41 protein-coding genes and 3 pseudogenes (2 of these 44 running past the window's edge) are annotated in these 57,671 nt (G+C 47.1%); 2 read left to right on the forward strand and 42 right to left on the reverse strand.

What is annotated here, in order from left to right; genetic code table 11:
- From J2Z66_RS17070 to J2Z66_RS17170, 20 genes and pseudogenes are all read right to left on the reverse strand, one after another.
- On the reverse strand, positions 1 to 1,405 hold the 5' portion of the coding sequence (locus J2Z66_RS17070) for an ABC transporter transmembrane domain-containing protein (RefSeq protein WP_209972661.1). 773 nt of this gene lie to the left of the window's left edge; the window shows 1,405 of its 2,178 coding nt (coding positions 1-1,405); it begins with the start codon at positions 1,403 to 1,405; the stop codon falls past the left edge of the window.
- Between the two features lie 206 nt (positions 1,406 to 1,611).
- On the reverse strand, positions 1,612 to 2,748 hold the full coding sequence (locus J2Z66_RS17075; RefSeq protein ID WP_209972662.1) for a response regulator: 1,137 nt from the start codon (positions 2,746 to 2,748) through the stop codon (positions 1,612 to 1,614).
- Positions 2,745 to 5,900, reverse strand: a complete 3,156-nt coding sequence (locus J2Z66_RS17080; RefSeq protein ID WP_209972663.1) for an ATP-binding protein — start codon at positions 5,898 to 5,900, stop codon at positions 2,745 to 2,747. Before J2Z66_RS17080 ends, J2Z66_RS17075 begins: the two co-directional genes overlap by 4 nt.
- A 201-nt stretch (positions 5,901 to 6,101) precedes the next feature.
- Complete coding sequence (locus tag J2Z66_RS17085; RefSeq protein WP_209972664.1) at positions 6,102 to 8,012, reverse strand: alpha/beta hydrolase family protein; 1,911 nt, start codon at positions 8,010 to 8,012, stop codon at positions 6,102 to 6,104.
- A gap of 61 nt (positions 8,013 to 8,073) precedes the next feature.
- Positions 8,074 to 9,618: an extracellular solute-binding protein gene (locus tag J2Z66_RS17090; RefSeq protein WP_209972665.1), complete on the reverse strand. Its 1,545-nt coding sequence runs from the start codon at positions 9,616 to 9,618 to the stop codon at positions 8,074 to 8,076.
- Between the two features lie 134 nt (positions 9,619 to 9,752).
- Positions 9,753 to 10,655 carry a carbohydrate ABC transporter permease gene (locus tag J2Z66_RS17095; protein WP_209972666.1) on the reverse strand — a complete coding sequence of 301 codons (903 nt, stop codon included), beginning with the start codon at positions 10,653 to 10,655 and terminating at the stop codon, positions 9,753 to 9,755.
- A gap of 14 nt (positions 10,656 to 10,669) precedes the next feature.
- Positions 10,670 to 11,590 (reverse strand): ABC transporter permease subunit, encoded by a 921-nt coding sequence (locus tag J2Z66_RS17100; protein WP_209972667.1) that lies wholly within the window; start codon positions 11,588 to 11,590, stop codon positions 10,670 to 10,672.
- Between the two features lie 853 nt (positions 11,591 to 12,443).
- On the reverse strand, positions 12,444 to 14,780 hold the full coding sequence (locus J2Z66_RS17105) for a helix-turn-helix domain-containing protein (protein WP_209972668.1): 2,337 nt from the start codon (positions 14,778 to 14,780) through the stop codon (positions 12,444 to 12,446).
- 233 nt (positions 14,781 to 15,013) lie between these two features.
- On the reverse strand, positions 15,014 to 16,456 hold the full coding sequence (locus J2Z66_RS17110) for a helix-turn-helix domain-containing protein (RefSeq protein WP_209972669.1): 1,443 nt from the start codon (positions 16,454 to 16,456) through the stop codon (positions 15,014 to 15,016).
- Between the two features lie 185 nt (positions 16,457 to 16,641).
- The gene (locus tag J2Z66_RS17115) at positions 16,642 to 17,643 is read right to left on the reverse strand and encodes a FecCD family ABC transporter permease (RefSeq protein ID WP_446686404.1); all 1,002 of its coding nucleotides are present in this window, start codon (positions 17,641 to 17,643) and stop codon (positions 16,642 to 16,644) included.
- On the reverse strand, positions 17,640 to 18,665 hold the full coding sequence (locus J2Z66_RS17120; protein WP_209972670.1) for a FecCD family ABC transporter permease: 1,026 nt from the start codon (positions 18,663 to 18,665) through the stop codon (positions 17,640 to 17,642). Before J2Z66_RS17120 ends, J2Z66_RS17115 begins: the two co-directional genes overlap by 4 nt.
- A 93-nt stretch (positions 18,666 to 18,758) precedes the next feature.
- Positions 18,759 to 19,772, reverse strand: a pseudogene (locus J2Z66_RS42700) (ABC transporter substrate-binding protein).
- Between the two features lie 248 nt (positions 19,773 to 20,020).
- Complete coding sequence (locus J2Z66_RS17135) at positions 20,021 to 20,347, reverse strand: hypothetical protein (RefSeq protein WP_209972672.1); 327 nt, start codon at positions 20,345 to 20,347, stop codon at positions 20,021 to 20,023.
- Complete coding sequence (locus tag J2Z66_RS17140; RefSeq protein WP_209972673.1) at positions 20,344 to 20,628, reverse strand: site-specific integrase; 285 nt, start codon at positions 20,626 to 20,628, stop codon at positions 20,344 to 20,346. The genes J2Z66_RS17135 and J2Z66_RS17140 overlap by 4 nt, the downstream gene beginning before the upstream one ends.
- Positions 20,629 to 20,879: 251 nt before the next feature.
- Positions 20,880 to 21,098: a hypothetical protein gene (locus J2Z66_RS17145; RefSeq protein WP_209972674.1), complete on the reverse strand. Its 219-nt coding sequence runs from the start codon at positions 21,096 to 21,098 to the stop codon at positions 20,880 to 20,882.
- 52 nt (positions 21,099 to 21,150) lie between these two features.
- A complete protein-coding gene (locus tag J2Z66_RS17150) occupies positions 21,151 to 21,351 on the reverse strand; it encodes an ABC transporter permease family protein (RefSeq protein WP_209972675.1) in 201 nt (66 codons plus the stop codon).
- Between the two features lie 481 nt (positions 21,352 to 21,832).
- Positions 21,833 to 22,159, reverse strand: coding sequence for a LysR family transcriptional regulator substrate-binding protein (locus J2Z66_RS44100; RefSeq protein ID WP_209972676.1), 327 nt, complete (start codon positions 22,157 to 22,159; stop codon positions 21,833 to 21,835).
- Positions 22,128 to 22,553: a LysR family transcriptional regulator gene (locus J2Z66_RS17160; protein WP_209972677.1), complete on the reverse strand. Its 426-nt coding sequence runs from the start codon at positions 22,551 to 22,553 to the stop codon at positions 22,128 to 22,130. The genes J2Z66_RS44100 and J2Z66_RS17160 overlap by 32 nt, the downstream gene beginning before the upstream one ends.
- Before the next feature lie 56 nt (positions 22,554 to 22,609).
- Complete coding sequence (locus tag J2Z66_RS44105) at positions 22,610 to 22,717, reverse strand: LysR family transcriptional regulator (RefSeq protein WP_209972678.1); 108 nt, start codon at positions 22,715 to 22,717, stop codon at positions 22,610 to 22,612.
- Positions 22,718 to 22,743: 26 nt separating this feature from the next.
- A pseudogene (locus J2Z66_RS17170) lies at positions 22,744 to 23,154 on the reverse strand (phosphohydrolase); the annotation flags it as partial.
- A 110-nt stretch (positions 23,155 to 23,264) separates the two neighbouring features.
- Here J2Z66_RS17170 and J2Z66_RS17175 point away from each other — a divergent pair.
- Positions 23,265 to 23,513 (forward strand): annotated as a pseudogene (locus J2Z66_RS17175) (hypothetical protein); the annotation flags it as partial.
- A 60-nt stretch (positions 23,514 to 23,573) separates the two neighbouring features.
- Here J2Z66_RS17175 and J2Z66_RS17180 read toward each other — a convergent pair.
- The 3 genes from J2Z66_RS17180 to J2Z66_RS17190 are packed head-to-tail and all read right to left on the reverse strand — an operon-like array spanning position 23,574 to position 26,246.
- Positions 23,574 to 24,425 (reverse strand): 3-hydroxybutyryl-CoA dehydrogenase, encoded by an 852-nt coding sequence (locus J2Z66_RS17180; RefSeq protein WP_209972775.1) that lies wholly within the window; start codon positions 24,423 to 24,425, stop codon positions 23,574 to 23,576.
- A 34-nt stretch (positions 24,426 to 24,459) separates the two neighbouring features.
- Complete coding sequence (locus tag J2Z66_RS17185) at positions 24,460 to 25,404, reverse strand: 3-hydroxyacyl-CoA dehydrogenase family protein (RefSeq protein ID WP_209972679.1); 945 nt, start codon at positions 25,402 to 25,404, stop codon at positions 24,460 to 24,462.
- Positions 25,401 to 26,246 carry a beta-keto acid cleavage family enzyme gene (locus tag J2Z66_RS17190; protein ID WP_209972680.1) on the reverse strand — a complete coding sequence of 282 codons (846 nt, stop codon included), beginning with the start codon at positions 26,244 to 26,246 and terminating at the stop codon, positions 25,401 to 25,403. The genes J2Z66_RS17185 and J2Z66_RS17190 overlap by 4 nt, the downstream gene beginning before the upstream one ends.
- A gap of 446 nt (positions 26,247 to 26,692) precedes the next feature.
- Here J2Z66_RS17190 and J2Z66_RS17195 point away from each other — a divergent pair, with 446 nt between their 5' ends.
- On the forward strand, positions 26,693 to 27,940 hold the full coding sequence (locus tag J2Z66_RS17195; RefSeq protein ID WP_209972681.1) for an IS110 family RNA-guided transposase: 1,248 nt from the start codon (positions 26,693 to 26,695) through the stop codon (positions 27,938 to 27,940).
- Between the two features lie 431 nt (positions 27,941 to 28,371).
- On the opposite strand, the gene J2Z66_RS17200 is transcribed toward J2Z66_RS17195, so the two are convergent.
- The 19 genes from J2Z66_RS17200 to J2Z66_RS17290 all read right to left on the reverse strand — a co-directional run.
- Entirely contained in the window at positions 28,372 to 29,058 is a 687-nt protein-coding gene (locus J2Z66_RS17200) for a hypothetical protein (protein WP_209972682.1), read from the reverse strand.
- Entirely contained in the window at positions 29,051 to 30,337 is a 1,287-nt protein-coding gene (locus J2Z66_RS17205) for an MFS transporter (RefSeq protein ID WP_209972683.1), read from the reverse strand. Before J2Z66_RS17205 ends, J2Z66_RS17200 begins: the two co-directional genes overlap by 8 nt.
- A 68-nt stretch (positions 30,338 to 30,405) precedes the next feature.
- The gene (locus J2Z66_RS17210; RefSeq protein WP_209972684.1) at positions 30,406 to 31,203 is read right to left on the reverse strand and encodes a sugar phosphate isomerase/epimerase family protein; all 798 of its coding nucleotides are present in this window, start codon (positions 31,201 to 31,203) and stop codon (positions 30,406 to 30,408) included.
- Positions 31,204 to 31,234: 31 nt separating this feature from the next.
- Positions 31,235 to 32,056 (reverse strand): sugar phosphate isomerase/epimerase family protein, encoded by an 822-nt coding sequence (locus J2Z66_RS17215; RefSeq protein WP_209972685.1) that lies wholly within the window; start codon positions 32,054 to 32,056, stop codon positions 31,235 to 31,237.
- A gap of 58 nt (positions 32,057 to 32,114) precedes the next feature.
- Positions 32,115 to 33,278: a dihydrodipicolinate synthase family protein gene (locus J2Z66_RS17220; protein ID WP_209972686.1), complete on the reverse strand. Its 1,164-nt coding sequence runs from the start codon at positions 33,276 to 33,278 to the stop codon at positions 32,115 to 32,117.
- 11 nt (positions 33,279 to 33,289) lie between these two features.
- Positions 33,290 to 34,441, reverse strand: coding sequence for a Gfo/Idh/MocA family protein (locus tag J2Z66_RS17225; RefSeq protein WP_209972687.1), 1,152 nt, complete (start codon positions 34,439 to 34,441; stop codon positions 33,290 to 33,292).
- A gap of 38 nt (positions 34,442 to 34,479) precedes the next feature.
- Positions 34,480 to 36,090: an amidohydrolase family protein gene (locus J2Z66_RS17230; protein ID WP_209972688.1), complete on the reverse strand. Its 1,611-nt coding sequence runs from the start codon at positions 36,088 to 36,090 to the stop codon at positions 34,480 to 34,482.
- Positions 36,091 to 36,137: 47 nt separating this feature from the next.
- Positions 36,138 to 37,013 carry a carbohydrate ABC transporter permease gene (locus J2Z66_RS17235; RefSeq protein WP_209972776.1) on the reverse strand — a complete coding sequence of 292 codons (876 nt, stop codon included), beginning with the start codon at positions 37,011 to 37,013 and terminating at the stop codon, positions 36,138 to 36,140.
- Between the two features lie 15 nt (positions 37,014 to 37,028).
- Positions 37,029 to 37,991 (reverse strand): ABC transporter permease, encoded by a 963-nt coding sequence (locus J2Z66_RS17240; protein WP_209972689.1) that lies wholly within the window; start codon positions 37,989 to 37,991, stop codon positions 37,029 to 37,031.
- A gap of 99 nt (positions 37,992 to 38,090) precedes the next feature.
- Positions 38,091 to 39,701 carry an extracellular solute-binding protein gene (locus J2Z66_RS17245; RefSeq protein ID WP_209972690.1) on the reverse strand — a complete coding sequence of 537 codons (1,611 nt, stop codon included), beginning with the start codon at positions 39,699 to 39,701 and terminating at the stop codon, positions 38,091 to 38,093.
- A 146-nt stretch (positions 39,702 to 39,847) separates the two neighbouring features.
- Positions 39,848 to 42,175, reverse strand: coding sequence for a helix-turn-helix domain-containing protein (locus tag J2Z66_RS17250; protein ID WP_209972691.1), 2,328 nt, complete (start codon positions 42,173 to 42,175; stop codon positions 39,848 to 39,850).
- Between the two features lie 200 nt (positions 42,176 to 42,375).
- Positions 42,376 to 48,042, reverse strand: a complete 5,667-nt coding sequence (locus J2Z66_RS17255; protein WP_209972692.1) for an S-layer homology domain-containing protein — start codon at positions 48,040 to 48,042, stop codon at positions 42,376 to 42,378.
- A gap of 61 nt (positions 48,043 to 48,103) precedes the next feature.
- The gene (locus J2Z66_RS17260; RefSeq protein WP_209972693.1) at positions 48,104 to 49,375 is read right to left on the reverse strand and encodes a DegT/DnrJ/EryC1/StrS family aminotransferase; all 1,272 of its coding nucleotides are present in this window, start codon (positions 49,373 to 49,375) and stop codon (positions 48,104 to 48,106) included.
- A gap of 57 nt (positions 49,376 to 49,432) precedes the next feature.
- Positions 49,433 to 53,068: a heparinase II/III domain-containing protein gene (locus tag J2Z66_RS17265; protein ID WP_209972694.1), complete on the reverse strand. Its 3,636-nt coding sequence runs from the start codon at positions 53,066 to 53,068 to the stop codon at positions 49,433 to 49,435.
- Between the two features lie 329 nt (positions 53,069 to 53,397).
- A complete protein-coding gene (locus J2Z66_RS17270) occupies positions 53,398 to 54,465 on the reverse strand; it encodes a formylglycine-generating enzyme family protein (RefSeq protein ID WP_209972695.1) in 1,068 nt (355 codons plus the stop codon).
- A 17-nt stretch (positions 54,466 to 54,482) separates the two neighbouring features.
- A complete protein-coding gene (locus J2Z66_RS17275) occupies positions 54,483 to 55,016 on the reverse strand; it encodes a chromate transporter (protein WP_209972696.1) in 534 nt (177 codons plus the stop codon).
- A gap of 15 nt (positions 55,017 to 55,031) precedes the next feature.
- Positions 55,032 to 55,667 (reverse strand): chromate transporter, encoded by a 636-nt coding sequence (locus J2Z66_RS17280; RefSeq protein WP_209972697.1) that lies wholly within the window; start codon positions 55,665 to 55,667, stop codon positions 55,032 to 55,034.
- Between the two features lie 80 nt (positions 55,668 to 55,747).
- Positions 55,748 to 57,247, reverse strand: a complete 1,500-nt coding sequence (locus tag J2Z66_RS17285) for a sulfatase family protein (RefSeq protein WP_209972698.1) — start codon at positions 57,245 to 57,247, stop codon at positions 55,748 to 55,750.
- A gap of 27 nt (positions 57,248 to 57,274) precedes the next feature.
- Positions 57,275 to 57,671 carry the end of an alpha-L-fucosidase gene (locus tag J2Z66_RS17290; RefSeq protein WP_376774430.1) on the reverse strand. The gene runs 1,664 nt beyond the window's last position, so 397 of the gene's 2,061 nt are visible here — the last part of the coding sequence; the start codon falls outside the window, past its right edge — the gene reads right to left on this strand; the stop codon is at positions 57,275 to 57,277.

Raw genomic sequence — 57,671 nt, forward strand, 5'->3', positions numbered from 1 at the left:
TTCCCCCCTGATTGTGAATTATGGTATCGTATCCATCATAGAAGCTTTGAATGGTCTCATGAATGCCGGCCGCACGCGCTGCTTCCTCGAGCACACGCTCATCCGCGTCGGGCCTGCCTATACAAATATTTTCCCGGATTGATGCATGGAACAAGACCGAATCCTGAAAAACAACACCTACCTGCTTGAGCAGCGAAGCGTATACCGAATCCCGAATATCCTCATCATCATACCTCACCAAGCCGCTATCAGGATCTTCGAAACGCAGCAGTAATTGGAGCACTGTACTCTTGCCTGATCCGCTGGCTCCAACAATAGATGTAAAACCCGTTGCTGGAATGACAAGATCAAGATCCTGCAGCACTTGCTCGCCAGGAACGTAAGCGAAAGAAACCTTGCTCAGCGCAATCTCCCTCCGGACGGGCGGCAGCTCGCGGATGCCATATTCGACTACGTCAGGCTGCCAGTCGAGCACCTCCTGCAGACGGCCAAAACTCGTCCTCGCCGAAAGGATATAAGGCAGCAGAGCTGATATACCGAACAGTGACTGTCCAACAGTAATAAAAATCGAATTATAAGCAATAAAGCTGCCGATGGAAAGACTTCCGCCAAAGGTGAGATAACTGCCATATGCAAGAATTACCGCCGATAACACCGAAATGGCAAGCATAGGCAGGCGATTCAAATTGGCATTCACGAAGCTCCTCCTAACGCCAATTGACAGCATACTGCGCAAAGTTCCCTCTATTCGTGACAGCATCGTCGCTCTTAGATCGAAGCCTCTTATCACCCTATAACCCTTAATATTCTCGTCAATTGCCCCTGTAAAATGCTCCAAATGCTTATAATAAGTCTCGTTCAGCTTCAATGAGCCGGATTTGAGCAGACGGTAAGGCAGAAAAAGCAAAGCGGAGCCACCAATGGCAAGCAGCGTAAGCTTCCACTCCATAACAAACAAAATAACGAGGCCGGCAACTACGCTCAGCCCTGACACCAGCCCCGACGAAAGTGTCAGCAGGGCAGCTGTCTGAATGTTGGGAATGTCCTCCGTGTACCTGGCAAGAAGATCGCCAATGCGGAACCGTTCATAGAAGCGATGCGACTGCATTTGGGCATGCTTGAACAGCTTCATCTGGTAATCGAACAGCAATTTGCTGCCAAGCTTCGCTTTCGCATAATCACTTGTAATACCCGCAATCAGATTCATAAGCCCAAGCGAGATCAGCGTAATCACAATCACAGCAAGAACCTCTCGGTCTTGGGGGATTAAAGCTTTATCGATCAAATATTTGTAGCTGAGTGCGGACAGATAATGGAATACAAGCTCGAACAACGCTCCGACTAAAATCAGCGCAAATAATATCGGAGACGAACGGATATAAGCGGATATCGTCTTGAACAGCATGAACCCAATCCATCTCCTTCGTTACTTGTGCCACAGAGCACAGCTATGATTACCTCCTAATTTTACTAGAGTGTTATGCTTCCAAACTGAAAAGAAAGCGCTTCATGTCAGGTATTGTCGAAAATCATAAGGAACAACTAAAAAAATACGCAAAAAAAACAGCTCATCCTGCAGCAGGAAAGCGGTTCCCCAATTACCCAAACCGTTCAGAACATCGAAGACGGACTAGCAGAGATACGAGAGAAATCCAAATCCTGCTCAGACGTTCCTCCTGATTGATCAGTTAGTTCCAGCGCGAGCTTATGATATGCCAAAGCATCCGCTTCTCTTTTCATAAGCAGCAAAAGCGCAATCATCTTTGCGTGAAGCCGCACATCAAGCGGGAGCAGTTGAGCCCATTTCTGCATTGGACTCAAAGCAATTTCATAGCGCTGCTGCCTGACATAGATATCCACCATGGCTTCCAGCAGCTCGGTATAGCTTAGTTCAAGCTCGGCCTGGCGGGGTGCCGCCCATCCATATCCGCTCCCAGCTAAATAACCACTTCCGTATAGCTGAATGGCCTGTATAATATGCGTCAGGGATGCATGCTGCTTATATAGCTGATATTCTTTTTCGTATGCTAGGACATCATCAATAGCAATGGACCAGCGCAAAAAATAGCTGCCGCCAGCCGTCTTCGTCTGCCCCACAGTGTCTTGCAAACCGCAAGCTTCAAGATCCTTCCGAAGCTGATACACCGTCGAGTGCAGTGTGACCTGTGACCGCTCCACATCACGTCCCTGCCAGATTTCATCCAAGATCTGAGACTTACTAACAGGATTTCCCCGATAATGATGCAAATAGGCAAGCAGCTCCCTTCCCTTTGAATTGCGGAAGTGTACAGACTCGCCATTATCCTTCATTACTGCGAAAGGGCCAAAGCTGCGGACTGAGATGCCTCGCTTGATGTTCCCTTCTTCGGCCTGATGACGGCCGCTCCTCTTAACGAAGCGGCTCAGCGTCCTGGCCAGATCGTCCTTCGTAATCGGCTTCAGCAAATAGTCCAGCGCCTCCACATCAAAAGCATCGCGGGCATATTCCTCATAAGCCGTAAGGAAAGCTATATGGATTTCCGGTCGAAAAGCGCGCAGTCGACGTGCCAGCTCCAGTCCATGAAGACCAGGCATCTCCATATCAAGCAGCACCAAATCGATCGGTTCCGACGCCATTAGCGCATGCTCCAGAAAAGCATTAGCCCGATCGAACAAGCCGCAAACCTGCACTTCATCGCATGCTTGCAGCAGTTGTCCTATTCGTTTGAGAGCGGGCTGCTCATCATCCACCGCTATCACCCGGATCATATGTGCCCCTCCATTTCATTATCGGCTAGCGGAACACGCAGTGTGACCTTGGTGCCGCTTCCGGTTTCACTCTCGATCTCAAGCCCGCTGCCATAGAGGCGAAGCATTCGCTGATGAATATTCCTCAGTCCGACGCCGCCTTCCCCCTCAGCTTCCTTCGAGAGATTCTCCAATGCTTCTGCGGACATTCCCGCTCCATCATCTTCGACGGAAATAACAGCCATATTGTCTACGACGCGGATCGCCACTGTCACTGTACCACCTTCTTCATCTTTCATTACACCGTGTCTCACCGCATTTTCCACCAGCGGCTGTAGCGTCAGCGGCGGGAGCAGGCAATCTGCGGTTTCCTCTACCTCATAGCAAACATGCAATCTACTGCCGAATCGTGCGCGTTCGATCTGGAGATAGGCCTCCGTCAGCTCCAGCTCTTTTCGCAGTGGAACCAGCCTTTCCTTGCTTTTAAAATCAAAGCTGCCCCGCAAGTACTTGCTTAGATGCAGCAGCAGATCGTGAGCCATTTGCGGCTCCTCCAGTGACAGCGAAATAATCGTATTCAGCGCATTATAGAGAAAATGGGGCTTGATCTGCGCCTGGAGAAACGCCATCTCCGAACGGACTGCGTCCTCCGCTGAGCGTTTCATCTCCAGCAGCGTACGCGCTCTCGCACACAGCTCATGAGGATGAAACGGCTTTGTCAGGAAATCACTCGCTCCCACTTCAAAGCCGTACATCATATCTTCCGGCTCGTTCCTCACCGTTGTCAACAGTATAGGAAGCTCAGAGAGTGTAAAGCTTCGGCGAATGCGCTGGCAAGTCTCATAACCCGACATCCCAGGCATCATAACATCCAGGATGACCAGCCCAATCCGGCGTTCACCACTATCAAGCATGGCCAGCGCCTGCTCGCCTCCAGACGCAGTAAGCACCTCGTAAGGCTCGTCCGCCAATGCAGCCATGATTACCCGCAGATTGACAGGATCATCGTCGACGGCCAGAATCGCTTGCTTTCGCTTGTTATCTTTATAAGGGACTTGCGCTGCTGCGGCCAACTCAGGCCATCCCGCCGGGAGGCGGGCAGCAGCTGCTCCATCAGCTTTCCCGTAAACTTCCGGCCGGGATTGTGCCTCTCCGTTAACACTCATTTCCCCTTCATAGACTGGAACCGTAAACGAAAAGACAGACCCCTTGCCAACCTCCGAAACGACTGCAATCTGTCCCCCATGCAGCTCTACCAATCGTCTGGCGATGCCGAGTCCAAGTCCCGTCCCTCCATATTCTCTGGCTACCGACGTACCCGCTTGCTCAAAAGATTGAAAAATCAGTTCCAGCTTATCTTCCGGAATTCCGATACCGGTATCGGTAACAGCAATATGCAGCATACTCCCGGCAAGCCAGACCGATACCTTGACCTGACCTTCCTTAGTAAATTTTATCGCATTGCCGATAAGATTGTACAAAATCTGAAGCAGTCGGCTCTCATCAGCCAGGGCATAAGGAAGGGTCTCTTGGGACTCCTGGACTTCTTCGGAAACCGACAACTCCGGCCATTCCAGCAAAAGCAACACTGGCTTATCCCCGATATAGTGGCGAAGCACCTCTTGCTGCGCCGACACCAGCGCACGGATATTGACGGGCTTTAGCTGCAGTTGAATACCTCTATTCTTCAGCCGGGACAAGTCAAGAATATCATTGATCAAATTGGACATGCGGCGAGACACCGCAGTGACGACCTCCAGCTGCTCCCGTTGAATTTCATTCAGCGGACCCGCCTTTCCTTCGGACAAAGCCAAGGTAAGATTCAAGATGCCGTGCAGCGGCGTTTTCAGCTCATGTGAGGTGTTAGCGAGAAATTCGTCTTTCATTCGGTTGATGACTATCAACTCCTCCGACATCGTTCCAATAGTGCGATAAGCATTGGTGAATCGCCTGGCGAGCTCCATCGCCTCAATAAAGACAAGCATAATAAAACCGTAGGGTACAAGCTGCATATCGATCCAAATGATCTGACCATCACTGTATAGGATATCGTGAATGGCGGTAGTGGCGAATATGAGCCACCCTGACAACTGGAGCAATGCACCACTTCGTCCTCGCCACATGGATAATAAGAAACCATAGATGATGTAAGCAAAACTGAACATCGATACAAGCTTGAAATAATCGATCAAACTGGTATACAATTCGGTAGGAAGAAGTAAGACGCTTCCCATAAAGCCGCATCCGGTCCAGACAAGCAGCTTGATAACAAAGCTGTTAAATTCCTTCGGATACAATTGCCGCACAAACAGCAGTCCCATCGTAACCCCGCCATAATAAGTGAGATACTCCAGCAGGATCATGAAACGGATATCTGTATTTGGAAAAACATGAACCAGGTACATACCACCCACAACCCATAATCGGATTGCCCCCAGTAGACAGCAAATACCGAAATACAAAGTCGATCGTTCCTCATGACGCAGCAAATAGACCGCTATTTGATACAAACCGATCAACGCGCAGCCACCGAACACAGCCATATCGATAATCCAATTGCGCTCCTTCAAATCCAGCATATTCTGCTCAGTACCCAACGTTAGACTATACCAAATGCCGCCTTGTGGATAAAGATTATTGGCGATTTGTATGAGCAAATCGAACTCTCCTACCGGAGGATTGAAAATAACAGTTTTCGGCAAATAGACAGGGTGCATCGCTTCCCCTTCCACTGCGAGTGTCCCCGTCTCTGCGATGATTTGTCCGTCTACAATAACCTTATAAGCTGGCGCAATAGCAGGAATTTGCAGACCAAGCGGACCGGTATCTCCCTGCGTCAGTACCTTTAGATGATAGGTTGCATAGCCGTGCCCTGGCATTCCGTAATGCTTCCACTCTCCAGGCACCTTCGCGAATGAGTCTGGATTTTCAGGATTCCTGCCACGTACATCCGTAGTCGTAAGCAGCCGCTCCCGATGAAAGGCCCATGTTCCATTAAGCCGAACTACTCCATCATGGCCCAAGTTCCAATCTCGCAAGTCCAACATACCATCCTTCACTCTGGGCCCAGTCTTGTCAGCCGATAATCCGACGACGGGCATAGACAAGACGGCAATCAAAACAAGCAGAATAGCAAAAAGCACCACGAACCTAATTCGCCGACTTTGAACCATGCCCCCCTCTCCCCTCGGTATCCACATAATATTTGAAATAAATATTCGACATCCTTCTGTATTCACCTGCAAATTGAATCTCCTCAATTGTAAAATAAACCCCACAACCAGCTAACTACGCAGGGTTCGGGGTTTATTAGCTGCCATGAACTGGGACTCGCAGAAATAATTCCATGATAATTATTGGGCAGTCTTTAACTGCTACAGATTGACATACCTTAACAACCCAGGAATAAGGTAACTATATATATCGTAATCATTGTAGTATTTGGATTTCACAAGCTCCCTCATACTCTCTCCGCACTCTCCACATTCCATCAGGCGAACACGATCGTCAACTAGATTGGCAAGGCGCGCATAGAAATTCATACGGCCAACCGCATAGGCACTGATCGTTCCAGATGCATAGCCAAGCTGTTCCAACAATTCAAAAGCTCTAAGCAAGTCGTATACCCGAATAGCAGCCAAACTGTCATTCAACCAGAATAAATCTGCAGTCAGCTTATGCAGCGTACCGAACTGATGAAGAATCGGATAATTATTAATCGGATTGGGAGCAGCAGCTCCTGTACCCGTTACATCCAGAATGAATACGGCTTCCCCCTGCTTGCATTGACTCTGAATCCATGTAAAATGCTCGGCACTGCGAATAGTCCCGCCCTCCCATAGAGCTATTGTTACTCTCTTGGCCATTTGGGCTTCACGAATATCTTGAAAAAGAAAGCCATGGTTATACACCCCTTCCTGGCTGCGCCAAAACAGGCTCTCCATCCGTAAATTACCGACATGGCCATAAGGTATAATCCGGGGGTTGAGCTCGACCTTCACCCTATCCTGATAGATTTGCTGATGCAGCCATTCCAAGCCCGTGTCGCTGAAGAAGCTATCTTTCTCAAACAACTGTTCCAACTCGTTCATATAAGCAGCATTCTCTTCATGAATGCCTCTCACCGAACTGAGCCCGTTCATCGTCTTGCCTTTTGGTGTACACCACAACGACTGGTGCTCCAATAAAGTTACGGCCATCTGAGAAAAATCAGGAACCCGCTTCAATAAATGTTTTGCAAAAAAATCAGCCGCAGCTTTAGCCATCGGCACTGTATACTGATGAGTTGAATCGTCTACGAATAATTGAAGATAACCCCCTGCATGCTCCTTTTCCCAAAACTTCTTTGCACGCTCATAGGTGCGTATGGTTCCTTCAATTGGAAAAAAATCAGAGGCTGCAGCAAGGATTAAAACGGGTCTGGGCACCATGGCCAAAAGAATATCCTCATGATCGAGACCATGACTTGAAAACCCGGGCCATATTTGTTCCGCATCCTGAGCTTGACCAGCCAGCATATAAATTTCTCTATCCATAATAAAGGTGGCTGGAGCCGCAGCAGCGATTCTTGGGTCAGCCAGCATCAGCATGGCTGTTTGCATACCGCCTCCCGAATTGCCAGTTACACCGATCCGTTTCGGATCTACCTCTGCTCGTTCACTCAAGTAATCTAAGGCACGCATGGCATCGTGAAGAAAATACCCTGCCAATGGTTTGCCAAGCAACAGAGATTGCACACCTGCATATTCATGATCAGTCGTAGGTCCTTCAATCAATACTTTCTCTAGATCAGCTTCATAGTAATTTTGCCTCTCTCCCTGACCGATGGGATCCATCGCAAAGACAAGTAATCCCGCCTGAACCAGATATTGACAGACCGTCTGATATTCATCGGACTGCTTGGCATTATCATCATGACCGCATAGAAATAATACCGCAGCGCCAGGTAAAGCCAGTCCATCCGGAATATAGAAATTAGCCGTTACCATATGACCAGGCCTTGATTCGAATATGATATTCTCTATACGATAGCCAGCTGCTTGCAAAGTATTAGTAACCCGGGCTTCCAAGGGGGAATCTGAGCCGGGAAGCTCCCCCATTCCCTTCAAGAAAGCTGTCCGAATGTACTGTTGTCTTTCCATTAATTGCTCCTTATCAGCAATCGCTTCTCTAGCCAGTCTACCCTTAGCGAAAGCTGCTTTCGAGCGGTTATACACATGATCTCTCAACTGATTGGCGGTATCATAATAATGCATTCGAAATTGGGATAGCTGATCAATTCTCATGATTCCAAATCTCCTCATTCATAAAGTAAGAGGGGGCATTCACATAATGCCCCCAATTGGGTTAATTTCCGCCTGTAGCTTTCCAAGCATCTACTTGTTTTTGAATTTCTGCCAACACAGTTTCCAGTCCAGCCTTGTTCAGCCTGTCCTTGTACTCCGCTATTTTGCCGTCCAAATCTTTCGACATGAATAGGGGCCGCGTCTCCGGCGTGATCGCTTCTATCTGTGCCAATTCTTTCTTTACAGGTGCAGAATCAAATACAAATCCAACATAAGGAGAATATTCCGCTTTATCAATGGCGGATTTGAGTCCGTCCAGTACAGCCTGACTGTTCCAGTTGGACGGCCATTGATCCCATAAACTTCCGATCCAAGGATGCCATATAGCCCAACCCATCTGATCTTTCGTTTTCACTGTTGGATTATCGGTACCTTTTCCAGAAACATAATCCCAATCCTGACCTTCTATCCCGTAAGCAAACTTGTTGAACAATTCTTTGTCAGCGTACAACAGATTGAGCAGCATCATCGCCCGCTCAGGGTGCTTGCTTGTTTTGCTAATATAGTTGATAGCACCACGTATGCTTGATCCAGTAACCAGATTCTTATAATCAAGCGGGCTTGCCACCATAGGTGTTGCAAAATCCGTAGATATTTTAACAAATGAAGCGTCATATATACTATAGCTGGTAACCGCATACCGGCCAGTTTTAAATTCAGCTACACTATCTGTTCCCTCAACAACCTTTTTCGGTATATAGCCCTTCTCATACCAATCCTTCTGGATTCTGGTTACATCCAGCCATGCCTTGCTATCGAGCAGACTTTTCCATTTACCATCTGTTGTATCATATCCAATTGTTGGAGTTATCTTATCAAAGGTTTGCGGCATACCGAAAACACCCAAGTATGGAATGAGATCCGGTTCATTTTCTTTCAGCATTTTCAGAACCGGTTCGAGATCCTTAAAGTTATGAATACTCGCATAATCAATGTTATATTTGTCTACGATATCATTGCGAAAAGCAAAATTTGGCGTCTCCACCCATGCACTCGGGTTAGCAATCCCATACTTTTTACCATTGCTTGTAACAGCTTGCCAAGCCTTATCCGGATTTTTTTGGATAATATCCTTGCCATATTGGTTGAGTAAATCATCCAGTTCCAAAGCAATACCACTGGATACGTTTTGGCTGAAGCCAATAGAGCCAAAATCGCTAAATATATCGAATTCTTCACCTGCCGCAGACGACACCTTAATTTTTTGGGCATAAGTGGACCAGTCCACAAATTTAAAAACGAGATTCACATTGATTTTTTCTTTTAAAATCTCATTCAAATATTTCATCACCTTATCCTCATTCGGACGCGGGTCCAGTGGCGGCGGCATGTACCAAGTGAGTGTTACGAACTCCTTCGTGTCCATGCCTGCACTTGAACTATCCGTACTATTCGGAGAGCTTGTAGAAGCATTCTCTGGAGAAGGAGCTGCCGAATCCGTTGGGTCTGTATTGGTTTTGCCGCTGCAACCTGCAACAACCGTTAATGTAAGAATAAGTATAAAAAGTGACTTGAAGTACGATTTGTTCATTTTCCTTTTTGCCAAAGCAAAGACCCCCTAGATTGAATTTTTCATTTTGCCCTGTAATCATTGTAAGCTGAGCAAGATCTTTTGTCTGTAGAGCTATATGTGAACGGCATCTCCTCTTAATCGCGCTTAAGACAAGCTGCCGGGTTGACCTACCCTTTGACGGAACCCACAGTCAGTCCTCTTGTGAAAAACCGCTGAAAAAATGGGAAAACCAGCAGCAAAGGACCTACGGCAAGTACACACATGGCCATCCGAAAAGTATTCTGAGGAAGCATTGAGCTCGATAAGCTCACATTGTTGGACAAGCTGAGAAATTGAATACTGTTGAGCATTCGATGAAGCATTGCCTGCAGCGTCAATAACTGGTTGCTATCCGTGTACAAAATACTTGCGAACCATTCGTTCCAGAAGCCTAGTGCCGAGAGCAGACCGATTGTTGCTATAGCAGGCGCTGATAACGGAATGACAATCCTTGTAAAAATCCTGAATTCCCCGGCACCATCGATTTTGGCAGATTCAAAAATAGCATCAGGTATACTCTTCAAGAATCCTTTGACCATTAAAATATAGAAAGCATTAACCAAAGCCGGTACAAATAAAGCGAAGATCGTATTGTGCATACCGAGCCACTTCGTCACCAGAATGTAAGTCGGCACAAGTCCGCCTCTAAATAACATCGTAAAAAAAACATAGAAGGAAAGAAAATTGCCATAACGATAATCCTTGCGGCTTAACACATACCCCATTGTGATCATCAGCCAAAGACCGAGTACGGTTCCCGCCAAAGTTGTTATAATAGTCACAGTATAAGAACGAATCAATTGTGTACTGTTCTGAGCTATCAGCTCATATGCGTTTAATGAAAACCCCCGGGGCCAAATCCAGTAACCTTCGCGGATCAGCGAAATTTCATCCGATATAGAGGCCATCAATATTATAATGAAAGGTACGACAATGAGCGCACATAAAATAATAAATATAAGATGAACGAAAAAGTTATAGCTTCTATGTTCTTTCTTTAGTCTGCCTGTTTTTTCAACTGAAATGCCCATCTGCATATCCACCTTTAAAATATTTTATCTTCTTTGCTGATTTTTCCAATTACATAATTGGACAAGATGACCAGCGTAAAGCCACAAATAGATTGTACCAAGCCTGCCGCGGAGGACATTCCGAAATCGCCAAGGACACGAAGTGCCCGATATACGTAGGTATCAATAACGTCCGTTGCTGGATATAACATGGCACTATCTTTGGGAACGCTATAGAACAAACCGATATCAGCATAGAAAATATTTCCGATGGACAGAATCACCATGATGATGATAATCGGGCGGATCATAGGGATAGAAATATGAATAGCCTGTTGAAACCTGCTCGCTCCATCCAGCTTTGCGGCTTCATAATACTCGGAATCAATCCCCATCAATGCTGCAAAATACATCAATGCCCCATAGCCAAGCAATTTCCATGCATTCACGGCAACTAAGATAAACAGCCAATACTTCGGCTCATTATAAAACATGATCTGCTCCCCACCGTAGGCCGCAATGATCTTGTTGACAATTCCGAGTTCCGGATCAAGAAAACCATACACAGCGTAAGAAACCACGATCCACGAAATAAAATAGGGTAAAAAAAGCAAGGTCTGATACGTTTTACTAGCCCTCTTTCCGAGTTCGAACAAGAGCAGTGCCACCGTAACTCCTACTATTACATTGATGATGATAAATAAGCCGTTCATGACTATAGTGTTGCGTACAATCCCTATTAAGTCTGAATTCAATAAATATTCAAAGTTTTTCAAGCCAATCCACGGACTGCCCCAGAATCCCTGACTGAAATTATAATCTTTAAACGGAACCATCAAACCATATAAAGGTACATAAGAAAAAACGAAAATGTAACAAATGGTTGGCAATGCGAGCAGGGTAAGCCCCCAGCTGCTTTTAAAATATTTGAAGCGTCTGACTATTGTTTTGTTCATGCTCTTTACAGCCTCTATTCATTTCTAAATTTGTAGGAGCAACATTGTGCAATCATGCTATCGTGCTATCGGGCAAGAATTTGCTGCTGTACAAAATTTATTATGCTGGGTATAACGAACAGATGGAACTGCAACTTCAGAACCGGAGCTGTATATTTGTACTGTTTTTTTTGCATTTCCCTGTAATAATTGCATATTTAAGTTGTTATTAGATTTGACGATAGGCGGAGGGAATGGCTGTGGGCTCCAGCCGCTGTTAAAGATTTGTTCCCTTGAATGGTATACATAAGGAGGTAGGAACAAATCTTTAAAGGCGGACGCTACCGCTCTCCCTCCCACAGCCATTCCCTCTTTCAGATGCAATCACACGAACACAAGCTCAAACGGACAGCCAGCCAGGCGCAGGCGCGGGAGATGAAGAGCCCGCGCAGTTGAGGAGGAGCTGATGTTTTAACGATGAAAAACATCGTTAAGTCGAGCACGCTCATTTCCACGGAGGGCGGGGCTGCCACTAACGCTCATCAAAGCTGCACTGTGTAATCGAGAATTTTTCACTCCAGGAATTATCCCAAAACTTATATTTTCTGGCCACAAAAAAAGCCCGATTTTCCATGAAAGACATGAAAATTCGGGTTTTTTGGATCTTACGGACATGAAGTACGTTATTCGCCTTGGCTAGTGGTAATTCAGCTTCTTTTTATCCAAATAGGGGATCTGATGTCCGTAAGCTTCCCTAAATAGGGTGAATTACGGCAAATAAGGTCTCTGGTGTCCGTAACGATGATCTGCGCCCACCGCCCCTTACTTGGAATGTTTAAGCTGTCTATTCCAGATGTTTGATGTGAATATATAGTCAATCTGTACCATCCCGAAATTTATTGGCATATTCCTTAGGTGTAATTCCATAACGACTTTTGAACAATTTATAAAAATAGGACTCGTTCTCATAGCCCACCCGAAAAATAATATCGTACACATTCATATTGGAGTTTTCAAGTAGTGCCGCGGCTTCCTTCATGCGTACTTCGTTAATGCAATCGGCTATAGACATCCCCGTTCCATCCTTGAAGATTTTTGCAAGCCTTCGCGGGTGAATCTTTAGTTGCGTGGCGATGAAATCGGCACACAGCGTGTTTTCCGGATAAGTCAATTTAATCATATTATAAGCAGTTTCCAGCACAAAGCTTTGATTCGATGTTTCATCATTTTTACTGCCATTCACGATAGGGTTCAAAATGGATATTAGCTTTGCAAAGCACTCCTCTATCGTTTCATAGCTTCCAATAGACCTTAATAATTTCAGGATATCTTTGCCGGTTTCCTCATGATTTTGCTTGCCATTATGAATCAATGAGCTTCTTATCACATTCAAAAGGTGCATGAAAGATAGCGTCATGTGCTCATAGCTTATCCCCTTAAGCTCGGCTTGGATCAGGCCTAAGGATTGTTTAATGCCGGATAGATTCCCTGTTTGAATATTATCCAGCAAAGCCGTTTCAAGCTTTTGAGAGTACGTAGTTTTGCTGGTTTCCTTGTTGGCCTTCAACCGCTTGGGTGTAATAAAGCTGCCATGTCCCAAAAAAAAGCGATAGGAAGCATCATGCAGCAAAGTCTTATAAGCTCCCGGCATATTCCCGACACCTTGAAAAATAGGACTCATCGAAACAGTAACAGACAGTTTGTAATATTCGAGCATGAAATGCTGTGCCTTTTGTACCTTATCCTCTAGTGCTTCTGGCCAGCCCGTTTCAAAGCTTCCGCATGGAAGCATCAATACGATGTCGTCATCGTGCATTTCAGCAACTTCCGCGTGGCTCACTTCTCCATAGGATTCAGTGAACACATTGAATAAGGCATACTTTAGTAAATTCCGGTCATACTGGTTATAGCTTTGTTGAAAACGCTCATATTCGTCAATTTGGACGAGGCAAAGGCAATAGGCTCCATCAAAAATAAGCTTCAACTTATATTCTTCGCATGTTTTTTCAAACAGCTCTCTGGAAGACAACCCTTCTCCTAATAACATATTTTTTATAAAATATGTTTTCATCAAAGCATGATAGTTCTTTTTTTCTACATCATATTTCTTTAGCGTGTTTATGGACTCGTCATAGTTACTGCTGAGGAATAAAATTTCATCGTTCACCTGGCTTTGATTGGATTTGACCGTTACCTGCCGGACCAGCTTCTGGATTGGATTGTAAACGATGCCCGATACCAGGATAGAAAAAAACAACGCCACCAGCACGAAAATAACAAAAATAATCCACAAGAAAATACTCAAAGTATGAAGAGATTGGTAGACCACTGCGCTCGGGCGTATTTTGAAAATCGTCAGCCCTTGTTCCTTTAAATTCTGATAGCTTATCACATAATCCTGCATGTTCAACTTCTGCTCAAAGGAACCTTGATTGCTCTGATCTTTATTAGTTTCACGACCATAAGCAGCGAGCAGCGATTGACGCAAGCTCTCATCAGATTCGCTGTTATCCAGAAAGCCGCTAGTATCGCTATAGATGTAGACACTTTCACCGATTTTAGGATTAACCATATGGAGCAAATCGAGATTGTCTCTGATCCAATTGGCATTTACGTTAATGACCACAGCGTAATCAATCTTTGCCGGTTCGCCAGAATCTTGATAGAGCAAGTACGTGATGATCTTTTCATTTACGGTCTTATCTCCGAATGAATGATCGATTAAGCGAAAAATCGGCTTCATGCGCGGAATTTTCGGGTAGTCGGCAATCATTTGCTTGAAACCCGTATCATCGTAGTACATCTGCTTACCAGCATAATAGTACTGGCTTTGGTATTCATTATAAAAACCGATGGAATGGATAAACGAATTTGAAGCAATAACGGAGCTTGTTACCCGGTTCAAGCGGTTGTAAATATCGTCGTAATCCAGATTGCCCGTAGCATTCAGCAACGCGGTTGTGTCTGGATTTACGAACAAATATTTAGCGGCATTTTTAATGGTTGAGTCCATTAATTCAAAATTAAACCGCACTTGATTTAATACTTGCATATTGCTTTGAGATTCTATTCGCGTAATGGTTTGTTTGCCATAGATATACAAAGCCATGGTTAAAGCGCCGATCAAAATAACGGTCAAAAAACTAATGGAGAACACAATACGAAGATAATATTTTTTCCGATAAAAAAAAGATGGTTTGAAGATCTTCATAGCGCACCTCGATTTATAAAGAAAATATGCTATCAACTATACGCTATCCATCGGAAATATGTAAGAGAAACAATCCGTTTTGTGCAATAAGTACAGGATCCTGCACAATATGCAGTCTATATGTGCAGTCCTGATCGTTGGCAGCAGCATCATTAGCAGAAGAAAGCTGCTTACATCTACCCGCAGATGCAGGCCACTCATTTATGGGTGGTCAGATTTTTCATATTCAGCATTCAATTGTTCGCAAATCTGTCCATAAGCGTGTTCATAATCTGTTCTCTCCCCCGAGGCGTCCAGCTCATCACGAACCAGTTCGGAATCATTTGTACATGATCATGACGAACCGCGTGAATTTCATTCCAGACAGACGTCTCTATAAGCCGCTTAAATATGAATTCACTGCCTGCCAAAACATGGTGCTTCTGGATAAAAAGATGCTCCGTCTCCAGCGGAGGGAGTGATTCTGGCGGCATTTCCCATCTCCATCTGTCCACAGGCACTTGTTGGCCCGACTTCAATGCAAGTTCTGAATAAATCAATTCATTCAGCGGATGATCGATAGTACCTTGAATTCCGATTACCCGGTGGTTTACCTGCATAATTGTTACACGCTCATCTGCCAGTTTTTGACGCAGCATCTGTCCGACATCTGCAGTCCGCATCTCGAGGCGGGCAAGCGTCTGTGCAGCTTCACGTTCCCGATCAACAAGCTCTACGATCTTCAGAAAGTTCCGCTTCCAGTCCCAGACGGAGAAGTCGAGAAAAACAGGGGGTGCCACCTGCTTCAATAACTCTCTGAAATCTAAATGATAATGATCGGCAATAATGATGTCGGGCGAGGTTTGCCGCAATTGATCCATCTGATTATTCAACTGTTCAGCATATGCCTGTGCTTCCATGCCCGGATAATGAAATAAATCCACCACGCACACGGGATCTACCCCTACTGACTGCAAATGATCATGAAATCCAAGTGATGAGGCCACGGCCACTCTCAACGTTCCTCGCTTCATATATACAGTTGGCGATACTCCAACCATACGCTGGAACAACCGGCTGAAATAAAACTCACTGCGAAAACCTACGGATGCAGCCACTTCCTTGACCCGGCTGTTCTCCTGGCTGATGAGCCGCTTCGCTTTCTCCATCCGAAACGTGTTCATATACTCAACAGGTGGCAAGCCTGTAACTTTGCGGAATAACCGGGAATAGGGAATAGGTGACATACCTGCAATCCCGGCCAGCTTTTCTACGCTGATTTTCCCCGCGTAATGCTGTTCTATATAGGTTAAGCTCCGGTCGATACGATCGTCGCTCTCCTCCTGCATATCCGGCATATTTCGGAGAAGCGTGTTCATGAATGCTTCCAACTGCAGCCGCATGGATAAAGAATCCCCTTTGAACGGTCCTCTGCTGTTCTCATACATCTTTAATATATGCTGAAGTACCTGCTGCGGTTGAGAAACAGGGACATGTCCGGCTGGCAGCGATCCGGGCAATGACAAGGATTGTGCCGCTTCGAACAGTCCCCGGGATTTAGTCAGCAAAACCGGTTGAAAAAATACACCGTAATATTCATAAGTCCTGGATTGATCAGGAATCTCCAGAATCATACCCGGAGCGAGCAAATACAACTCGAATGGGCGGATTCTGTGCAGCATTCCATCGATCAGCATAACCCCTTCCCCCTCAACAATAAAACAAAGCAAATGCACAGGGACCCGGTAAGTTCTATCCCTCTGTCCGCATGAAAATTTACGCTTGCGCACGGAGGAGAACAAATATAATGGTTGGCTCAATATGGAATGAGACGGCATTCGGGGTAACACCTGCCTTTCGTCGATCAGAGCAATATCTTACATTATACAACTCTGCGACGAATCAGCAAATAGATCATATACGGCGCGCCAATCAGTGCAGTAATCAAACCGACCGGAATTTCGAATGGCGAGAAAAGCATCCTTCCCAGCAAATCCGCCAGCATGACGATAAAGCCCCCCAGCAAGGCAGCAACCGGAATCCGCTTCCTGCTCTGGCTACCTACCAAGTGCATCGCCATATGCGGAGCCATCAGACCGACGAATGCAATCGTTCCAGCCATGGATACGGCTGATCCAGCCAAGCCGACGCTGATGGCAATAAATACAAGACGCATCGTCTCCAGGCGAATCCCCAATCCCATCGCCGACTCATCCCCAAATTGAAACAGATCAAGCTGGCGGGCAAGCAGGTACAGAAGCGGAAACAAAACAACTATCCATGGCAGCAGAGGCCAAAAGTGATCCCATGTCCGCCCATATAAACTGCCCGCCATCCATACAAAAGCTTGTGAGACACGGAAAATATTGCCGATGGTCATTAAATAAGTAATCAGCGCACCTGCCATCGCGGATATGCCTATGCCAATCAGAAGCATGCGAAGCATAGAGCTGCCTTTACGCCAAGACAATCCATAGATGAACGTTGCGACCAGTAATGCCCCTCCAAAGGCAACCAGCGGCAATCTGCTCATCGGCATTGACGGAACAAGCACGATAGCAGCGACTACAGCAGCGGCCGCTCCTGAATTGAGTCCGATGACGCCCGGTGAAGCAAGGGGGTTACGGGTAATGACCTGCAGGATGGTCCCCGACATAGCCAGACCACACCCTGCCAGAAAACCGGTCAAAGCTCTTGGCAGACGCAGCTTATACACCGTAAACATATATTCATCACCGCCTATGCCCAGCACAGTCCCAATGGCAGCAAGCAGCGGAATCGTTCTCTCACCCATGACGATGCTCAAAACCAGCACCAGCAAGTTCAGCAGTACCAGCAGCCCGATGATCCATATCCAATGTCTTTTCGATACCGAAGAAGCTATATCGCTCCCCCCTTTCGCTGAGCCAGAACAATCAGGAAGGGCGCACCGAAGAAGGCAGTTACGACTCCCACAGGTACTTCTTGGGAAGGAAGCACGAATCGCGCCCCAATATCGGCCACCAGTAAAAGCAGCGCACCGATCAAAGCCGCATAGGGGATAATCCAGCGGTAATTGATTCCGACCACGAAGCGTGCCATATGCGGAACTGCAAGCCCGACGAAGCCAATCGGTCCAGCAATCGCAACAGCACTCCCAGCGAGCAGGACAATCGCTCCAATACAAAGCACTTTTATGAAGAACACACGCTGACCCAGTCCCTGAGCCATCTCATCCCCCAGACTAATGATGTTCATATGTTTACCCATGAAGAACGCTAGGAGCAGACCGGCCAGCATATAGGGAAAAAGCTGCGTGAATAAGGAAAGATCACGCCCCGTAAGTGAACCCGCGAGCCAGAATCGCATCGTATCCAGCGTCTGTTCATTTAGAATTAGAATGCCCTGCGTCAGAGAAGCCAGGAGCAAATTCAAGGTGGCCCCCGCCAGCACCAGCTTGACTGACGTCAAGGGCTCTCTGCCCACTGAACTGAGCAGAAACACGGCTGCTCCTGCGACTGCTGCACCGATCAGCGCCGCCCAGGCAAATACGGTAAGCGAGGTGGAACCGAATATGTATAAAGCAAGAACCGCAGCCAGGGCTGCCCCATAATTCACTCCGAACAATTCCGGACCGGCAAGCGCATTGCGGCTCAGCGCCTGCATCAGACAGCCGGCCACAGCTAGTGCACTGCCTACCATAGCGGCAATCAGAGCCCTCGGAAGCCTCACGGTGCGAATAATCAGCTGCTCACGTGATCCGTCATAGGACGTGAAAGCATCCAGCACTGAACCGGATGGAATATGGACAATCCCGAATATAATACTCGCTACTATCGCCATGATGACAAGGACAAGAAGAAATCCCAATCCAATGAATCTGAGCTTCAATGTCCAACCCCCCAACACATATTGCTGTATAATCATGCAGAAAGACTGGGCAGCGCTGAGGGCTGCCCAATCCTGGTCATGCTATTATTCATTGCTAGTATTCATGCTATTATTGAAAATCCAAATCTGTTAGTCAGCAAGGAATGTGTTCAGATCATTAAGCACGCTGTTGGCAGCTTGAATGCCTAGTCCACTCATCCAATACTCCCAATCCACCGGATGCACCTTATTGTTCTTCACACCTTCCAAAGTCGCCCACAGCTGGCTGCCTTCCAGCTTGGCGAAAGCTTCCTTCTCCCGATTGAACCAGAGAATGACATTGCCTTCCAAGTCCCCTATCTGCTCCTCTGTTATATCTACGGAGAATCCTTCCCCCGACTGGGCTTCAGGACGGGTGACTCCAGCATCTTTCATAATCAGTCCAGCAAATGTATTAGTCAGGTAGATCACAATTTTATCCTGACGCGGACGGAATAAGGACACCACCTTGTCCGATTTGCCTGTGATTGCAGATTTCAATTCTTCCGCTCGTTGCTGGTAAGCTTCAAGCAGTTTATTGCCTTCTTCAGCTTTATTAACGGCTTCCGCATGGACTTTAAGGTTGGCCTTCTAGGTCACGCCGAGTGTCTCTACAAATACGGTTGGGGCAATTTGCTTCAATTGATCATGAATGCCATCATGTGTGTCTTTGTTGCCGATAATAAGGTCCGGCTTGAGCCTATCTATCACTTCAAGGTTCGGTTCATTCACCGACCCGATGTTCTCAATGCCATCAGTCCCCTTCAGGTAGCTTGGATAAGGATCTCCAGGTGACAAAATCGATGGAGCGCCAACTGGCTTAATCCCCAATTCCAACAAATTATCGAGCGCTCCGATATCCAGCACAACGATCCGCACCGGATTCGCTGGAACTTCTACATCGCCATAAGCATCTTTCATTGTCCGTTTTGCATTGGAATCAGTTCCCGCAGCAGGCGAAGAAACTACGTTTGAACTCGATGCGGGTGTCTGTGTGACGCCATTCTTCTGTGTTTCCGATCCTGCACTGCCGCACCCTGCGACAACGAGCAGCAGCACTGCAATAAGAGTAAAATGAATCCATAACCTGCCATTACTTTTCTTCGTTCTTGCTAACATGTACATAATCCCCCTGCGTTTTCATTAATAATGATTATCATTATTAAATAGAATATCTTACAAGAGACGCACTGTCCATGCACAAAACTTTCGATCTCATAAACTATTTTTAACTCTGCAGCATTTGCAGCTAGTATTATCCATATTTAAGGGAGATTTCCTCAAAAAAAAGAAACCCAGCCAACAGGGCATTGGTTCTGGTTCTGGTTCTGGTTCTGGTTCTGGTTCTGGGCGCTGGAGCAGGATCATAAAGCTCAGGTAAGATAAGGTCGGGCCTCCTTCACTTGTGCCAAAAACAGCGGGCGGACCCAAATTAAGAAGAAGGCATAGCCAACCAGAATGATAGCAGCCGTGAATAGAAACGGCATTGTGTAATGCTTGCTGGCGAGCAATATCCCTGTTGCATATGACGCAATGGCTGTGCCAATGCTTCTGAACACAGTTCTCATCCCTGCAAACAGATTGCGCTCTCCTTGGCTGATGCATGACATAGCCTGGCTATCGCTCATATTCGTCAAAAGCGTAAAGCTTCCGCTGCGCAGCAGGATAAGAGCCCCAAAAAGAAAAGGCGGAAATGTCATGAACTAATCAGCGCATGCCGAACACCATGCCGCTTCGTCTCTGTTCTGACATAATGTTTCTTTCGGACGGAATCAATATAGAGGTCTTTCCATTTCGGTGTGATAACCTCATTCAGTCGTAGTCCCGTTGTGGCTAAAAGCATCATCAGGCTCCGAAACTTAGGATCGTGTTCGTAATAGGCTATAGCTCTCTGCAGAGAGTCAGTGTCAATCTCTCGATCTGGTATCTGCTTCTTACCCAGCTTGACCCCGACAAGTCCACGGGTTAGATCCTTCTTCAAGTACTTCTCGTCAAAACACCATGAAAGGAAAGCGGACAATATCGTGATTTTCTTCGCTTGCGTTTTGGTCTTAGGTAGCGAAGTCTGAGGTCCACAAATTCAATTTGAAACGTTATTCTTCTCAGTATAAGACTCTCGCAAATGTTAGTAGACTTTCAAAGTCATGTCCCGGTGCAGCCAAATTGCCATCGATTTTGTGTTAATTTCGGATAAAAGTTGACGTTCTTTGCCGGCTTCAATAGCCAATTAAATCATGACGACAATCGAAAGATCGTCACTTTCAACTTGTAATCATGCGTAGTGCTCTTGAACGGTAGCACGGATTCAAGACGGGGTTGAGCCCAGCACTCAGGCTTCCAACGAGTGAAATCGGATTCATCATAAAACAGGATACGATCCTTGACAACAGGTGCATTCTCAGATTCAAAGATGGATTGCTCCAATCGTTTCAAGTCTATTTTTACTGGCATATGATACCTTCCTTTCTGCGAACAGTCTTCCTGCAGCTATAAGTAGGTGAAGTTAGCCTTTCAATGCACCTACGGAAATGCCTTTGATAAAGAACTTCTGGAATGCAATAAAGAAGATTAACATTGGGATGAATGCGATGGTAGCTCCAGCCATGGCCAAACCGTAATCAACGGAACTAAGTCCTTGTGACAATCGAGCAACGGCTACGGGCAAAGTCAACATCTCTTCTTTGTCAACTGCAATGTAGGCCACATTTATCTCTTTACTTATTATGAACCCTGTTTAAGTTGTGATTATGTTATTATTCAGTTTGCAAATCGAAGGAAAACCAGAAATAATACCACAACTAATTCAGGAATCAATGAGTGAATAATTGACACAAAACAGCACTCAATCTTAAAGATTGGGGGCTGTTTTGTGTTGTAAGATCAGAAAGGAAATACAATGGGGATTTTATTTTGATTGGAAACACTTGCTTTAACGATGAAAAAGTGGCTGTCGATTAACTGTGTGCAATTCAAAACGTTTACTGATATCGATCAAAACTTGCCACTTAAACGTGTTTAAATCGATTTTTAGAGGCTCATTTTTTTAATCCACAATTAATCGACAGCCTCAAAAACATCGTTAAGTGAAGCACATGCTCCACTCGGGGGAGCCGGACTGCATTCTATCACAGCTTATTATCGCTGCTTCCTCCGGCATCCCTTCCTACGCTCAGCTATGTTAATCCTTATGGGTTTCTGTGACCGTTTTTTTTAATATTTATGAACTCCCCGCGCAGCAAATCCCATATATTTTTCCTTTTGTAATAGATCAAACCAATTTGCCTGCGAATAGACGGATTTTCAATTTTTATAATTTTGATATTATCATTATTCCATATATTTATAAGCGTTTTAGACAGGATCGATACTCCCGCTCGCGCTTCTATCAGACTAATGATGGATTCAGGTGCATCCGTTTCTATGATTGGTTTCAGGCTGATGCCTAGTAATTGAAAAGCGATTTCGATTTGTTGGCGGCATTTATGGGTTTTTGGAAATACGATAAACGACAATCCGGTTATTTCTTATAAATCGATTTTTTTCGCGATTCGCCAAAGGATGATTGCTTGAAACGGTCAAATAAAGATTTTCCTCGTATAGGGGCACTGTCGTTATTCTTTCATCCTGAACCGGGAGAATCGTTAAGCCAAAATCAATTTCATTCTGAATGACACGTTCTATAAGATCATCCGAGCCTACTACTTTCAGCATAATTTGGGGATATCTTTGGTGAAAATCTACAAGTAATTTGGAAACCAGCTGATTTAGTTCTCCTGTTAGAGCTCCTATTGAAAGACTGCCTTGTTTAATTTCTTGCAGCTCCGCAATCTCTTCCCGGGCACTTTCCAGACTGTTAAAGACATTGTGGCAATGCTTTAATAAAATCAAACCAGCTTCTGTTAACATTGTTTTTTTCCCTATTCGATCAAATAGCAGAGTGCCTATTTCATCTTCTAAAGCTTTTATTGATGGCTTAAAGTAGGTTGTGTTACCCCTAAATTCACGGAAGCGCGAGTGAAATGGAGCTCCTGGCAAATTGCCATAAAATATTCCAACTGTCTTATTTCCATTTCGACCTCCGCGCTGTGTTATGTTACTAATCCTTCCATGGCGAGTGCAATACACAATCACAAAAACTGGTTCGTTTAAAGCCTGGAAGCAAAAGCTCGCAAACATCCGATTTAATATTTCCGAATGTGGTTTCCGGTTTATGCTTAAAGCCTTCGAGAAAAGCGGGCAATATCTTATTCTTGAAATTGTCCCGCGGATAAGCAGCGACTACCTGCTCACGCGTCTCTTCCGAAATGCTTTCAAAGTTTTCACCCATAACATCATAGCCGACTCCCGAGTATATTAACGCAACTTCAGGCTCTTTATATGGTGCAACTCCGATCGTAGTGTGCAAGGCGATGGCGTCCCATACTAGTCGAATAGACTCGTCCGGCACCCCATGCTGTTGAAGATAGCTGCGGGCTGCATTGGCCCCGTCCACTTCAAAACGAAGGTTAGAACATGAAGCGAACTTATATAGATCTCAGCCATATCATTGAAAGGGATTAAGGTTGGGATCGCCATTGGAGTACAGAAGCTTACTTTCATTGCCCGCCCTATTTAACAGAAAAAGCAGCCCGCTATATACTCCAGCAAGGGGCTGCTTTGGTTGGGATCGATTCTTATAATATAGATGAAACATCGGGTAAAACAAGGCCCGTACATTCCCTTTTATTAAAGGCAGGCATACCCATTGTGGAGCATTTATGCAATTTGCATCTTTTGCCAGAGGAAGGTATTTCTTTCTATGCAGTACCTGCAAAAATAAAGGGACATTTGCCATACGTGCATTCGCAGAAGCTTGAACAAGACTGAAGAACTATTGTGAAGTAAAACGCGTGGAGGGAGCTTCGCGAAGGGAGTTTGCTGCTCCCTTTACTTATAATTATAAAAACCCCGTCCAGACTTTTTGCCCAGCCAGCCGGCAGCGACATACTTGCGAAGCAGCGGACAGGGACGATACTTCGAATCCCCTAGGCCTTCATGAAGCACCTCCATGATCGCCAGGCACGTATCCAATCCGATAAAATCGGCTAAAGCCAAAGGCCCCATCGGATGATTCATCCCCAGCTTCATAACTTCATCTATCGATTCCCGTGCAGCAACTCCCTCATAAAGGCAAAAAACCGCTTCATTAATCATCGTCAATAAAATCCGGTTCGATACAAATCCCGGAAAATCATTCACTTCTATCGGCACTTTGTCCATGCGCTTGGCTAAATTCTCAACGAGCAGGTACGTCTCATCGGAAGTACGCAATCCACGGATGATTTCAATCAGCTTCATAACAGGGACCGGATTCATAAAATGCATGCCAATAACTTGATCCGGACGCTTCGTAAAGGATGCAATCTCTGTAATCGCAAGCGATGACGTATTGCTGGCAAGTATGGCATGCTGTGGGCAGATCAGGTCCAGCTTTTTGAAAAGCTCAGATTTTATTAGCATGTTTTCCACAATCGCTTCAATCACCATATCCACGTTCCGTCCATCTTCCAAGTCACTGGATAGAGAGATTCGGGCTAGAATGGCATCCATTTCTGCTTGAGATTTGCGCTTCTTTTCCACATCCCGGATTAGATTATTACGAATAGCACCTAACCCTTTTAGTGAGCATGCAGGATCGATATCATTTAAAATGACATTCATCCCCGCAGCAGCGACAACCTGGGCAATTCCGCTGCCCATCTGCCCTCCCCCAATGATCATCAGCCTCTGGATGTTCATCAATTAAACGTCCTCATTTCTAGTCATGTGTAAATCATGTGTAATTTTTGGAGGCTTTGAGCTGTTGAATTAATTTTCGGGCCAACCTTCTCTTCGATGCTTGTATATCGTCCTTTTCGTAGGTATAAAAACCTTCCCCGGATTTGACGCCCAGCTTTCCTTCTTCCACTTTTTTTCTCAATAATTGATTGGAAGAGCGTGAATGATCCATGTCTTGCAGCAAATTGTCTCCTACCGTGCACCAAAGATCCAGCCCCCCTAAATCAGCGATTTCGAGCTGCCCTGTTGTAGCATATCTGAAAGCCGGACCGAACTTCAATGCTCTGTCTACATCTTCCGGGGATGCGATCCCTAATTCGATAATGGAAAAAACCTCGCGGGCAATCGCTTGTTGAATCCGATTGGCGACGAGCCCCGGAACATCTCTTTGCACTTTCACGGTCTGTTTGTCTATAGACTTGTATAATGCCTCAACTTCCAGATAAACAGGCTCAGGCATATTTCCGAAGTAAGATAGCTCTACAATGGGCATTAGATGTCCCGGATTAAACCAGTGATTTATGATCATCCGCTTTTTGCGCTCATCACTAACCAGCTTCATGAGATCCGTGAGCTTCAAACTGGACGTATTGCTTGCGAAAATGGCGTGTGGAAGACAATACGAGTCCAGCTGCTGAAACAGCTGTTGTTTAAGCTCTAGAATCTCAGGAACTGCTTCAATGATATAATCACGATCTTCAACTGTCCCTTTCAAATCTGCCGACAAGTGAATTCGTGCGATTGCTGGAGCTACTTCCCCATATCCAATCACATTTTCTTCCGCCAATAATTCTAGTTCATCCTTAATTTCATCTACAGCAGAAGCTAGTCTGTTCTGGTCCCTGTCATATAAATTAACATCGTAACCATACATCGCAAAAGTTTCCGCAATCCCATGTCCAAGCGTCCCGGCGCCTAAAACGGCTATTTTCTGTATCACGACAACATGCTTCTTTCTCCATGGTTATGTAACTTCAAAATCTGCCTAGCCTCATCCGGTGAAGCGACTTCTTTACCTGCTTCTCTGATGAGTCTTGCCGCCCGCTCTACAAATTCAGCATTTGATTTAGCCAGCCTGTTCTTTGTATAAAAGACATTGTCCTCCATACCTACCCGGACATGGCCGCCCATTGCGATCGTTGCAAACAGGATGGGAAGATGATGTCTCCCAACCCCAAAAGCAGACCATGTGGCATCTTGCGGGATCAAGCCTTTTAGAAAAACAAGATTTTCAATCGTAGCTCCTATTCCACCAGGTACTCCCATGACAAATTGGTAATGCCCCGGCGTATTCAGAACTCCCTTGTTGACATAATGAAAGGAGTTATAGACCATTCCGGCATCCATAATTTCTATCTCAGGCTTAATTGCATGCTCCATCGTAATTCTCCCCAGCTTCTCCAGAAAATGAGGATGGTTTATGAACAACGTGTCATGCATCCAATTCATAGTTCCTGCATCAAAAGTTGCCATCTCTGGCTTTAATTCGATCAAATGAGCTATTCTATCATCATCCGTAGCATTCAGATCACCTGAGGTTGTCAGATTCAGAACAATATCACACCGGCTGCGAATCAGCTGCACCGTCTCTTTGAATTTCTCCAAATTCATCGTGCCTTTCCCTTCATCATCCCGCACATGCACATGTGCAATGGAGGCTCCAGCTTTCCAACATTCATAAACGTCGTCTGCAATCTCCTCGGGGGTTAAGGGTATATTCGGATTTTGTCCCTTTGTGGGGAACGCACCTGTTGTTGCAACTGTTATCATTACCTTTTCCATATGATTGATTCACCTCGTCATTTTCTATTCTTATGCTTTCAGGATTTAGTAGTATTGTATTTAGTTGTATTGTAAGTGAAGGAACTATGGATAGATGAGGCGGTTGGAACAAATCTTTAAATGCGGACGCTACCGCTCTTCCGACTACAGCCATTCCCTCTCTCGTATAATATGTTTAGAAGCTCGATTCAAGCGAATTTCCAGTTGATCCGGACAAGGGAATTTCTTACCCTCCTTGCGGACCGAAAGGTACTGCTCAAAAAGCTTGCTACCTGTGATCCACTGCTCAATTTCTAACCGCTGGTTGCGCCGCTGTCTTGGAATGGGGTAGCACCCGGAATTGTGTTCCATACAGATGAGTGCTGATGACGAGGCTGCAGTTGGTGGTTCCCACAGGCACCCAGGTCTGAGATTAGCTTGATTACTCTACAACAGGAGGTGATTCTATGTCACAAATACTAGTCGGAATAGACGTAAGCTTACGTTCTCACCATGTACAGTTCATGGCAGGAGACGGAAGGGCGCTGGCCTCTTTTCCTATATCTAACGATCAAACCGGGGCCGACACCCTGATCAAACGACTGTTGGATACTTCGGATAAAGAAAACAGCCCGCAACTTCGCATTGGGATGGAGGCCACATCCAACCTCGGTTGGTACCTCGCCCATTATTTGAAAGATCAACTTCACGGCTATGAGCCGGAAATTGAGTCTCAAATTTACGTCTTAAATGCAAGGAAAGTGGCTCGTTTTAAGAAGGGATATGATTCCCTTGTGAAGAACGACCGCATCGATGCCTGGGTGATTGCAGACCATCTACGATTTGGTCGACTACCCCATGAAATGAAGGATGACATTCAATATGAAGCCTTACAGCGCCTCACACGCACGCGATTTTTCCTGATGCACAATATTGCTAGAGATAAAACGCGTTTCTTAAACCAAGTATTTTTAAAATTCAGCGGCATGCGAATGGACAACCCTTTCTCCAACACGTTTGGCGCCACAAGTTTAGCTGTGATCCAAGAGCTTGAACCCGAGGAAATTGTCGCCATGTCGATGGAAGAACTCATCGATTTCCTTAAGGATAAAGGTAAAAACCGCTTTGAAAATCCCGAAGAAATTGCCGAATACTTAAAGAAAATTGCTCGTTCCTCCTTTCGTCTCGATAAGGCGATGGCGGACCCCGTGAACATCTCTCTGGCTGTCACGCTCAGTGTCATCCAACACATGGAGTCTGAGGTGAAAAAGCTCGATAAAGAGATTTCAAGGATCATGAAAGCCATTCCACAAACGCTAACCTCGGTGAAAGGCATTGGTCCTGTCTATGCCGCTGGCATCATTGCTGAAATTGGCGGCATTGATCGTTTTGACGATCACAACGACCTTGCGAAGTACACCGGTCTCGTCTGGAACCAACATCAATCCGGCGAGTTTCAAGCTGAAGATACTTCGCGCATGCGAACAGGCAATAAGTATCTTCGCTATTATTTAACCCAAGCAGCCGATTCTGTCCGCAAATACGATGCGGAATACGGCGCTTTTTACCAGAAAAAGTATGATGAAGTTCCGAAGCACAAGCACAAAAGAGCACTCGTCCTTTCCGCACGTAAATTGGTACGGTTGGTTTTCATGCTACTGAAGACCAATACACTGTACACACCACCTGAGAGGAGGAGCGCAGGCGTGAAATGACATGTTCTTGGCGAAGTGCATCATTCACTAACACGATCATTTCACCATTGCGTATGATGTAGCTGTTCCAGCTACGAAGTCCTGTAATACGACGGTGACTAGCCTTCGTCTTTCGAAAAAATCGCTCTAAGTCGTTGTTCGTTCTTGGAATGTAATAATGGTCATAACAAGTGAATAGACCCTTCCAAAATCCTCTGGAAAAGTTAAGTAAATTGTTAACCATGAGCTCGTCACTTTGAAGCGTGTAGGTTTGTTTCACCCAACTCAGTAGTATTGACATTTCCCATTCAACTGTCTCACTACTTTTGTCTTCACCGGGGGTAAGGATGGTAGCGATTTGCTTCAACGGTTTCACTAGCCGCGAAACCGCAGTATACAAAGGTTCCATTCCACCTATATTGCTGAATATTCTGACAACACCCTGAAGTAAATCAGGCTCTTTTTTTACTCAAGCATCTTTGTAGGGAAGCTTGAATGGCTTGTGCGCGTTCATAAATAATTAATCCAGGAAGCTCTAGCGGTGGATCACCATCTTCAAGGAGCAGAGCTCGAACCGCTGCAACATATCCCTTTGAAATCTGCGCTTCGGTAATTTCAGTAGGTTGTGATTCTGACTGTATCGTTTTCTCTACTTCAGACGCTTTGAATTCGGCTTGCTCCATTTTTCGTTCTATGTCGCGAATCCCACGCATGCTCTTTTTGAGTTCCATTTTTAACTTTCGATCGGCGTCGACAATGGGTTTGGCTATATCTTTTAGATAGTGGTACTGACAGTACTGATAAGGCACATCCGGCAACAGTGTTTCAAATGCTAGCCGAATGGATTTTTGTCCGTCACTTACAATACCTACAATGGGATACCCTAGCTTCATAATGGGTTCGATAAGTGTCTTCAGTTCTTCTGCTGTGCCGCTCTTCATGTTTTGTGCGGCAAGCACTGTGCCACTGAATACCTCTCGTAAGACATAAAGTGTTTCATTTCCCTTTTCAGGCTGAACCCCATCCATGGATAGGATGACGCCTCCATTTTGTTCCGTTGTTTCTGCAAGAACTTTGTTAACATGATCGTCTAAACTTGCAGATAGCAACGTTTGATAGCGTTCATAAAACTTAGGCAAGATAAGGTCGGGTTTCCTTCGCTTGTGCCAGAAATAGTGGGCGGATCCATATTAAAAAGAAGGCATAGCCAACCAGAATGATAGCAGCCGTGAATAGAAACGGCAGTGTGTAATGCTTACTGGCAAGCATTATCCCTGTTGCATATGACGCAATGGCTGTGCCAATGCTTCTGAACACAGTTCTCATTCCTGCAAACAGATTGCGCTCTCCTTGGCTGATGCATGACATAGCCTGGCTATCGCTCATATTCGTCAAAAGCGTAAAGCTTCCGCTGCGCAGCAGGATAAGAGCCCCAAAAAGAAAAGGAGGAAATGTCATGAACAGCAGCACCGTAAGAACAATGTTCGTTAAGTACACATAATGAAAGGATTTGCTGATGCCGTGACGCTCCAGCAGGATCGGCATCAGCATGGACCCGACAAAAGAGAATAAACCTGCACCCGTGAGCACTAGAGATACAGTGGTGTCTGCCCAATTAAACCCAAATTTAACGATCATGTTCATGTATGGACCTGTAAATCCAAACGCCATGCCGCCGAGCAGCGTGAACAAAGACAACACCCACACAGCCCTACCCGGCATCTTGCGTTTGTTCCTCTGCACTTCAGGGTTCTTAATGAAGCCTGGATCGGGCTGCAAGTCGGGGTGCAGTACTGTTCCGGGCTGCTGCTCTGCGCCAAGCTTCATCTCGGGAGGCAGCAGCATGCCACGAAGCACCCCGCCTGTCACCATCATCCCCGCTGCTGCATACAACGTCCACTGATAAATGGTTGTGCCGCCTTCCAGCCATTTCGGCATAAAGCCCCCCAGCAAGGTTCCTACCCCTACGAACAAAGTGAAAATAGCAAAATATAGGCTGAATGCCCGAATTTCTTCTTTTTGAGAGCGACTGTAATAATAGAGCAGTTGAATTTCCGATGTGACAAGAAGCGTTGTACCGATAGTCAGCACAATCTGAGCAGCATAAAAAACCGGAATCGAGTGACCCAGGCCAAAGCCCATATAGCTTAAGCCTATCAGTACAACACCTATGACAAGCAGTTTTTTGCGTCCAGCCCAGCCGGCCAATAAGCCTGCAGGTATAGAAACAAGTCCCATCAGCAGTGCCCCTACAGAGGTTAATTCTCCTATTTGCTTTTCATCCAGTCTCATATCGATAAGATGCAGGTTCAACACCAGTTGAAACATACCCGTTCCGATACCGAGCAGTGCCTCCGTAATAACAAACCACCGGACGCCAGGTGATATTTCGAACATATTTCTAAGTGTATTCCACATACCTACAAGCTCCTTCTTACTGGACAGTCAACGTTTTGCAGGCAACTTACCAAAGAAAGCAGCGAATCCTAATCAGCATCAAGCAAGTTGCTTGTTGACTCATCAGAACACGCTCTTAAGATTTCATTCAATATTTGTGCATCTTTGCGAAATTGCTCCGTCGAATCATCCTTGACGAATTCCAGAAGGGCATAATGAGTTTTACCTGCTTTTTGAATAATCCGAATATACTGCAGCCATTGCTGCCGGCCTTCATCCAAAGAACAGCGCCGGCCATCCGGCAGCCAATGAAAAACGTGAATATTGGCCAGACTCGGAAGAATCGCAGACAGTCCATCGCTTCTTTGCTCCATGGTTTCATTGATCGGCGTCTGCCAGTTACAGCGTACATTCGGCCGATCGATGCCAAGCAGCAGCCGGTTGGCCGAATCCTGCGAATCCGTTAGCGTTCCTCCATGGTATTCGAAATCGATGGCGATTCCTTCTTTCATCGCCATTCCGGAAATATGCTGCGCATCTGTGATTACCTGGTACCACCAGCGCTCATCCGCTTCCGCCGAACCAAGGTCTCCAGCCCAAACCCGGATGGATGGCGCCTTTAACGACACAGCCGTCTCCAGCACACGCCCAAACGCCAAATTATCAGCATGGACCCCCACTCGATAATAAGAGCCGTACGAAGAAATCTCGATCCCGGCTTCCCTCGTCATACGGCCGATTTCACCAGCTGTTCTCAGATCACCGTGGGGTACGTGCACGTCACCCCCCCATTCCAACGCTTGCAATCCCGCCTCGGACACCAAGCTGATAATTTCGCGGGGAGAATGTTTTCGAAAAGTAACCGATAGCAGGCCCGATCGAATCATTCAAGCATCTCCATTCTGATCACTATCTTTGCTAAACATGCTCTATGTAGCGGGCTTTCACCAAGGATAGCGCGTCATCCCCAGAAAGCTCCCAAATAGCCTTGTTGAAAATCTCAACCTCGATCAGTCCCGCATAGCCGGCCGCTTCTACTGCATGCCGGATGCGTCGAATCCCGATCACGCCGTCCCCCATCATTCCACGTCCCATCAGCAAATCCGGTGTTGGTACGATCCAATCGGAAACGTGGAAACCGAGTATGCGGCCAGCCGCACGGGAAATTTGAGTGTATAAATCCGGATCCCACCATACATGAAAAACGTCGACCACCACACCAACTTGTTCCTGTCTGAAACGTTCAGCGATATCGTTAGCCTGCGCAAGCGTATTGATAACGGAGCGTTCGGCGGCATACATCGGATGCAGCGGCTCAATGCCCAGGCGGATACCGCTTGCTTCTGCATAAGGAACGAGCTGTTCAATTCCCTCCTCTACCATTTTCCGCGCTCCAGCGATATCACGGTCCGGAGCCGGACCGCAAACCAGAACCAGCACTTCAGCGCCAAGTTCGGCTGCTTCATCTACAGCACGGCGGTTATCGTCCAGTCTAGCCTGACGCCCCGCGGTCGTAGCCGCCGGGAACATGCCGCCCCGGCAAAGGCTCGATACTTGCAAGCCTGCATCCTTAATTATCCTTTTGCTGGCCGCCAGTCCCGACTGTTCGACTTTATGCCGCCATAAAGCTATCCATGGAACCTCCGCGCGTGCGCAGGCATCCACTGCTTCCGGCAAAGTCAGCTTTTCTGTCGTAATTTGATTCAAGCTCAGCCGCTCGAAAGACGTGAACAAGTCCATAAGCACCTCTCCTCCCCAATGTTTGCAATAGCGGTTATTTATCTTTTTGCTCTCTTACTCACTCAATGCCGGCCAGCGCCAGCACGTGCTTCATCCGCCTGGCCCCCAGCTCCGGATTTGCAATCAGGCCTGCCTTGTCAGCCAGCACGAACAATTCGCAAAGATGGATGATCGAACGCGCGCCTTCCGCCCCGCCGATCATGCGGAAATGAGATTGGTGTCCGTTCAGATATGCCATGAACACGATGCCCGTTTTGTAAGCATAGGTCGGCTTCTGGAAAATATGTCTGGACAGCGCAACCGTCGGTTCGAACAAGGCGTCGTATCGCGCCTCATCGTCTTCGCCCAGAGCGTGAATTGCCGCTGCGGCCACTGGTGCTATCGCGTCGAAAATACCAAGCAGCGCATGGCTGTAGCCCTGCTCATCCCCGCGAATAAGGGTCGGATAGTTGAAATCGTCTCCCGTGTACATCTTGACGCCTGCAGGAAGCAAACGCCGCATGCGAACTTCCTTCTCAGCGTCCAGTAATGAAATTTTGATCCCGTCCACCTTATCCGCATGGGCCCGGATAATACGCAAACAAACGTCCATGGCTTCGTCCAGATCGCGCCCGCCCCAATAACCTGCCAAGGCCGGGTCGAACATGTCGCCGAGCCAGTGCAGAATAACCGGGCGGGTTACCTGGCTTAGAATACGCCCGTATACCTGCTCATAATCATCAGGCGTTTGCGCGCAAGCCGCCAAAGCGCGGCTCGCCATCAGGATCACCTGTCCGCCCCTGCTCTCGATATATTCGCACTGCTCCTCATAAGCAGCCACAACCTGCTGCAGCGTGGCCTGTGATCCGGAGGGCAAAGAGTCCGTTCCGGCGCCACAGGCGATGTTGCCACCAACGGACTGCGCTTCCGCCAGTGAACGACAGATCAGCTCTTTGGCCTGGGGATAGCCCAGCCCCATCCCCCTCTGAGCGGTATCCATCGCCTCTGCCACCGATAGCCCAAGTGACCACAAGTAATGCCGGTAAGCCAGCGTGGCATTCCAGTCAATCGCCGCATGATGCAGCGGATCTGCAGCGGCAAACGGGTCACACACAACATGGGCGGCTGAGAACGCGATGCGTCCTCTCAATGGCCCGCCCGGCGGGGAAACGACCGTGCCTTTACCGGGGGTATAGGCATATAGGGAACCCCCCTCACGGGGAAGCTGCAAAGTGAAGGTCATAAGGTTCCCTCCTACAGCTTCAGCTCGGGAACATCGACCCAGCGCCGCTCATTCCACGATTGAAGTCCAAGTTCGGCCAATTGCGTTCCCTTGGCGCCCTCCAGCAGATCCCAAGGAAACGGAGAGCCAGTGACGACATGCTTCAGGAATAATTCCCACTGTACTTTGAAGCCGTTGTCGAACGGCTGGTTATCCGGCACTTCCTGCCACTGCTCAGTGAAGTTGAAGGGATTTGGAACGTCCGGATTCCAGACCGGCTTGGGCGTCATCACCCTGTGCTGCGCTTTGCAAGACCGGAGTCCTGCGACCGCACTGCCCTCCGTGCCGTCGACCTGGATCGTCAGCAGGTCATCACGGTCGACGCGAACCGTCCATGAGGAATTGGCCTGGACGACGATTCCGCCTTCGAGTGTGAACGTTGCGTAAGCTGCGTCATCAGCTGTACAGCGATAAGGCGCTCCCTGCTCGTCCACCCGCACCGGGATGTGGGTGGCGCCCAAGCAGGAGACAGCGCGAACCTCACCGAACAAATTGTCGAGCACGTAACGCCAATGTGCGAACATGTCCACAATGATGCCGCCCCCTTCCTCCTTCCGATAGTTCCATGAGGGTCGCTGTCCGGGCTGCCAGTCTCCCTCGAACACCCAATATCCGAACTCCATCCGAACCGACAAGATTCGGCCGAAGAATCCCGAATCAACCAGCCGCTTCAGCTTGAGTAAGCCGGGCAGAAACAGCTTATCCTGCACAACGCCGTTCTTGATCCCCGACGCTCTTGCGAGGCTGGCCAGCTCGAGCGATTCCTCCAGACTTGCAGCTGTCGGTTTCTCACAATAAATATGCTTGCCGGCGGCAATTGCTTTCCTGATGCTCTCTGCGCGCAAAAGCGTCGATTGTGAATCAAAATAAATAGTGTTGTGCGGATCGGCAAGACATGCGTCCAGGTCGGTACTCCACCTTTCAACGCCGTATGTATCCGCCAGTGCTTTCAATTTATGCTCCTGCCTTCCCACCAGTACGGGATCTGGCATAATAACATCCCCATCAGGAAGTGCGATCCCCCCTTGATTTCGTATTGCCAGAATAGAGCGCACCAGATGCTGATTCGTACCCATGCGTCCGGTTACACCATTCATGATAATTCCCAATGTATGAACTGTCATAGAAATACTCCCTTCAAATTGTTGAGATATGGAATGAATTACAGGCCCGACCGGCTCAAGATTTTTTGAAAATTGCCGCCGAAAATGAGCTTTTTGTCCTCAAGCGGGAGGTTGGCATAGGCCAGCCAGCCAACCTGCGGCCGCGGATCCCTCATGGACGAGTCTGTACCAAACAGTACTTTCTCCGCACCAACCTCAGCGGTCAAATATTCAATAACGCCCAGCGTAACGGATGTATAGGTGAGCTGGATAGATACATGAGGGTGTCTTTTCGCTACTTCCGCATACTTCACAGCGATATCGAACGATCTTCCGCCATGATCCATAAAAATGCTGATTTCCGGATACAGGCTGGCCAGCGTGTCTATCTGATCCATATAATCCTCATCCGATTGCTGGCCCGGATCGACCAGGGCGTAAAGCCGCAGGCTGTTCCCCAATTTCCACCAAGGCTCATACAGTTTAGCAGTATATGGAATTCTTTCATTAAAGTAATAAGGCTTCATGCCTTTAAATCGTTTCTGCAGATGCCATTTTCTCGCTTCTGTTTCAACATCTTCGCCGTAATTAGGATCTATTCGCACATAGGCTTCCACTTCGTCAGGATATCGGTCTCTTGCCAGTTCCGCAATTTGGTTTCCAGCCGCCGTGTCGCCGCCATTCACACCAACCCAGGGTGCGACGGACATCTTTGAAATTCCGATGGACCGGTACAGCTCCACCATAGGATCGATATCACCACCGATCATAGGCCAGCCGCTGCCTGTTCCTGCGTGATCCTCAATAATATGCGTATGGGAATCGAGAACCGGAACCAGGATCGGCAAACCGCGGGAAGCTCTTGCCGTTATTTCATCCTGCTCCGGCATCGCCGCTGCCGGGGGCTTTACGCCTAATAATGCGGACAAATTCCCGCCGGCAATCTTCATCTTGGCTTCATCCGGAATTCTCGCATAATCAATAAAAGCTCTCCCGGCTCCTGGGCTTTTGAAAGGCATGCCGCTTCCAAACAGCAGCTGATCGGCGCCAAAGCGCTGATAGGTATACTCGATAAATTCATTCGCCTGCAAAGTTGACATTTCAACATACAAATTTGCAAACCGGTCCAGAATCGGGAAGAGCCGTCGTTCCTGCCCCCACGCCAAATTGTGAAGAATGACCCGCAGGTCGGGATGTCGCTGCAGGAGGCCTGCTACACGTTCCCACTCATATTCATTCATCATGTAATTCGCTTCTTGCGCATCCATAATAAGAGGAATTTGAGCCTGCGACAGCGCAGAGCATAATCGTTCTGTCGTCCAGGAGTCCAAGTTGAAAGCATGTGATCCTTGAAAAATTTTTGCGGCTTTGATATGGTGCAGCTGCATTTCGGAAATTAGCTCATCCGGAGACATAAAGTCGCCTACATGCTCAGGCAGCACGGCCCAGCAGCCAAATAATCTTGGACTCTTCGCTAATTCCTGCTCCAATAAACGGTTGCCATACATCGGCGCGTGTGTTTTGGATAAGCCGTGATAAACAAGTGCGCCGGCTATACCCGTCCTTTCCATTTCAGCAAGTATATCCTCTGTGCGCCACATCTGCAGCGGATGCTTGTAGCCCATTCGGCCGACTTGAACATTACAATCGAAAAATTGCAGCCCTTCCATCCAACCTCACTCCCGTAATCAAAATGATAATGCTGAGCTTATTCCTTTTATTCCTTGATCGCACCTATCATAACCCCCTTGACGAAGTACTTTTGCAGGAAAGGATACAGCAGAATAATAGGACCGGAGGCGACAATGATGGTAGCATATTTAATCGTAGCCCCAACCGATGCTTTATTGTTGGCAGTAATGCCTGTCAGCATCTGCTCCGTATTGTTGTTCACCAATATTTCTCTCATGATCAGCTGCAAGGGATACAGCTCACGGCTGCGAATGTAAATGACCGCACTAAACCATGAATTCCAATGAGAAACACCGTAAAATAAGATCATAACTGCAACCACCGGCAGCGATAGCGGCAAAACAATTCTGAATAAAACCGTAAAATCATTCGCGCCATCCAGCTTCGCCGATTCCTCCAAGCTTACAGGAATGGCCTGAAACGCGGTGCGCATAATGATAAAATTAAATGTGCTCATCGCCGCCGGCAAAATCAAGGCCCATATACTATCCAGCAAACCAAGCCCGGTCACAAGCAAATATGTGGGAACTAAACCGCCGCTGAAAAACATGGAGAATACGATAAGAAACATGAGCGGGGTTTTGAGCATCACATTGCTTCTGGATAGGGCATAGGCCGTGAAGGATGTCATAATAATATTAAGCGTAGTTCCGACAATCACAATAAATAACGTATTTAAATAACCGCTGCGGATAGTCGGATTGGCAAACACAGCTTTGTAGGCCTCAATATTAAATCCTGTTGGAAACCAGATCAATCCTCTTTGCTGCGTCACCCATACCGGATCTCCCACAGAAGCTACAAGCACGTACCAGAATGGATAAAGCGTAGCAAACATCAGTAGCAGCAATAATATTACATTGGCTGTATCAAATACTCGTCCTCCGACCGTTGGTTTCATCACAGGTTCCCCTCCTTACCATAGCTTCGTATCCGTTAGTCGCTTGCTGAAGGAATTCGCTGCTATAAGCAAACCGAAATTAATGACGGAATTAAACAGCCCGATTGCCGTACTATAACTGAAATCCGCCTGCAGAAGCCCTTTTCGGTACACATAACTTCCTATAACATCTGCTGTTTCGTACGTAGACGTATTGTAGAGCAGCAGAATTTTATCCGTATTAACCGACATGATATTGCCAATCTGCAAGATCAATAAAATAATAATCGTCGGTAGCATGCCTGGAATCGTAATGTGAACCGTCTGCTTCCAGCGGTTAGCGCCATCCACTTTAGCTGCTTCATAAAGAGAGGGATCTATATTGGCAATCGTCGCCAAGTAAATAATCGAGCCCCAGCCTACATTTTGCCAGATGCCAGACCCGATAAAAATCGTACGAAACCATCCGGGCTCCACTAAATAGGCTAATTTCTCAAACCCAAACATCACCAGCACATTATTAATCAATCCATCCCGAGCGAGGAAATCGACCATCATGCCTGCAACAACGACAATGGAAATAAAATACGGCAAATAAGTGACTGTCTGGACAACGCGTTTAAACCATATGGTTCTGAGTTCGTTTAACAATAGCGCAAGAACAATCGGAGCGGTGAAAGCAAAGATGAGATCATAGAAGCTTAGCAGCAGCGTGTTACGTACCAGTCTCCAGAAGTAAAAGCTGTTAAAGAAATCCTGAAAATGCTTGAAGCCGACCCAAGGACTATTCAACATGCCCCTGGCGGGAAAATAATCCTTAAAAGCAATTTGAACGCCATACATCGGAAAATAATGAAAAACCGCGTAATAAATGACAGCAGGCAACACCATCAAATAAATATATCTGTTTATCTTCAAGTCCCGCATCAATTCGGTAAAGAACGTTCTTCGCCGCCCTGGAACGCGGATGCTGTGAAGTGGCTCTGGCGCAGCAGACATAAATATGACCTCGCTTATTTAGCAGTATCGCTCTGTCGTGCGGAACTAGGAACCGTTCACGCCTTAACAATCCGCACGACACGAGCGTCATGAATTTAATTAATTGGCTTGTGAACGATCGTAAGCAGCCTGCTGAATTTGAATCGCTTCTTCAATATTCATTCTTTTTAATGTAGCGATATATTCGTCAAACTTGTCGAGGGATTCCGCACCAATAATGAATTTATTCGTCATTTCTACTCGGTAAGTCTCGAGATCGGTCATAATGACGCTGTACCTGGCTTGTTCTTCTGCAGTCATATAGATGGTCGGCATCAACTTACTGAAATCCGCCTTGGTCCACTGTGCCTGCGCTTCTTTTTGTTCCACTAATGTATTGTATTGGGAGTAGCCGTCAGCATCAAATTCAAATGGACCAAAGCTGCCCATAACCGAATATTCGGACAGTGCTTCTCCTACTGTCAATCCTTTCGGATTTTTCATTATGAGATCAGTAAAGGTTGGCTTCCCGTCAACCATCGTATAGCTTTCGCCCTCGATACCAAAATTGTACAGCAAGTGTCCTTCTTCACCGTAAGCGTAATCAAGCCATGCGGCAATTTTCTCCGGATCCTTGGCTGATGTGGTAATAGCTGCTCCTTGTCCATAAAAAATCGGATCATGATTGGCCACGGCCTTACCGTCTTTTTCGATTGTTGGGAACGGAGCGCCGACTAATTTAAATTTCGGATCCTGATCCTTCATCAGATTCATGTATTTGCCCAGATTTCCGCCAAGCCAACCGGTAAACGATCCGAGCTGATTGCCCGTTACTTTCGCATCCTGCAATTTGGCGTCAACGGTCATATAATCTTTATCGATTAAGCCATCCTTGTACCATTTATTCATCAATGTCAGGAAATCTTTATACTGGGGTTCATACGGGCCGAATTTAACCTTGCCATTGTCTTGAAAGAAGCTGTAGGTAATGCCAAAAGCACCAATAAATGCAAAGCTGTACTCCATATTCCCGACATTATAGTGGAAGGGGATTTCATCCTTTAACTGGTTGCCGTTCGGGTCGCCATCCCGGAAAGCAATCAGAACCTTCTCCCACTCATCCAGGGTAGTCGGCACCTGCAAATTGAGTTTCTCAAGCCAATCTCCACGCAGCATTGGGCCATTGAAAACCGTAAGCCGTGGATCATCTCCAAGAAGGGGGAATACAAAGATATTGCCATCAGCACTCATGACATCCCTCTTGATGTATGGCCTCTCTTTAAACAACTTGGCCAGATTCGGAGCATGCTCTTCGATCAGTTCATTGAGCCGCAGAATCTTCCCTTCACTAATGGATTTATCCGGAAAGCTGGACGACCATGTGTGGAAGATGACATCCGGAAGCTTGCCCGACACCATCATCAGGTTAAATTGGTCTGCGTCATGTCCTTCCGGTGGATGCTGAAACTCTACCTTCGTTCCTGTAATCTTTTCCATTTCTTTGTACATGGCAACTTCACTGTTGTTGGTTAATGTGCTTGAAGCCTTGGACACCCAATACGTCATCGATTTCGGATATTTCTCGGCGTCCGGTGAAGCAGTTCCTTTCTGCTTCACATCATTTCCCTCTACTTTTGAATTGTCTCCGCTGTTATTGCTTTTGCTGCATGCCGCGACTAGCAGCAGCAAGGATACCATGACGATGAGCATCGTCTTCCTTTTCCTCTTCATGCATAAATCCTCCCTTTTGATTTTCAATTAGGCCACCCAACTCAGACTATACAAGGAATTTGCATAAGAGCATATAGTACACTTTAGTGATTTGATATTCAAACTAAGCATCTGCTGATATCTTGTTTAATGAAAAGCTATCCGTTTTAAATATGTGTCTCTCGATCCAGCAGTTCTCTATACTTTCCGGGCGGTACGCCTTCATATTTCTTAAAGAAACGAATAAATCCAACGACATTGGCATAACCAATCCTTCCAGCGATATCCGCCATTGTGAGGGTGTGATTGGCCAACATTTTTTTTGCTTCATTCATCCTCACATTAGCGATATACTCCTTTATGTTGTGATGACTGTGTTTTTTGAAAAAAGAAGACAAATACTGAGGAGACATTTGAAAATGTTCAGCCATGGACGATAAGCTCAAATTGCCATCATGATAATGCTGATCGATATACCGGGTAATTTTGAAATAAAGCCTGTCGCCATGACCCGTTTTTTCTTTACCGGCATAACTGCAGATCGACCTGTACATCTCCTTGGTTTTCAAAAGCATTTCTTCTGCAGTAGCACAAGCGGCCAAATCTTTGACCGGGTCCACAGCATACTCCACCCGGTCCTGCTTGCTTACATTCAGCCCATTCATTACTTTAACGAATGTGCCCAGCAGATCGAAGAACAGAAACTTGCCCATCTCCGGTGACAGGCTGCCCGAACGTATATTGGCCTCGTAGATTTGATCGACCAGGTTTTCCACATTCGTGTAATCGCCGTCTCTGGCATAATTGATCAACTGCGCTTCGGTTTCCAGAGGGTAATGATAGTAATATTGCTGCAGATCGGCAAACTCATCATCATAAATAATGACACCAGATCCATAGATCAGCCGGTAATCCAGTGCCATTACCGCTTCGCCGTAGCATCTTCCCAATTCTTCAATCCCACGGTGGATCTGGCTGACGCCAATCGTAATTTTCATTTTAAAACGCTGCTCGATTATGTCTTTCATTTTCTCGATTGAAGCATTTCTTCGTTGGCCGTTTTCTTCACCCGGCTCGGCATAATTACACAAAACGGCCAGCCGATTACGGTCCAGCTCGACGATACATACTTGTCCCCAGATCAAATCCGCGCTTAGATTAGTCAGCACAAATCTGACCAATGCCCACTCCTTTTCCGAATCGGCGATTGTAAACTGTGCAGAATCATGTATATCCATAATGATCGTACTGAAATTGTCATATTGAATGTTAACATCCATAAATTTGAGGGAGTCTTCATTCAACGCCGGTATCTCGATATGCCCTTTGATCAGTCTTGAAAGAAAATTCGCTTTAATGACGGGAGTATGCTCGGATAACGTTTGACTTAAGCGGTTTTTTTCGGCAAATGAACTCATGAACGATTCTTTAATGAAGTCAAACTCGTTGCTGTTCTGCTTCGGAATATGTTTATTATCCTGCATGATGGTGCTGACTACGTCACGAATGGGACTGTAGCTGCGAAAGGCAAGGATATACGCGGCAATTGCGCCGGCTATCAAACAAATCAGCAGAAGCATCAGGGCCAGATTCTTTAATTTATACACCTGCTCTAATACGATCTGTTTCGGCGCAACAGAAATATATTTCCATCCGTTATTGCCAGCTGTATAGGAAAGCATCAGTGCTTCGCCATTACGCTTAAATTCGTGATAACCAGTTTCATTTTCCAGCTGCGATAACCATTCTTCGTCCAGCCTTCCGTCATTTACATTGGAAATGATAACCTGCTGGTGATCATCAACGATGTAAATTTCCCCATTATTGATCTTCTCAATCTGACCTATTAACCGTTCAAATTCCTCTTCCTTGATCAGCACGGCCATATAACCTTTGACTCCTGATCTCTCCCCTACTGGAAGCGATTGCACATAAGTAAATAATTGTTTTTGGCCATTCCCATCCTTCACCGGGGTGTCAGGAAAATATGCTTTGAATTTGCTGCCGGAAAACATTTCGTTTTGGATCCATTCGCTGTTTTTTTCCTTGTAGACAAGAATTTTATCAAAAAATGTTTGTGAATCGGATTTGCCTGTTGCTGTCAGGATGGTTTCCGTATTTTTAAAGTATATAAATAGATCACCAATGATGCTGCTTGTATTTCTTACGTTTTTCAGCTCTTTCATAATCTCTACAAAATTCAATTGCTTGCTTACATAATCGTCTCTGCCATCGCTTAAGGCCCACTGAACCTTCGGATTTAAGGCTATTTGCAGCGTCATTTTATCGATTTCGTTTAACCGGCTTTCCGCTACCAGCTTAACCTGCTCCAGCAATCCCAAATTAGCCCGATTCGAATTATCGATCAAAGCCTTCTCTGACTGTTGAAATAAAAAAATAGCTATGACTACAGGAAGAAGCAGGATGGAAACATAAGAAAGCAGGATCGTAAAAAATATGCCGCTTCTTCGATTCGTTTTTCGCAGCCATCTCATCCTGAATTCCCCCTTTCGTATAATAATCAATGGAAGCTAGCGGCAATTAATCAATTCGACAATGATTTGTGTTAATCCTTTTATCCGCCTGTCGATTTATTGTGCATGGAAATCAATCAGATGGATAAGAAAGGGAACAAGGGAACCCGATGAATAAGGTTCCCTCTCCTTTCTATACTAATATGCTCAAAATGCTCAAACTAATTTACCCCAATCTTATATAAGTTCAGCAGATTATAGACCGCCTGGGCGCCTTCGGCCCGGGTCGTCATCCCTTGTGGAATAAACCGGTTGTCTCCTCTTCCGGACACGAGGCCCAGTTTTTGAGCGAATGCCAACGCTTGACGCGCCCATTCACTTGCCTGATCCTGATCACTGAATTCCGCTATTGATGCCGCTTCAGCAGCCTTTTCCTGCTTCCATTCATAAGCACGAACGAGCATGACGGCCATTTCCTCACGGGATATCATGCGGTCGGGTGCGAAGGTGGCACCGTTCAAACCTTGGACAAGCCCCGCCTCTGCCGCTGCCGTTACATAGCCTGCATACCAGTCAGCAGCCTTCACATCCTCAAAGCTGCTTCCAGGCTTTTCTTCCAAATCCAAGGCCCGGGCGAGCAGAGCTGTAAATTCAGCACGAGTCATAAGGCGTGACGGTAAGAATTGCTCTGCACTCACACCGGCAACCAGGTGATGTGCTGCCATTTCCTTCAGCATGCGATGCGCCCAATGATTCGTTGGAACATCATGAAATTGTTTGTCCAATTGGACTACAACCACTTCGCCGGGTCCTGTCAGCAGGGCTTCGATTCGATCACCTGATACTTTGCCGCCTAAATATTCAAGCTCTCCGTTGTCTTGAATCCGATATACGCCAAGCAGTTGTTTGTCTGCTTCCGGATCGAACACAATGCTTATCGGCAGCGGAGGGTTAAACGTCTCATTTCTCTGCATACCGGACAGCAAGAATTGGTAAACCGGACTGGCTTCCGTCAACTCGGCTTTTGCTTGCTGGCCCGCCTGCGCGAGAGCCTGCTTTGCTTTGTCCCCCTGATCAGCAGATATGCTTATCAACAAATCGGTAAGGTCATCCTTGTTTGCATTCGTATTTAAACGTTGCAGCAATGCCTCGAACGCTTTGCTCGAAAGATGCAGCGTAATGCCACCTTGAACGATATCCAGCTCATTGGATTCGGCCCAAGTATCCCGGGAAATCGCTACCTCTGCATGACCTTCTTCTATGCGGAGGATTTGCCGCTTTCCGGACGGTTTCGTTGATGGTTTTGCAAGTGAAGGATCTGGCTGCTCACCATCTTTTGGGTTTCCATTCAGCTGATCCGATGGATTTCTGGAAGAATTCTCTGGCGGATTCTCATTCCCGCCTTGATTTCCAGGTGGACTGGCGACTGTGAAGTGAAGTGTGTATGTCTTTTGCGTAACATTGTCTTCAGCTGTTACCGTTATCGTGGTCGTCCCCGGAAGCGAACTTGCCGGATTCACAACAGCTGAGGCCCGTGAGTCGTCAGTAACAGCGATAACGGCTGGAACAATTTGTGTTCCGGCAGCAAGCTGTAGGGTGTACGCTTCAACTGATGAAGAGAAGCCCGTTACAGTTGCTCCGTTCACTTTCAGATCGCGCAGCAGCGCATTGCTTGCCTGCTCGCGAACCGTAACCTCGAAAGCAGCCGGAGCATAATAGCCATAAGTTGCCGAAATGACGGTAGTACCTGCCTTCAAGGCATGTACTTGCCCTGCAGCATCCACCGATGCCACATCCGGTGCGCTGCTTACAACAACAGACGAAGCCGTCACCTCGGTAAGCTCTTGTCCGTTAGATGCCCACACCTTGATTTGACCTTGTTCACCAACGGCCATCGTACTGCTTATTCCTGTCATTGTCAGCTCGCCATCTTCCAGCACGGTCAGCGAAACTTGAGCGGTCTTGCCTCCGAAACTGGCGGTAATGTCCGTTTGACCTGAGCCGGTCGCCGTCACTAGGCCATTGTCTACGGTAGCGGCTTGCGGGTTGCTGCTTTGCCATACTCCCGGCTCATAGGTCACATCAGTGACGGTCAGGTTGCTGTATGCAGCGTTTGCAGTTAACTGTGCGGATTCACCTTTCACCAGCAGGAAATCATCCAGGTCTGCCTGCTCCGCACTTAATGTTACAGATTCCACAGCAGCTGCGGGATCGTCTTGTATGGTTACATTCGCTATCCGGAACGTATGCGCTCCAGTCCAACTGGTTGAGGGGTAAAACTTCAGCTTAGACGTTCCGTCCGGATATACTTCAAATCCCGGTTCTCCATCGATCCGAATCATAGTTTTGCCGTTTTCATTGACAACATCTTCAATTTTATATCCATGGGATTGTCCGTCCGGGTGCGTTACGATCATATAACTGCCTTTGGCATCAAGCGGGACAGAAGCCGAGGTGACAAAAGCATTGTGCGATTGCATATTCGCTTTGCGGTACACTTCTTCTATGACTCCGGTAACAGCCCCGTCACCGTCTACTTGATCGTTCCCGTATTCAAGACGAGTACCGTCGATCAACATCATGTTGGTTACTACATCATTTTCCATCCGAATGAAGCCCATTTTCCCGTAAAGCCGGATATCGCCCACGACCAGAGGTGTAGAATCCGTCCGCTGAGTGCTGAGGATAATGTCCTTCGTATCACCATAAGTAATGGCAACCGCGACATCTCCTGCCTGCTCCGGGGTTAAGCGTTCCACATTCCCGATGCGGGCGGACGAACCGGCCGCGAATGGCTCCATAGCCGTAATGAAGGTGCTGCTCAGATTGGTGCCTTGACGGCGGACTACCATTTTGGGCATGGTATACAAATCAGCTTCATTGTTATTGTCCAGGTTGCTCGTTCTTGTCATGCGCAGCGATGGAGATTCCCCTATAAATAACTCGTTATTTCCTGGATCAACCAGACCGGTCAGCTTCATGCCTGCCAGATTGGTTCCGTTGTCGGACGTGGACAGCAGCAATTCATACTTGTTATCGCTGAGCGCTGCACGACTTACATTGCGTACGTTCGTATAGGCGTGCTCGTTGACGCCGCTTAATCCTGGAGGAGTAAGCTCCGATCCGGACGGCTGAAGGTCCAAGCCGCCTAAAGCCGTGAACGACGCATCGCGATTCGCGTCCCCCTGCAGCGTATACTCATGGCTGCTTCCCCCGGATATGCGGAACAAGTCAAGCACATAGCCTTCATCCGAGTCCGGGAAGGAAATATACCACGGTTCGCGAATATAGTCGCTGGTTATTCCGGGATAGGCGTTTTTCTGCTCAGACTTCATAACCTGCACCTTTCCATCTCCAGGTGCGAATACTTCTACATTTCCGCCTTGCGCACTGCTTCCCGTTACGTTTGCGTCCTTGCCATCCACCACAACGGTATTATGCGATAAGGTATAGACCGACCAGTTCCGATGTTTCGTAACTGTATACCCGATATCCGGGAGAAGTTCCTGTCCGTTGGCATACAACATCAGGTTAAGCGGATCAAAGTGATGATGACCATACTTCGGCCCGAATGACATATAAAGCTGGGATTGTTGGGTGCCATCCCCCTTCGCCAAACGTCCAACTCCGGATGCCGGCAGCAAATAGGAACCCGCAGCCGTATTTGGGGTAGGCGTCTTATCGGCAGCCCATGTATCACCCATAGGCAGGTAGTTTCCATTCGGATACGAGAGCAGATTGCCGATTTCCAGTGAGTTCTTCAGAATCGGGTCCAGACTTAACTGATCAATAGTAACCCCGGTTCGTTGCGATACGTAGCCTGCAGGATCACTCCAGCCCGTCAACATATCTCTGAGGATACCGATGCCCCCTAGGCTCTGTTCATGATAAGAAATAGAAAGCTCCTTCCAGTAGCCGTCGAATAAAAAATGATTGGCCACATAATTCTCTATAAGTTCGATCGTTTCATGTACATAATCCGGATAATCAATGGCGTTGCCGATTTTGACGAGTCCGCGCCAAATATGATAGTCCATATTGCCGTTCATAACCCGGTAAGATCTCACAAATTCCACGGACGGCTTAAACAGCTCCTCTACGATTTCATGCTCCACATCCACACCAAGCTCATCCGAAAGAATATCGAAGGCATTCGTTTGTTTCACATAAGCATACGCATCAGCCAGGCTGTTAATCGTATTGAAGTCCATACAATACCACCAGTTCCACAGACCTCCCCAATATGGGTGCGGCGGGCCCGTGCGAGCATCAATCGGCCGGTTGTTCCATACCGTATCGTATACCGGCACATAGCCTTGATAAACTTCCGCGAAGCGGTGGATCAGACGGGCTGCTCCGAGCGGATCTGCGGCGGCAATTCGATTCACCTGCTGTGTCACATATTCCCGTTTCTTATACCAGGTATGAGCTGTAAAAAAGTATCGCTTGCCGCTGCTGTCCTCGTAGTAAGGATACTCGACCGTCTCTCCTTTCCCGTTCTGCACTTGAATGACTTTATTTTCCGGATACTGCGCATTGGGATATGTGACGCCAGGACTGTGATCGCTCGTCAGCTCATCCGGCCTGGCCGGGTCCCAGTTGAACAGGTTCCACGGCTCCAGATGGGGCTGCTCCGGCAAGCCTGCCCAGAAAATACCTACTTTGTCCGGAATCATAGTAAGCAGGGAGGACACCTCTGCGGAAGCCGGAACTTCCGCCACTACTGTCTTAATGCCTGCAGCAGGCACCCATCCCATGGCTTTCTCCCCAGCTGCAATCACATGTTCATTATCGATGGAAACAACGGTCATCCAGGCTGTGTCCTCAATCTCTTCTTTCAGGATTAGTTCAAGCTGATAGAGTCCCGTCTCGACCATACCCGGATGCGTAAATCGGATCTCAACGCGATCTCCCTGTATCGATAATGCCGCTTGTTCAATCGGGACGACTCTGCCGGAAGGCATTTTCCAGTTAAGCTGTACTTGAGTATTTGGGGTATAGACTGTGTTGGTGAACGAGAGCGTTTTTTCACTGAAATGATTATATTTCAAATTCAAATCCTCAGGTTCTAATGAAACCACATCCGTTCCGGGCCATGTGCCCGCCAGCTGATTCGGTAATTCATCAAAAAACAGACGCCCCATTCTGCCTTGTTCCGTAACGGCCGCATACGTCATATAGGTGTTGGGATACTCCTTGTCCGTAAACGAAGCATTGCGTATAGGAACCCAGGAGCTCGCGGGACTCAGATCGGGTCTGTATCGAATGATATTCAAGCCCCATTCTTTACCTGAAGCCATCTGTTGAATCCCAAGCGATCCAATCGGCACGGCGATTTCTGCAGTCCAGGCATTTGCACCTTGTACAGTTTGTACGACCACATTCTCTGCTTTACGTGCATCGAGTCCAAGAGTGGGGCCAAGCTCGCTAGCCAGCTTCTTTCCATTTGTGTTTGCAATCGTGACAGGAATACGATAATAACTCTCCTGAGCCGGATCGGGACGGATCACGATTTCGAAGCCTTCCAGCTCAGGTGCTTCATTAGCAACTGCTTTCTTCCCTCTAACAGCGAAATATACATGCGTATCACTGTAGGCCAGCTTCACTTCTGTAGCCGGATCTGCTTCCAGGTTCGTAAAGAAATTCACAAAATTAGCCAATGACCGTATGCCATCCCACTCGCCAGCGCTCAATGCTCCGTCGATAACCGGCGTCTGCGTTAACTTCGGCACAACGGACCAGCGGTCACTATATGCGGTAATATCAGCAGGTGACGGCAGTTGTTGTCCGTTCACAACGTTTTGCTGCCCATAAGCAGCTCCTTGCAGCCCGCTTAGCAACAGGCTCATGATGAGAAGAATGATAAACCAGCTTTTTTTAGCACCCAATTTATAACCTCCTATTATTCATATGAATACATAGATTTCGCACAGTTTACCGGCTCATGCTTTACTTTCCGGTATGAATGGCATGGTACACTGAAATAATGCCCTCGATGATCGGTTCTATTTCATGGTCAGGGATGACCGACGTAATAGGAATGAAAACCATCCGAGGAGCTAAATGCTCCGCACGGGGGCATAACACGTTCGAGTAGTCCAGCGGATGCTTAAATGGATAACAAAATGGGAAGCCATTCTTCTCCACACTTTTGCGCTGCTGAAATATTTCGTTATGGTACAGCGGCCGGGCGTCATAGAGCGGCATCGCGTTGATGTTCTCTGCATTCAATGCTTTAATAAAGGTTGACGCCAAAGCTGCGGAATCAAGGACTACAGCAACCGAACAGCCTGCGGCACCTGCCGGGTCATACAGCTTACGCAGCGTCAAACCAGGGAGGGCTTGCGCAAGCCCGTTCACGATGCGGTCATGATGGGCTCTCATACGGCTTATAATCGTTTCAAGCTTCTTCAACTGCTCTACCATCACTGCCCCGGCAAATTCGCTCATCCGATAGTTCTGTCCGGCAAAAGCAAATACACATTCGGAATCAATTCCATAACGCTCTTTGTCGCGAAAACCGCCGTGATCGTGATAACGGACAGCCCGCTCAAATATGTCGGGATCGTTCGTCACGACTGCACCGCCTTCCCCACATGTAATCAGCTTGTTCATCTGAAAGCTGAATGCTCCGATATCCCCGATTGTCCCGCAAAACCTGCCTTTATAAGTAGTACCGCAGGATTGCGCCACATCTTCGATCACAGGCACTTGATAGTGACACGCAACCTTCATGATGCCGTCCATATCACATGGATAGCCAAGAATATGAACGGCAATGACTGCCCGGATCTCATCGTCCTCACTAAGCTTAGTGTGCAAATCCAGAGGATCCATATTCAAGCTCTCATCCACATCTACAAATACCGGAACTGCTCCAGCGGCAATAACCACAGCTGCAGTAGCGATAAATGTGCAGGCAGGAACAGCGACTTTGTCTCCATATCCAATCCGCAGCGCTTTGAGCGATACCATCAGCGCTGCTGTACCTGAAGTAACAGCAAGGGAGAAACGGGCCGCGGACACTTCTGTAAACATGTCTTCAAACTGACGCACCTTGTACTTCATATCCACTCCATAGTAACGGAAGGGAGACTGTGATAAAGCGATCCCTGCGGATGCCTCCGCCTCTTCTTTCCCCATAAGGTTTGCTCCCGGATAATAAGGCGGAAACTTCTCACTTCTTATCGGAGTTCCGCCATGCAACGCGATTGTTCTCATTTCATCTGCTCCTTCTTATTACTGTTTTTCCACAATCTTAATCCCTTTCATGCCCTCTTAAGCCCATTCTACATTTGCTATCCGAAACGTATGAGTCCCTGTCCACTGCTTCTGAGGAAAGCAGACCCTTTCAGAGGTGCCATCCTGATGGAGCTCGAATCCCGGATCCTGCTCTGCAAGCACAATGAGCGTCTTCCCCGCTTCCTGCAGAATATCCGCAATTTTATATCCTTTCGTGCTCTGATCCGGGTGAGTTATCATAACATAACACTGCTTAAGTGCCTTCGACACCGGAACATCTGTAACAATACAGTCGTAAAGGTCACCTTTTGCTTTGCGCAAGATTCCCGTAACGACTCCGCTCACAGCGCCTTGGCCGGTAATCGACCGGCTGCCTAGCTGCAGCAGCGTTCCGCCAATCAAACACATATGCTTGACAATCCCATCCACCAGACGAATGAATCCCATTTCTCCATGCAATGACATGTCGCCTATAATCAAAGGCTGTTCCGTGTGATGCACAGAACTAAGAATGATATCTGTTGTACGGCCATAACTAACCTTGACCGCTACATCCCCATCACGGCATACATCCGGCTGCAACTGTTCAATGGTATCAATTCTCGGCTGCTCTGCATGCCCATAAGGCTCCAGCAGCGTAACAAACGTGCTTTTCAGATCGTTACCTTCCCTTCGCAGCACAAGCTTCGGCATCGTATATTGATTGGCTTCGTCATTGTTATCCTTCTCTCTGCCTTGAACACGAGTAGCGCGAATGGATGGAGCACGGGCAAGAAAAAGCTCATTCTCGCCTTCTTCTAACAAACCTGTTATTCTCAACCTCGCATGGTCTTCTTCGTCCCCAGTTGTCTCCAGAGTAAGCGCATATTGTTGTCCTGTTGTTTGAGCCAGTTGGACATCATGAATGTAGATGTAACCCGGATAATGTCCATCCGCGCTGCCTATCTCACTAAAGGTTGCCGCTTTCTCTACCTTGACCCCTTGCGGAAGCAAATATTGGCCGTAAGGGGTTAATGGCATTTCAGTTTGAAAAGAAGCATCGAGGTTGGCCTCTCCTTGAAGTGTATACTCATGCCGGCTGCCTCCAGAAACACGGAACAAATCAACCACGTATCCCTCATGTCCATCACCATCCGGAAAAGAAACAAGCCATGGCTCCCTGCTGTACGTATTCATCTCTGGAAATGCATGATTGTAACTGGCGCGCATCATTTGAAACGTAGCGTCAGCAGTTATGAACGCTTCGATTCGTCCCCCGTCTCTGGCTTGCTGATCCGTCTCCAGATCCATATCACGGCTATCTACGACAACCGTATTATGGCCTATTGCTGAAACCGTAAAATAATTAGACTTAGTATAGGTGTACCCAAGGTCAGGAAGCAGCTCCTGCCCCTTCGCAAAAAGATTCAAGCTGAGCGGATCGGAATGATAGTGGAAACCATACTTTGGTACAAAGCTGAGGTATAGCTGTGTCTGCTCCAATCCTCTGCCTATAGAGAGCATACCGATTCCGGCTGACGGCCAAAGCGTAGGGCCATTATCGATATGAGATTCTGCCGGACCTTCGGCGGCCCATGTATCCTGAATCGGAACATATTTCCCGTTCGGATAAACCATACGTTTGGATATTTCAGCTGCTCTGCCGATAATCGGGTCACTCGACAAATCCAGATTGTCAAAATGCTGCCCCGAACGGGAAGAGACATATCCTGGCGGATCACTCCAGCCCTTAACCCGCTCCACACTCCTATTCAATGCAAGGCTGGACTGGTCATGATAGGAAGGGGTTATCTCATTCCAAAAGCCATCGGCATAAAATCTCTTTTCAATAAACGCCTTTATGGATTCTACGACATCATGCATGTAATCAGGCTGCCCGAGCAGCTTGCTGATGTGTATGAGTCCATGCCAGTTGCCTTCGACCATATTTCCGAGAAAAGGCGGTAAGCTCCTGATATAATCTATGGAAGGAACGAGCAATCTTTCAGCCAGCTTTTGCTCCACATCTTCGCCAAGCTCCCTGCTTAGCAACTCGAGTGCATTTGTCTTCTTCACCTCGGCATACGTCTGCAGCAATGGAAGCAGGAAGGTCAGATCCGTGATCGACCAGAATCCCCACATTCCGCCCCAGTAGTTATACGGAGGACCCGAAGCAATACTTAACGGATAGTTGTTCCAGTAATAATCGGAGGTTGGTACATAGCCTTCATATGCCTCAATGAAACGGTGCAGCAGCCTTGCCGCTCCAAGAGGATCTATATAGGAGACTGCTAAGGTATCAGCAAGGGCACGCTCCTTTTGCAGATGCCATAGATGGGCTGTGATAAAATACTTTTTGCCCGCTGCATCCTCATAGTACGGGTATTCAATGATTTCCCCTTTACGGTTTGTTGCGGTAAGTGTTTTATTTTCACGGTATAGGGGATTCGGATATATCGTCCCCGTCCAGTTCGCCGTCATATACTGACCATCCGCCGATAACGTATACAAATTCTCCGTATTCAACTCCGGCATTTCCGGCAATCCTACAAACAGGAAGCCCGTCTTATCCGGTATCATCTGCAGCACCCGCTGAACTTCATGTGAAGCTGGGGCAGAAGCAAGACGGATCCTACTATCTTTGGACGCTGGCAAGGACGAGGACGAGGAAGCCGCTGCCGGATTAGAATTTCTTGCCGTATCACCGGCACGAATCATACTTTCCCTGTCGAAAACAAGAATTGAGCACAAGCTGGCAGTTCCATCACCCCGGTCCACTTGGAGCCGCAGCTGATACACCCCGTTGTGGAGCGGCTCGGGATGCTCAAAGGATATCAGCAAACGACCCTCTTTCTCCAAAACCTCATATTTTTCTATTTTCTTCCATCCAGATGACAATTGTTTCCACTGCAGCTTCACAGTTGCCGGATCTAGACCGCTTCCAATAAAGGACAGTTCTTTTTTTGTAAAGCTTGTGTAACTCATCACCCATTCAGGAGGCATCCATGCTCGGGGTTGACTTTCTTCCATCCATGGATGAAAGACAAGACTGCCCAGTCTGCCTTGATCCACTACATTGCCGATATACTTGACCAAACCATTACCGGTATCCAAGTAACTGGATGTACGAATGGGAAACCAGGAACACAAAGGCAAGGTATTTATGTGGTGGATATGAATGATATTCATTCTCCACTCGTCTCCCGCAGCGATACCACTTGATCCAAGAGAGGATAGAGGTATACTTGCCTCTAAGTAGAACAAATCGTTCTCCTGGAAAGTCGTATATGTAAAATGTATCACTTGCGTCCGGTGCGAATGCTCCTTGGCAAAATTGGGTCCTAAGTTCCAATCCGTCAGAGGAGGGCTTCCAGTATCACTGACAGGAAGCGTTACCACGAAATGAGCCTCACCATAAGCCTGCGGACTAATCAGGATTTCCACGCTCGCAAGCGCTTCCTTTTCTACTAGTGAAATGGCTCCAACAATGTACAAACGATATGGATCATAACCTATTTGATATACCGGACTCTCTTTAACCGGCTCGTTATAATAAGCGGTCTTAAATTGATCCAGTACGGCTGCTTGCTTCCACGTCGGCGTAGATGCCTCTGTGATCAAACCAATCGATGGGTTCACTTCCGGAACAATCGCCCATGAATTCGCGCTGCCTTGAATCCGATTTCCCTTCATTCCAGTCCCTCTTTCCACTTAGCCTCTCTCAAAGCGTCAGATAAATCGCTTTCCAAGCCTCCTCCCTTTTCGCTTGCTGCCTCCCTTAATATTTTTGGCAACTACCTTGAACTATACAAGGAATTGCTGTAAGCGCATATAGTACATTTTAGAGATTTTATATGCAAACTAAACGCCTGCAGATATCTTTTTTAATGAAAAGCTATCCAAATTTAATATTTACCTTGCTATCCGGCATTTCTGAGCACTAACAAAAAGAAACCCAGCCAAAGAGGCATGGATTCCTTTTTTCTTGCAGATAAGGAAATAGGATAGTAAACTATCCAAACTCAAGTAATTTCGTTTATTCGGACACAGCGGAATCCTGTGTTCCCCGAGGAACTATCTGGCGTATTCCTGCTTCTTGCTGCCACCCGATAGCGGTTGCAGTAGGATTTGTGACACAAGTAGGAGCCGCCACGCATCGACCTTGTATCCCCTTTTCCCCGTCCAATTGGGTTGTCCGTTTCACCGGATACATGATAGGACGGATCGAACACATCTGCGCACCATTCCCACACATTACCCGCCATATTATACAAGCCGTATCCATTCGGCAAGTATGATCGGCCTGGAGCCGTGCCAGCATAACCGTCACTGGCATGATTGACGTCCGGGAATTTACCCTGCCATATGTTGCATCGGTGCTCGCCGCCCGGCTTAAGCTCATCGCCCCATGGATATCTTTTCTGATTCAGGCCTCCACGTGCGGCATATTCCCATTCTGCTTCCGTGGGCAGGCGTTTGCCCGCCCATCGGCAATAGGCAGCCGCGTCATTCCAAGTAACATGCACAACGGGATGGTCTCCGCGATCGTCCACATTCGAGTCGATTCCTTCAGGATGAGACCAATCGGCTCCTTCAACACCCCACCACCAAGGTGTGCGGGGAGCTGCGCGGTAGGCATTCTTCTCTTTCGACTGCGGAGTCACGAACTGATGGAAAACGTAAGACCAGCCGAACTTCTCAGCCTCCGTCCGATAACCTGTTGCTGCGATAAACCGCCCGAACTGTTCATTCGTAACCGCGGTTTCATCCATGTAAAAGGAACGGACGGAAACCTCCCTTACAGGGCCCTCCCCGTCCTCGGCAAATCCCTCCCGATCATTACTCCCCATCAGGAACGTACCTCCCGCAATGAAAACCATAGCTTCATATGGGTTCGCTGTTAACTCCATACAGGTCGAAGCTGTCGTTTCTATGCTAGTCGGGGAGTCACCTGATGCAGCATGATTTTCATAGATAGATTTACCTGATTGTACGGATTGTACGGCATCGCGATTTGCAGAGCAGCAAGACGATGAACTAGACGATGTGCTTGTCGATGTGCTTGTCGATGTTACCCTTTGCTTAGTCATGAAACAACCTCCTCACCTCAGAACAAGATAATGCCAGCGAATCCGGAAGCAATAATAACAACAACGGGATGGAGCTTATATTTGAGAACGCCGTAAAGACAGCCAGCGGTTATTAGCAGCGTCATTAGTGTTGACCATGTAAGATAAGGGCCAGATTGCGATATAAAGCCGAAGCGTATAGCCGCATATATAATCAACGCTGTAACAGCTGGTCTTAGTCCATAAAAAAAGGCTTTTACCACTCTATGATCTCGAAAACGCATCAAAAATGCAACAATAATAATAATGATAACCAGTGAAGGTAAGACCATACCCGCGGTCGCAGTGATCGCACCCGGTAAACCAGCAATATCGAAACCAATCAAAGTCGCGCTGTTAGTGGCAATGGGTCCAGGCGCCATTCCTGCCAAGGACACAACCCTCTGAAATTCTTGATCCGTCATCCATCCGTAAAACCTCACATCACGCTCGATCATCGGAATAACCGTATATCCTCCACCGAACGAAATACATCCCATTTTCAAAAAAACTAGAAACAACGTTCCCAGCATATCTATCCCACCATTCTAGATATAATATTCCGGAAACACAAGCTGCTGTTCGGACGAGGGCTCCGGCGTTTTCTCCATCTGAACCTTCAATCCCAGCAGCTCTTTTACTTTTACGAGAAGAATACCAACCAACCCGGACGCAAGGACGGTTATCGGATGAATGGAGGTTAACAATAGCAGCCCCAGAGCAGCAATAACGATGGCTATTGTCGTTTTATCGAGCAGAGAGGTTTTCGCCATCTTATAGCCAGCTATTAGAATCAATGCGACAATGGCTCCATGTATGCCCTTTAATGCTGCAGCAATTTTATGATTGTGTTCAAAATAATGATTAAATATGCTTAACAAAAAAACGATCACAAACGTCGGCAGCGTGATACCAAGCACCGCCATACATGCACCCGCAACCCCTGCCTTATGGTGCCCGATAAAAACAGCCGAGTTAACCCCTACTCCCCCTGGAGCAGAGCCTGCTATCAATACGAGTTCGCTTATTTCCGATTGCTCCATCCACTTCCGCTTCTGGACGACTTCCCGCTCAATAAGGGGAATCATGGCGTATCCCCCACCGAAGCTCGAGGGGCCGATCCTGAAAAACACCCAAAATATTTGCGCAAGAATGGAGATCCGTGCTCTAAGCTGTGAAATCATTTGTCGATCACCTTCCTCTTGCTGCATGCAAGAATAAGCGTAAACACCCGCCGATCGGTCGTTCAGCCTGTTCATTTATTTTATTCTTCAAGTCCCAATCGGATAAGCTGCTCGGAAGGTGCGTTAAGCTTTATTATGGCTTGTTTCAATGCCTGCTGCAGCTCATGAACCTTTTCCTGCTCCTGATCAGCTAGATTCACTAGCTCGCTTGGATCAGTACTCTTATCGCTTAACCAGGTTGGTGTCGGCCAAGATGCACAATCGCTCACTACTCTCTTCCCATCTTGATAAGGTCCCAGATTATAAGGAATAAATTTGGCCATGCAAGTGCCATACCAATTCAACGGCCCATTGCCAGCAATCGGAGATTGGTGCAGTGCCCAGCGACCATCGGTGATCGTAACACTTTTTCCGAACATGCCACTGATGGCATACTCCCTTAAAGGCGCATGTACCGACTCCAGCACTGGAGTCAAATCAAGCCCATGCCGGTCCGGAGGACAAGGCTTACCCGCCGCCTTTAAAACGGTCGGATAAATATCAACCAGCTGAACCAATTGGTTTCTCCTCGTTCCTTGCTCCCCGCCGGGATAAGCCACGATGAAAGGAATATGCGATACGGCATCATATTGATGAGTTTGGAGCTTACCCATACGCCCGTGATCCCCGTTATAAGTCCCATGGTCTGTTGTGAAAATTAGCATTGTATTGCTCCATAAATCCAGCTCGTCCATCTTATCAAGCAGCTTGCCCAGCCATTTATCCACGAGTACGACATTAGCTGCATAGCAGGCTTGCACATGATTTTTTTGCTGCTCCGTCATATGTTTGTTCCATTCATCATAAGGAGCTTGCGGAATAAAGCGGTCCACGTCATAACCCCGCGGGTCAAACATTTTAACGTATTCCTCCGGCGGATCCCATGGTTCGTGCGGATCGAAGCAATCCAGGTGCAAATAGAAATCTTCGTGCGAATGGTTCCCATCCAGCCACTCCGCAGCTTTGCCAAACATCTGCGCGCAGAAGTAATCTTCCTCCGATTTGCGTGTGAGATGAATGTTGCGGAAATGCCGTTCCAATTTTGTATGCTTTTCCGATTCGGGACAAGGAAAGTCAACAGGATCGGTTTTCCACGCATCCGCTTCATGACCGCGAATAAATTCAAAGCCTGTGTACCCCATATGATAGTTGCCTGCGCCTTGCTCCCACATATGGAAGTGATCCGTAATGAAATAACTAACAGGATTCCCGTTATCCAATTGCTTGCTTAAGGAAGAATTGGGCGGACCGGAAATTTGCCTGGGCAGATCCAGATCATCCTCCTCTAACGGACCCCATCCTCGTTCCAGAAACTCATAACGTCCAGTATAAATATCTCTTCGTGCCGGCATACAAGGCGTCGAACCGCAATAGGCATTGTCGAATACGATACCCCTCTTTGCCAGACGATCCATATTCGGAGTCGGGATGACCCAGTCTGGCTGCTCAGCGCTGATTACTTGATTCAGCGGACGCCCCTGATGATAGGGACCGCAATGATCCCTCCTTAACGTATCGCATACGATTACAATACTGTTCATGTCACTTCACCTCAGTCCTTGCATTTTTCAATTCTCGCTTAGTTCAATAATCGTGTGAATATGGACTTTAGGAACCGTAAACACGATCCCTTCCTCTGTCTGTTCGGTCATCAATCGTTCGTTATCAGGTCGCGTAGTAGCCGTTTGAATCCGTTTATCGTTAATGTATACCTGAATGTCGTATACCGGCGTTATATTCTCAATAGGATCATAGAACGAGCTGTTCTTTTCTCCGGCATGAATGTTCTGAAAATTGATCAGGTGCAAATATTTCTTGCCATCCTTCTCCATCATGTTCGCTTCTACATGAACGGGTGCTTCTACCTCATAGTACTTTTCTCTTGCATATTGATCTAATAGATTCATCATAATACGACGCACCCAGAAGTGATTGCTGTTCCAATAAGTCCGGAATACGGGAGCT

Source organism: Paenibacillus eucommiae (genome assembly GCF_017874215.1).
GTDB classification, from domain to species: domain Bacteria; phylum Bacillota; class Bacilli; order Paenibacillales; family NBRC-103111; genus Paenibacillus_AI; species Paenibacillus_AI eucommiae.

Coding starts and splice junctions, on each gene's coding strand:
- J2Z66_RS17075 (WP_209972662.1), bottom strand. CDS start 2,748: ATGATCCGGGTGATAGCGGTGGATGATGAGCAGCCCGCTCTCAAACGA.
- J2Z66_RS17080 (WP_209972663.1), bottom strand. CDS start 5,900: ATGGTTCAAAGTCGGCGAATTAGGTTCGTGGTGCTTTTTGCTATTCTG.
- J2Z66_RS17085 (WP_209972664.1), bottom strand. CDS start 8,012: ATGAGAATTGATCAGCTATCCCAATTTCGAATGCATTATTATGATACC.
- J2Z66_RS17095 (WP_209972666.1), bottom strand. CDS start 10,655: ATGGGCATTTCAGTTGAAAAAACAGGCAGACTAAAGAAAGAACATAGA.
- J2Z66_RS17100 (WP_209972667.1), bottom strand. CDS start 11,590: ATGAACAAAACAATAGTCAGACGCTTCAAATATTTTAAAAGCAGCTGG.
- J2Z66_RS17105 (WP_209972668.1), bottom strand. CDS start 14,780: ATGAAGATCTTCAAACCATCTTTTTTTTATCGGAAAAAATATTATCTT.
- J2Z66_RS17110 (WP_209972669.1), bottom strand. CDS start 16,456: ATGCTGATCGATGGAATGCTGCACAGAATCCGCCCATTCGAGTTGTAT.
- J2Z66_RS17120 (WP_209972670.1), bottom strand. CDS start 18,665: ATGATTATACAGCAATATGTGTTGGGGGGTTGGACATTGAAGCTCAGA.
- J2Z66_RS17135 (WP_209972672.1), bottom strand. CDS start 20,347: ATGACATTTCCGCCTTTTCTTTTTGGGGCTCTTATCCTGCTGCGCAGC.
- J2Z66_RS17145 (WP_209972674.1), bottom strand. CDS start 21,098: ATGCCAGTAAAAATAGACTTGAAACGATTGGAGCAATCCATCTTTGAA.
- J2Z66_RS17160 (WP_209972677.1), bottom strand. CDS start 22,553: ATGTTAACAGAAGCTGGTTTGATTTTATTAAAGCATTGCCACAATGTC.
- J2Z66_RS44105 (WP_209972678.1), bottom strand. CDS start 22,717: ATGGAAATAAGACAGTTGGAATATTTTATGGCAATTTGCCAGGAGCTC.
- J2Z66_RS17180 (WP_209972775.1), bottom strand. CDS start 24,425: ATGAACATCCAGAGGCTGATGATCATTGGGGGAGGGCAGATGGGCAGC.
- J2Z66_RS17190 (WP_209972680.1), bottom strand. CDS start 26,246: ATGGAAAAGGTAATGATAACAGTTGCAACAACAGGTGCGTTCCCCACA.
- J2Z66_RS17195 (WP_209972681.1), top strand. CDS start 26,693: ATGTCACAAATACTAGTCGGAATAGACGTAAGCTTACGTTCTCACCAT.
- J2Z66_RS17205 (WP_209972683.1), bottom strand. CDS start 30,337: ATGTGGAATACACTTAGAAATATGTTCGAAATATCACCTGGCGTCCGG.
- J2Z66_RS17210 (WP_209972684.1), bottom strand. CDS start 31,203: ATGATTCGATCGGGCCTGCTATCGGTTACTTTTCGAAAACATTCTCCC.
- J2Z66_RS17215 (WP_209972685.1), bottom strand. CDS start 32,056: ATGGACTTGTTCACGTCTTTCGAGCGGCTGAGCTTGAATCAAATTACG.
- J2Z66_RS17220 (WP_209972686.1), bottom strand. CDS start 33,278: ATGACCTTCACTTTGCAGCTTCCCCGTGAGGGGGGTTCCCTATATGCC.
- J2Z66_RS17225 (WP_209972687.1), bottom strand. CDS start 34,441: ATGACAGTTCATACATTGGGAATTATCATGAATGGTGTAACCGGACGC.
- J2Z66_RS17230 (WP_209972688.1), bottom strand. CDS start 36,090: ATGGAAGGGCTGCAATTTTTCGATTGTAATGTTCAAGTCGGCCGAATG.
- J2Z66_RS17235 (WP_209972776.1), bottom strand. CDS start 37,013: ATGAAACCAACGGTCGGAGGACGAGTATTTGATACAGCCAATGTAATA.
- J2Z66_RS17240 (WP_209972689.1), bottom strand. CDS start 37,991: ATGTCTGCTGCGCCAGAGCCACTTCACAGCATCCGCGTTCCAGGGCGG.
- J2Z66_RS17245 (WP_209972690.1), bottom strand. CDS start 39,701: ATGAAGAGGAAAAGGAAGACGATGCTCATCGTCATGGTATCCTTGCTG.
- J2Z66_RS17250 (WP_209972691.1), bottom strand. CDS start 42,175: ATGAGATGGCTGCGAAAAACGAATCGAAGAAGCGGCATATTTTTTACG.
- J2Z66_RS17260 (WP_209972693.1), bottom strand. CDS start 49,375: ATGAGAACAATCGCGTTGCATGGCGGAACTCCGATAAGAAGTGAGAAG.
- J2Z66_RS17265 (WP_209972694.1), bottom strand. CDS start 53,068: ATGAAGGGAAATCGGATTCAAGGCAGCGCGAATTCATGGGCGATTGTT.
- J2Z66_RS17270 (WP_209972695.1), bottom strand. CDS start 54,465: ATGACTAAGCAAAGGGTAACATCGACAAGCACATCGACAAGCACATCG.
- J2Z66_RS17275 (WP_209972696.1), bottom strand. CDS start 55,016: ATGCTGGGAACGTTGTTTCTAGTTTTTTTGAAAATGGGATGTATTTCG.
- J2Z66_RS17280 (WP_209972697.1), bottom strand. CDS start 55,667: ATGATTTCACAGCTTAGAGCACGGATCTCCATTCTTGCGCAAATATTT.
- J2Z66_RS17285 (WP_209972698.1), bottom strand. CDS start 57,247: ATGAACAGTATTGTAATCGTATGCGATACGTTAAGGAGGGATCATTGC.